The 57,671-nt window shown below is 50.3% G+C and carries 53 protein-coding genes and 1 pseudogene (1 of these 54 only partly in view); 39 read left to right on the top strand and 15 right to left on the bottom strand.

The window, feature by feature from the left end; translation table 11 throughout:
* On the top strand, nt 1-303 hold the 3' portion of the coding sequence (gene recG / locus ACQ76X_RS12330) for an ATP-dependent DNA helicase RecG (RefSeq protein WP_342439788.1). It extends 1,749 nt beyond the left edge of the window; only the last 303 of its 2,052 coding nucleotides appear in the window; its start codon lies beyond the left edge, outside the window; the stop codon is at nt 301-303.
* A gap of 66 nt (nt 304-369) precedes the next feature.
* Complete coding sequence (locus ACQ76X_RS12325; RefSeq protein ID WP_438494126.1) at nt 370-657, top strand: stage VI sporulation protein F; 288 nt, start codon at nt 370-372, stop codon at nt 655-657.
* Between the two features lie 128 nt (nt 658-785).
* On the opposite strand, the gene ACQ76X_RS12320 is transcribed toward ACQ76X_RS12325, so the two are convergent.
* The 4 genes from ACQ76X_RS12320 to ACQ76X_RS12305 form a co-directional block, all read right to left on the bottom strand.
* Nucleotides 786-1,655, bottom strand: coding sequence for a YitT family protein (locus ACQ76X_RS12320; protein ID WP_438494124.1), 870 nt, complete (start codon nt 1,653-1,655; stop codon nt 786-788).
* A 31-nt stretch (nt 1,656-1,686) separates the two neighbouring features.
* Nucleotides 1,687-2,934 (bottom strand): cation:proton antiporter, encoded by a 1,248-nt coding sequence (locus ACQ76X_RS12315; protein ID WP_438494122.1) that lies wholly within the window; start codon nt 2,932-2,934, stop codon nt 1,687-1,689.
* Between the two features lie 3 nt (nt 2,935-2,937).
* Nucleotides 2,938-3,432, bottom strand: coding sequence for a cation:proton antiporter regulatory subunit (locus ACQ76X_RS12310; RefSeq protein ID WP_438494120.1), 495 nt, complete (start codon nt 3,430-3,432; stop codon nt 2,938-2,940).
* Nucleotides 3,433-3,507: 75 nt separating this feature from the next.
* A complete protein-coding gene (locus tag ACQ76X_RS12305) occupies nt 3,508-3,873 on the bottom strand; it encodes a hypothetical protein (protein WP_438494119.1) in 366 nt (121 codons plus the stop codon).
* Nucleotides 3,874-4,054: 181 nt separating this feature from the next.
* Here ACQ76X_RS12305 and ACQ76X_RS12300 point away from each other — a divergent pair, with 181 nt between their 5' ends.
* Nucleotides 4,055-4,474: a DUF2500 domain-containing protein gene (locus tag ACQ76X_RS12300; RefSeq protein WP_438494118.1), complete on the top strand. Its 420-nt coding sequence runs from the start codon at nt 4,055-4,057 to the stop codon at nt 4,472-4,474.
* Nucleotides 4,475-4,613: 139 nt separating this feature from the next.
* Nucleotides 4,614-7,346: a calcium-translocating P-type ATPase, SERCA-type gene (locus tag ACQ76X_RS12295; protein WP_438494116.1), complete on the top strand. Its 2,733-nt coding sequence runs from the start codon at nt 4,614-4,616 to the stop codon at nt 7,344-7,346.
* A gap of 105 nt (nt 7,347-7,451) precedes the next feature.
* On the opposite strand, the gene ACQ76X_RS12290 is transcribed toward ACQ76X_RS12295, so the two are convergent.
* Nucleotides 7,452-8,390, bottom strand: a complete 939-nt coding sequence (locus tag ACQ76X_RS12290) for an NlpC/P60 family protein (protein WP_438494114.1) — start codon at nt 8,388-8,390, stop codon at nt 7,452-7,454.
* 411 nt (nt 8,391-8,801) lie between these two features.
* Here ACQ76X_RS12290 and ACQ76X_RS12285 point away from each other — a divergent pair, with 411 nt between their 5' ends.
* The 20 genes from ACQ76X_RS12285 to ACQ76X_RS12190 all read left to right on the top strand — a co-directional run bounded on the left by ACQ76X_RS12285 (nt 8,802) and on the right by ACQ76X_RS12190 (nt 34,217).
* A complete protein-coding gene (locus tag ACQ76X_RS12285; RefSeq protein ID WP_038590619.1) occupies nt 8,802-9,872 on the top strand; it encodes an ABC transporter substrate-binding protein in 1,071 nt (356 codons plus the stop codon).
* A 66-nt stretch (nt 9,873-9,938) separates the two neighbouring features.
* A complete protein-coding gene (locus ACQ76X_RS12280) occupies nt 9,939-10,865 on the top strand; it encodes an ABC transporter permease (protein ID WP_038590622.1) in 927 nt (308 codons plus the stop codon).
* Nucleotides 10,852-11,646, top strand: a complete 795-nt coding sequence (locus tag ACQ76X_RS12275) for an ABC transporter ATP-binding protein (RefSeq protein WP_438494112.1) — start codon at nt 10,852-10,854, stop codon at nt 11,644-11,646. Before ACQ76X_RS12280 ends, ACQ76X_RS12275 begins: the two co-directional genes overlap by 14 nt.
* 188 nt (nt 11,647-11,834) lie before the next feature.
* Entirely contained in the window at nt 11,835-13,613 is a 1,779-nt protein-coding gene (locus ACQ76X_RS12270; RefSeq protein WP_438494111.1) for a histidine kinase, read from the top strand.
* Nucleotides 13,606-15,171: a response regulator transcription factor gene (locus ACQ76X_RS12265; protein WP_438494109.1), complete on the top strand. Its 1,566-nt coding sequence runs from the start codon at nt 13,606-13,608 to the stop codon at nt 15,169-15,171. The genes ACQ76X_RS12270 and ACQ76X_RS12265 overlap by 8 nt, the downstream gene beginning before the upstream one ends.
* 172 nt (nt 15,172-15,343) lie before the next feature.
* Nucleotides 15,344-16,624, top strand: a complete 1,281-nt coding sequence (locus tag ACQ76X_RS12260; RefSeq protein ID WP_438494182.1) for an extracellular solute-binding protein — start codon at nt 15,344-15,346, stop codon at nt 16,622-16,624.
* A 119-nt stretch (nt 16,625-16,743) separates the two neighbouring features.
* Entirely contained in the window at nt 16,744-17,628 is an 885-nt protein-coding gene (locus tag ACQ76X_RS12255; protein ID WP_038599556.1) for a carbohydrate ABC transporter permease, read from the top strand.
* 3 nt (nt 17,629-17,631) lie between these two features.
* Nucleotides 17,632-18,471, top strand: a complete 840-nt coding sequence (locus tag ACQ76X_RS12250; protein WP_438494108.1) for a carbohydrate ABC transporter permease — start codon at nt 17,632-17,634, stop codon at nt 18,469-18,471.
* A gap of 139 nt (nt 18,472-18,610) precedes the next feature.
* Nucleotides 18,611-19,402: an SDR family oxidoreductase gene (locus ACQ76X_RS12245; RefSeq protein WP_438494106.1), complete on the top strand. Its 792-nt coding sequence runs from the start codon at nt 18,611-18,613 to the stop codon at nt 19,400-19,402.
* 262 nt (nt 19,403-19,664) lie between these two features.
* Nucleotides 19,665-20,387, top strand: a complete 723-nt coding sequence (locus tag ACQ76X_RS12240) for an MgtC/SapB family protein (RefSeq protein WP_342439798.1) — start codon at nt 19,665-19,667, stop codon at nt 20,385-20,387.
* Between the two features lie 86 nt (nt 20,388-20,473).
* The gene (locus tag ACQ76X_RS12235) at nt 20,474-21,466 is read left to right on the top strand and encodes an aldose 1-epimerase (protein WP_438494105.1); all 993 of its coding nucleotides are present in this window, start codon (nt 20,474-20,476) and stop codon (nt 21,464-21,466) included.
* 183 nt (nt 21,467-21,649) lie between these two features.
* Nucleotides 21,650-23,455 carry an LTA synthase family protein gene (locus ACQ76X_RS12230; RefSeq protein WP_438494103.1) on the top strand — a complete coding sequence of 602 codons (1,806 nt, stop codon included), beginning with the start codon at nt 21,650-21,652 and terminating at the stop codon, nt 23,453-23,455.
* A gap of 78 nt (nt 23,456-23,533) precedes the next feature.
* On the top strand, nt 23,534-24,547 hold the full coding sequence (locus tag ACQ76X_RS12225; protein ID WP_438494101.1) for a substrate-binding domain-containing protein: 1,014 nt from the start codon (nt 23,534-23,536) through the stop codon (nt 24,545-24,547).
* Nucleotides 24,548-24,576: 29 nt separating this feature from the next.
* Entirely contained in the window at nt 24,577-26,436 is a 1,860-nt protein-coding gene (locus ACQ76X_RS12220; protein WP_438494100.1) for a cache domain-containing sensor histidine kinase, read from the top strand.
* A gap of 26 nt (nt 26,437-26,462) precedes the next feature.
* On the top strand, nt 26,463-27,686 hold the full coding sequence (locus ACQ76X_RS12215) for a response regulator transcription factor (RefSeq protein WP_438494098.1): 1,224 nt from the start codon (nt 26,463-26,465) through the stop codon (nt 27,684-27,686).
* Between the two features lie 255 nt (nt 27,687-27,941).
* The gene (chvE, locus tag ACQ76X_RS12210; protein WP_438494096.1) at nt 27,942-29,030 is read left to right on the top strand and encodes a multiple monosaccharide ABC transporter substrate-binding protein; all 1,089 of its coding nucleotides are present in this window, start codon (nt 27,942-27,944) and stop codon (nt 29,028-29,030) included.
* A gap of 41 nt (nt 29,031-29,071) precedes the next feature.
* Nucleotides 29,072-30,622, top strand: coding sequence for a multiple monosaccharide ABC transporter ATP-binding protein (gene mmsA, locus ACQ76X_RS12205; RefSeq protein ID WP_438494095.1), 1,551 nt, complete (start codon nt 29,072-29,074; stop codon nt 30,620-30,622).
* Nucleotides 30,609-31,772, top strand: coding sequence for a multiple monosaccharide ABC transporter permease (gene mmsB / locus ACQ76X_RS12200; RefSeq protein WP_438494093.1), 1,164 nt, complete (start codon nt 30,609-30,611; stop codon nt 31,770-31,772). The genes mmsA and mmsB overlap by 14 nt, the downstream gene beginning before the upstream one ends.
* A gap of 168 nt (nt 31,773-31,940) precedes the next feature.
* On the top strand, nt 31,941-32,609 hold the full coding sequence (locus ACQ76X_RS12195) for a TraX family protein (RefSeq protein WP_438494091.1): 669 nt from the start codon (nt 31,941-31,943) through the stop codon (nt 32,607-32,609).
* A 93-nt stretch (nt 32,610-32,702) separates the two neighbouring features.
* Complete coding sequence (locus ACQ76X_RS12190) at nt 32,703-34,217, top strand: copper amine oxidase N-terminal domain-containing protein (protein WP_438494089.1); 1,515 nt, start codon at nt 32,703-32,705, stop codon at nt 34,215-34,217.
* Between the two features lie 171 nt (nt 34,218-34,388).
* On the opposite strand, the gene ACQ76X_RS12185 is transcribed toward ACQ76X_RS12190, so the two are convergent.
* Nucleotides 34,389-34,604 (bottom strand): DNA-binding protein, encoded by a 216-nt coding sequence (locus ACQ76X_RS12185; RefSeq protein WP_438494087.1) that lies wholly within the window; start codon nt 34,602-34,604, stop codon nt 34,389-34,391.
* Between the two features lie 30 nt (nt 34,605-34,634).
* Nucleotides 34,635-36,056, bottom strand: coding sequence for a metallophosphoesterase (locus tag ACQ76X_RS12180; protein WP_438494085.1), 1,422 nt, complete (start codon nt 36,054-36,056; stop codon nt 34,635-34,637).
* Between the two features lie 270 nt (nt 36,057-36,326).
* Here ACQ76X_RS12180 and ACQ76X_RS12175 point away from each other — a divergent pair, with 270 nt between their 5' ends.
* A complete protein-coding gene (locus ACQ76X_RS12175; protein WP_438494083.1) occupies nt 36,327-36,926 on the top strand; it encodes a nitroreductase family protein in 600 nt (199 codons plus the stop codon).
* A gap of 75 nt (nt 36,927-37,001) precedes the next feature.
* The gene (locus tag ACQ76X_RS12170; protein WP_038590676.1) at nt 37,002-37,196 is read left to right on the top strand and encodes a hypothetical protein; all 195 of its coding nucleotides are present in this window, start codon (nt 37,002-37,004) and stop codon (nt 37,194-37,196) included.
* 78 nt (nt 37,197-37,274) lie between these two features.
* Here ACQ76X_RS12170 and ACQ76X_RS12165 read toward each other — a convergent pair whose 3' ends face one another.
* Both ACQ76X_RS12165 and ACQ76X_RS12160 read right to left on the bottom strand, forming a co-directional pair.
* Complete coding sequence (locus tag ACQ76X_RS12165) at nt 37,275-38,483, bottom strand: foldase protein PrsA (protein ID WP_438494080.1); 1,209 nt, start codon at nt 38,481-38,483, stop codon at nt 37,275-37,277.
* A gap of 316 nt (nt 38,484-38,799) precedes the next feature.
* Nucleotides 38,800-39,135 carry a hypothetical protein gene (locus ACQ76X_RS12160; protein ID WP_438494078.1) on the bottom strand — a complete coding sequence of 112 codons (336 nt, stop codon included), beginning with the start codon at nt 39,133-39,135 and terminating at the stop codon, nt 38,800-38,802.
* Nucleotides 39,136-39,358: 223 nt separating this feature from the next.
* Between ACQ76X_RS12160 and ACQ76X_RS12155 the strand changes: the two genes are divergently transcribed.
* Complete coding sequence (locus ACQ76X_RS12155; protein ID WP_438494076.1) at nt 39,359-40,468, top strand: lactonase family protein; 1,110 nt, start codon at nt 39,359-39,361, stop codon at nt 40,466-40,468.
* A 138-nt stretch (nt 40,469-40,606) separates the two neighbouring features.
* Here ACQ76X_RS12155 and hfq read toward each other — a convergent pair whose 3' ends face one another.
* Nucleotides 40,607-40,828 (bottom strand): RNA chaperone Hfq, encoded by a 222-nt coding sequence (gene hfq / locus ACQ76X_RS12150; protein WP_038590687.1) that lies wholly within the window; start codon nt 40,826-40,828, stop codon nt 40,607-40,609.
* A 111-nt stretch (nt 40,829-40,939) separates the two neighbouring features.
* Here hfq and ACQ76X_RS12145 point away from each other — a divergent pair, with 111 nt between their 5' ends.
* Entirely contained in the window at nt 40,940-41,620 is a 681-nt protein-coding gene (locus tag ACQ76X_RS12145) for a phosphatase PAP2 family protein (RefSeq protein WP_438494074.1), read from the top strand.
* A 49-nt stretch (nt 41,621-41,669) separates the two neighbouring features.
* Here the strand turns inward: ACQ76X_RS12145 and ACQ76X_RS12140 are convergent, their stop codons facing one another.
* Nucleotides 41,670-42,140 (bottom strand): hypothetical protein, encoded by a 471-nt coding sequence (locus ACQ76X_RS12140; RefSeq protein WP_438494073.1) that lies wholly within the window; start codon nt 42,138-42,140, stop codon nt 41,670-41,672.
* 201 nt (nt 42,141-42,341) lie between these two features.
* On the opposite strand from ACQ76X_RS12140, the gene ACQ76X_RS12135 reads away from it, so the two are divergent.
* The 3 genes from ACQ76X_RS12135 (at nt 42,342) to ACQ76X_RS12125 (ending at nt 47,381) form a co-directional block, all read left to right on the top strand.
* Nucleotides 42,342-43,373, top strand: coding sequence for an FUSC family protein (locus ACQ76X_RS12135; RefSeq protein ID WP_438494071.1), 1,032 nt, complete (start codon nt 42,342-42,344; stop codon nt 43,371-43,373).
* 247 nt (nt 43,374-43,620) lie between these two features.
* Complete coding sequence (helD, locus tag ACQ76X_RS12130) at nt 43,621-45,972, top strand: RNA polymerase recycling motor HelD (protein WP_438494069.1); 2,352 nt, start codon at nt 43,621-43,623, stop codon at nt 45,970-45,972.
* 128 nt (nt 45,973-46,100) lie between these two features.
* Entirely contained in the window at nt 46,101-47,381 is a 1,281-nt protein-coding gene (locus ACQ76X_RS12125; protein ID WP_438494067.1) for an MFS transporter, read from the top strand.
* A 37-nt stretch (nt 47,382-47,418) separates the two neighbouring features.
* On the opposite strand, the gene ACQ76X_RS12120 is transcribed toward ACQ76X_RS12125, so the two are convergent.
* The 3 genes from ACQ76X_RS12120 to fsa all read right to left on the bottom strand — a co-directional run bounded on the left by ACQ76X_RS12120 (nt 47,419) and on the right by fsa (nt 49,876).
* Nucleotides 47,419-48,621, bottom strand: a complete 1,203-nt coding sequence (locus ACQ76X_RS12120; protein WP_438494065.1) for an MFS transporter — start codon at nt 48,619-48,621, stop codon at nt 47,419-47,421.
* A gap of 5 nt (nt 48,622-48,626) precedes the next feature.
* Nucleotides 48,627-49,070: a MarR family winged helix-turn-helix transcriptional regulator gene (locus ACQ76X_RS12115; protein ID WP_438494063.1), complete on the bottom strand. Its 444-nt coding sequence runs from the start codon at nt 49,068-49,070 to the stop codon at nt 48,627-48,629.
* 158 nt (nt 49,071-49,228) lie between these two features.
* Nucleotides 49,229-49,876: a fructose-6-phosphate aldolase gene (fsa, locus tag ACQ76X_RS12110; protein ID WP_038590710.1), complete on the bottom strand. Its 648-nt coding sequence runs from the start codon at nt 49,874-49,876 to the stop codon at nt 49,229-49,231.
* A gap of 273 nt (nt 49,877-50,149) precedes the next feature.
* Between fsa and ACQ76X_RS12105 the strand changes: the two genes are divergently transcribed.
* The 3 genes and pseudogenes from ACQ76X_RS12105 (at nt 50,150) to ACQ76X_RS12095 (ending at nt 51,670) form a co-directional block, all read left to right on the top strand.
* Entirely contained in the window at nt 50,150-50,617 is a 468-nt protein-coding gene (locus ACQ76X_RS12105) for a hypothetical protein (RefSeq protein WP_438494061.1), read from the top strand.
* A gap of 4 nt (nt 50,618-50,621) precedes the next feature.
* Nucleotides 50,622-51,106 (top strand): annotated as a pseudogene (locus ACQ76X_RS12100) (macro domain-containing protein).
* Nucleotides 51,107-51,193: 87 nt separating this feature from the next.
* Nucleotides 51,194-51,670 (top strand): GNAT family N-acetyltransferase, encoded by a 477-nt coding sequence (locus ACQ76X_RS12095; RefSeq protein WP_438494059.1) that lies wholly within the window; start codon nt 51,194-51,196, stop codon nt 51,668-51,670.
* An 8-nt stretch (nt 51,671-51,678) separates the two neighbouring features.
* On the opposite strand, the gene ACQ76X_RS12090 is transcribed toward ACQ76X_RS12095, so the two are convergent.
* Nucleotides 51,679-51,876 (bottom strand): hypothetical protein, encoded by a 198-nt coding sequence (locus ACQ76X_RS12090; RefSeq protein WP_438494057.1) that lies wholly within the window; start codon nt 51,874-51,876, stop codon nt 51,679-51,681.
* Between the two features lie 84 nt (nt 51,877-51,960).
* On the opposite strand from ACQ76X_RS12090, the gene rpiA reads away from it, so the two are divergent.
* The 5 genes from rpiA (at nt 51,961) to ACQ76X_RS12065 (ending at nt 57,494) form a co-directional block, all read left to right on the top strand.
* The gene (gene rpiA, locus ACQ76X_RS12085) at nt 51,961-52,641 is read left to right on the top strand and encodes a ribose-5-phosphate isomerase RpiA (protein ID WP_438494180.1); all 681 of its coding nucleotides are present in this window, start codon (nt 51,961-51,963) and stop codon (nt 52,639-52,641) included.
* A 79-nt stretch (nt 52,642-52,720) separates the two neighbouring features.
* On the top strand, nt 52,721-53,128 hold the full coding sequence (locus ACQ76X_RS12080) for a VanZ family protein (RefSeq protein ID WP_076111346.1): 408 nt from the start codon (nt 52,721-52,723) through the stop codon (nt 53,126-53,128).
* A gap of 94 nt (nt 53,129-53,222) precedes the next feature.
* Nucleotides 53,223-53,663: a GNAT family N-acetyltransferase gene (locus tag ACQ76X_RS12075; RefSeq protein ID WP_038590727.1), complete on the top strand. Its 441-nt coding sequence runs from the start codon at nt 53,223-53,225 to the stop codon at nt 53,661-53,663.
* 223 nt (nt 53,664-53,886) lie between these two features.
* Nucleotides 53,887-54,339: a MarR family winged helix-turn-helix transcriptional regulator gene (locus tag ACQ76X_RS12070; protein WP_438494055.1), complete on the top strand. Its 453-nt coding sequence runs from the start codon at nt 53,887-53,889 to the stop codon at nt 54,337-54,339.
* Nucleotides 54,336-57,494, top strand: a complete 3,159-nt coding sequence (locus ACQ76X_RS12065; RefSeq protein ID WP_438494053.1) for an MMPL family transporter — start codon at nt 54,336-54,338, stop codon at nt 57,492-57,494. The genes ACQ76X_RS12070 and ACQ76X_RS12065 overlap by 4 nt, the downstream gene beginning before the upstream one ends.
* The last annotated feature ends 177 nt before the right edge of the window (nt 57,495-57,671 follow it).

The following is a 57,671-nucleotide window of genomic DNA, read 5'->3' as shown; positions in this document are numbered from 1 at the left end:
GATCCCAAGTCGGAGATCGGCCGGGAGCGGATGACCGCCATGACCGATACAGACGACGGATTCGAGGTCTCCCGCCGTGACCTGGAGCTAAGAGGTCCGGGGGATTTCTTTGGTACGAAGCAAAGCGGTCTGCCGGAATTCCGGCTGGCGGATATGACTGCCGATTTTGAGATACTGGAGCAGGCACGTGACGATGCTGCCGAGCTGCTGAAGGATTCTTCCTTCTGGACATCCCCAGATTATGCACCGCTGCGGAGCTATCTGCAGAACGAACAAATATTCCAGGGGGATATTATCGATTAAATAGGCACATGCGGCAACCGGCCCTCATATACTGTGAATGATTGGATATGACGGGAGGTGCTGCGCTTGGGTTATCAGCAATACGGAATCAGCCCGCAGCTGGTGGAACGCATCAAGCTGAAGATGAAGAATCCGGCAGTCAAGGAACGCATCAAAAATATGATTAACGGTATTTCCAAGCAAGAGCTGCAGGACACAGGAGTTGTGCGCAGGCTGGTACGCAATGCTGCGGCAGTGATGGGTGAGAAGCTGACGTCAGCCCAGGAAGAGCAAATCGTGAAATTTGTGATCGCACAGAAGATTGATCCGAGCAATACGTTTCACCTGATCCGGTTATGGGGCATGTTCCGTTGAAGAAACGGGCGGCTGCTAGACCCGGATCTGGCAGATAGAAAAAGGCGTTCCCGCGCTGCAGCAGCGGGAACGCCTTTTTCATAGGTTATAGCCATTCACAGATCCGGAAAGTCCGGCAGAGTCATCTTTCAGCTGATTTTTTTGCGGAAAAAATCGGCGATGCCCCGGCCCTGCGCTGCGCGCACGACAATGAGGCTGTCCTCGTCGCAATCCTTCACAATTGAAGTCAAAGTGGCTTCCTCCATCTTGCTGGCAAGACAGAAGAGTGTGCCTTTCTGTCCCGCCGGCCCGGAAGCCTGAACAAGTTTGGTCTCCCGCTCGAGCGATTGGTGGAGCGCTTTGGAGATTTCATCACAGTGGCTGCTGGTAATCCAGATAGCCCTGGAGCGCGATAGGTCCCGAAGCGAGATCCGGATGCCTTCAAAGGCCAGCAGATAGGCGATAATGCTGTACATCGCCTGATCCCAGCCAAACAGCACTCCTCCGAATAGCAGGATGACACAGTTGAGCAGCATTATGACGGTTTCCGCCGATTTCGGCAAGCTGCCGCTTAGCAAGACATAACCCTGTTCACTGGTTTTGTTGCTGATGCCGCCGAAGCGGATTGAAATACCGATTCCAAAGCCAAGGCAGAGACCACCAGCTATTGCTGCAGCAAGCGGCTCACTGACAACGGCTGGAAAGTGATGCAAGGCCAATGAGCCTATGGTCAAGCAGATCAACCCGAGCATCGTATAAAGTGCAAACCGAAAGTCAATCTGCCTGCGCGACAAAAGAATAAACGGCAGATTGAAAAGAAACAGAAACAGGCCAAGCCGCATTTCGGTAAGATGGGCGAGCAGAGCAGACAGTCCGGCAATTCCGCCAGGGACCAGCTTATGCGGAATCAGAAACAGCTCCAGCCCGACAGCGGCAAGCAGTCCTCCGCCAATAACGGAGAGAATGCGGGTTCCCTTGTGCTGCGGCGGGGTGTATTCCCCGCGTAAACGTTTCTTCATACACGTCCCTCCCTTCAACAGGGAACTCATTTTACTCTTTGTCGAGTACAGGGGCAGCTTGTTTCGCTTTGCGTGCGAGATGCCGCTTTTCGAATTTGAATACCTTATCCAGTAGCTTGTAAATCGTCTTGGACTCCTTTGTCAGCAGCGGTCCAAGGATAGCCAGCATCAATACATACATGGCAGCGAATGGCTGAAGGATCGCCATCAGTCCGCCCGCTTTGCCAAGATTGGCCATAATAATGGAGAACTCCCCACGGGAGACGATAGTTAGGCCAATGTTGGACGAAGCCCGCGGACTGAGACCTGCACTGCGTCCCGCCAGCATTCCTGCCAAGAAATTTCCGAACAGTGTTATGATTACCGCTGCTAATGAATACCAGAACGCTTCTCCTCCGAGGGAGAGCGGGTCAATGGTCAAACCGAAGCTGAAAAAGAAGATGGCTCCAAAGAAGTCGCGGAACGGGATGACCAGTTTCTCAATCCGTTTCACATGCTCGGTTTCGGCGAGCACCAACCCGACAAGCAATGCTCCGATCGCTTCGGCGACATGGATCGTTTCAGAGAAGCCGGCAATGAGAAAGAGGGCACCAAAGATGACAAGCGCGAATAATTCACTGGAACGGATGTTCAGAACACGGTTGAGCCAGGGAACTAGCTTGCGTCCGATAACGAGGAGGGCCAGCATATATCCAAGCGCGAGCAGCGCGGACAGCAGTACGCCGCCAAGCGACGAAGAGCCGCTGAGGACAAGGCCCGAGAGAATGGAGATGTAGACTGCGAGAAATACATCCTCAAACATGATGATGCCGAGAATCATTTCAGTCTCGGGATTTGCGGTTCGCTTCAAATCAACCAATACCTTGGCTACAATCGCACTGGAAGAGATCGTGGTGATTCCGGCAATAATCAGAATCTCCTCCAGAGGGAAACCGAGTGCCCAGCCGAGGACCAGCCCCAGTGTAAAATTGATCAGGATATATATCGTACCGCCGGTTACGATCGAACGCCCTGCTTTGACAAGCCGGCCCACGGAGAATTCCAGCCCCAGATAGAACAGCAGGAAGAGTACGCCAATGCGGCCCATAAATTCGATCAGGGAAGCACTTTCGATAAAGCGGAAATCGAGATGCCAAATTTTGAAGGCGTGGGGCCCAACGGCCATCCCGATTAGAATATAGAAAGGAATTACAGAAAAGCGGAGTTTGGTGGAGATGATTCCGGCAAGCGCAATCAGGACAATGGCCAGACCTACTTCAAAAATAATATAATGGCTCATCTATTAACCACATCCATTTCGTAGAATGTGTTTGAACTGCTTATGCTGATGTCTCTCCCCGGCAGCGACAACGGTGCAGTCCGCTTTCAGCAAAACTTCCGGTCCAGGACTCAGATATTTATGGTGGTTTTTTTCAATAATCGCAATAATAGTGACGCCTGCACGTGCACGTACATCCAGTTCGCCGATCGTATGCCCGATACATTTGAAGCCTGACTCGAGGCGGTACCATTCGATGATCAAATCATCCAGTGCCACCTCAATGGACTCCAGGGCCTTGGGCTTGTAGGTGACTCCGCCGACAATGGCAGAGATATGCCTTGCTTCATCATCGTCCAGTGTAACCATGGATACACTCTGATCCGGATCATCATAATCAAAATGGTACAGCTCGCGTCTGCCGTCGTCATGCACAATGACCACTAGCTTGTCGCCGCTGCGCGTTTGCAGCAGAAATTTTTTGCCGATTCCCGGCAGATCTGATTCTCTATAGTTCATGAAAGTCCAGCCTCCAATTGATATGTCTTAAGATTGTTCTTCTGTGAGAGCAAATATGCATTTCTTTTTCTGTCGTTAAATGGGGCGATGCACCAAATTTGAAGTATATCTAAGCGGTTGCAGCAGCCGCCGCTTCAGCGTAATGTAAATAATTGGGGATAGCGAAACAACAAGTACAGGTACGGGAGGTTCCGGCAGAACTACCGGTGTGATCCCATGATGCGGTAAGCGGACAGCGGGTACAAATTTAATAGGTGTTGAATGTGCACGAACCGGCGTCGCCATTTTATGCTCGTAGCGTTCAAATTTGTGGGTCTCTCCTTCATACTCCACAGTGCTGAAAGCACCGATGGCTCCTGCTATCAGGGTAAACAGAAGAATCGGAATAAATGCGACCCGAAGCAGTTTTGAGTAGGGAAAATACGCTAGATATGCCCTCATGAGATCACCTCCTTACTGTATCTTGTATATAAAGCATAACATACGTTCTTGTGCCGGGCCAAATTCAATTCAGCTCTTTTTTCATTTTACAAGGCTGAAAAACTGAAACTGATGGAGAAATAAAGCGTATTTTAAAGTAAATCGTACTTTTAATATTTTTTTTGAAAGAGGAGAGATGGATTTGAACGGACAGAGCTTTATTAGCGGTTTTGGGCAATTTCCACAGGGCAGTTTTTTTTGGAGTTTTATTTATGGAATGCCTTTCTTTTTTAAGCTGATTTTTTTGCTGGTGATTGGTTTTTTTATCTTTTTTATCATCAAAGCCATCGGCATCTGGAGTAGCAATAATGCCAGTCCCTTGGTCTCCGCGTACGCTGCGGCCGTGACCAAACGGACACAGGTCTGGGGCGGATCAGGCGACTCCGGGGCCCACACGAGCTACTATGTAACATTTGAGTTTCAAGATGGACGCCGCGTCGAACTGCAGGTACCGAATAAGGCATTTGGATTGATTGTTAAAGGAGACCGGGGGGAGCTTGTATATCAGGGAACCAGGTTTAAGGGCTTTGAGCATCCCGGTTTTCAAAATACTGAAGGCTGATCGTCGTTGTTTGCAGATGTTTCTGAGCAAGCTTTGAAAAATGTCCTTAAATTTTCAGAATTCTGCGGTTAATTTTGGGTAAAACTCCATATAAGTGATTTGCTATACACCACTTTATAACATGGGAGGAGCTGACAGCTTGAATTCAAACTCTGCAAATCAACAAGATCAACAGCCGTTTCATCTGCTGGAGAAAGAGGAAGTCCTGAAGCGGCTGGAGACAAGAGAAGAGGGATTAACTTCAGAACAGGCGGCGCAGCTGCTGGAGCGGTACGGGAAAAATATGCTGCAGGAGGCAAAGCCAAAGTCGCTGCTGGCCAAATTTATTGAGCAGTTCAAAAATGTGATGATCTTTATTCTGCTGGCGGCTGCGGTGTTGTCGGGTATTCTCGGGGAATGGACGGATACAATCATTATCCTGCTGGTTGTTATATTGAATGCGGTGCTTGGAGTCATCCAGGAAAATAAGGCAGAACAGGCCCTGGAAGCGCTGAAAAGCATGTCTTCGCCGCATGCCCGGGTCCGCCGCAGCGGTCAGGTGACGGAGATCAAGAGTGAGGAGCTTGTGCCCGGTGATATTGTACTGCTGGAAGCAGGCAATGTCGTACCTGCCGATGTCAGGCTGCTGGAAACAGCATCACTTCAGACGGAGGAAGCTGCGTTAACCGGTGAGTCGCTGCCTTCGGATAAGCATGCCGGCAAACTGGAGGGGACAGATCTCGTAATCGGCGACCGGACAAATATGGCATATATGAGCAGTAGCGTCACGTACGGAAGAGCTGTTGGCGTTGTTACAGCCACAGGGATGAAGACTGAGGTCGGAAGAATTGCCGGCTTTATCGCAGAGGAAGAAACGGATGTCACTCCGCTGCAGAAGAAGCTGGATGAACTGGGGAAATACTTCACCTATATTATTCTGGGCGTGTGTGTAGTCATTTTTGCCGTAGGATTGCTCCAGGGTAGAGAAATGCTGGATATGCTGCTTACCTCGATCTCGCTGGCGGTTGCGGCGATTCCTGAAGGACTGCCGGCGATCGTAACGATCATTCTGGCGCTTGGCGTTCAGCGCATGGCCGGACGCAAAGCGATTATCCGCAAGCTGCCTGCGGTGGAGACGCTCGGCAGTACAGAAATTATCTGCTCCGACAAAACAGGAACATTGACACTCAACAAAATGACTGTCGAGAAGCTGTACGCCAATGGAGCAGCTATTGAGGCGACCGAACAGCTCAAGGAAACTCCGGGCGGTGAGCTGCTGCTGCAGGCGATGACGCTGTGCAATGATTCCAGCATTGACGAAGGCAGCACTACCGGCAAGCAAGGTTCAGAGAACACAAAGGGGGATAAAGCCAGCGGGACCAAAAGCGGAAAAGCGATTATCGGGGATCCCACGGAGACAGCCCTTGTGGACTATGCGCTGAGCATCGGCACTGACAAGCGGGAGCTGGAGAAGCAGTATCCCCGGAAAAGCGAGCTGCCCTTTGACTCGGACCGCAAGCTGATGACAACGATTCATCAGTTGGAGGCAGGGAAGTTCCGCGGGCTTACGAAAGGTGCTCCCGATGTGCTGCTTTCCAAGTGCAGCCACATTTATGAGGCCGGGGAGCTCATTCCGCTCACAGAGGAGCATTCCCGCAAGATCACTGCAAGCAATAAGGCGCTTGCCGATGAAGCGCTGCGGGTGCTGGCTTTTGCCTACCGTGATTATACAGAGCTGCCAGACAAACCTTCACCGGACACAACAGAGAAGGATCTGGTATTCATCGGCCTCGTCGGGATGATTGATCCCCCACGCGATGAAGTGCGCGACGCTGTAGCGGTCTGCCGCAAGGCGGGTATCCGTCCGGTTATGATTACCGGCGACCACAGGGACACCGCTGCGGCTATCGCTAAACGGCTGGGTATCATCGATGACGACAAGAGTGTACTGACCGGACGCGAACTGGATAAGATCAGCGAGGCGGATTTTGCAAATAGGGTCGAGGATTATTCCGTATATGCCCGTGTTTCTCCGGAGCACAAGGTAAGGATCGTCAAAGCGTGGAGAAAAAAGGGCAAGATCGTCGCCATGACTGGAGACGGGGTGAACGATGCACCGGCTTTAAAATCGGCGGATATAGGTGTGGGCATGGGGATTACGGGAACGGATGTCGCGAAAGGCGTATCCGACATGGTGCTGGCCGACGATAACTTCACGACCATTGTAGTTGCGGTGGAAGAAGGACGGAAGGTATACAGCAATATCCGCAAAGCCATCCAGTTCCTGCTCTCCGCTAACCTTGGGGAAGTGCTGACCTTGTTCATCGCCACAATGGTCGGCTGGCGGATTCTTGAGCCTATTCACATCCTCTGGATCAACCTGGTGACGGATACGCTGCCTGCGCTGGCACTGGGGCTGGAAAAAGCCGGGGAAGATGTAATGACGAAGAAACCCCGCAAGTCCAGCAGCAGTATTTTTTCCGGTGGTGTGGGGGCTGGAATTGTCTATCAGGGGATCATCGAAGCGGCACTGACGCTGCTCGTCTATTACTGGGCGCATACCCATTATGATGAGGGTGTCGCGGTTACGATGGCTTTTGCCACCCTTGGTCTGCTTCAAATTACACATGCCTTTAACGTCAGATCCAATACGAAATCTCTGTTCCAGATCGGCTTGTTCAGCAACAAATATATGCTGGGCGCATCGGTGATTTCCGGACTGCTGCTGGTGCTGGTCATCATTATTCCGGGTCTGAACGATTGGTTTGGTGTACAGCATCTGAACGGTTTGCAGTGGTGGATTGTCTGCGGGGCAGCCGTGTCCATCGTTGTTTTAGTTGAACTGGTGAAGCTGTTTGTCCGGCTGAGCGGCAAAGGCAAAGGTTGGGACTAGTGAAACCGGATCACATCAGTTGATTTAAAATGTAAAAAAGAGCTTGGTCTTCTTTAGCAGGAGACCAGGCTCTTCTTTACTTCAGCAGCCTACGCTGCTATGTGGTTACAGCACGCGCTGCATATGCAGTATCACGTTGCTCCAATATCCGCTGTCCAGTTCGCTAATCTGTACACCGGGATCACCCCAGGTATGGATGAACTTTCCGTCGCCGATATAAATACCTACATGCCCCGGTATGGCGTCACTGTCAAAACGTCCTGGCACGGTGAAAAAAATCAGATCTCCGGCCTGCAGATCACTGCGGCTTACCCGTCTGCCGATGTTGTCCTGGTCTTTAGCCAGCCGGGGCAGATCCACGCCAAACCTTTTAAATACATGTCTTGTGAAGGAGGAGCAGTCGAAACGTCCGGTATCCTCATAAGGACCGGCGCCAAAATCGTAAGGTACACCCAGAAATCTTTTGGCAAAGGCGACTAGTTGACCGGTATCTACGCTCGAAGCGCTCTGGATGCGCAGCGGTTTGGCTATATTGGTGTTACCGTTCTTTTCAGTATTGCTAAGGGCTTCCTTGTCTGACGGTAAAGCAATATTGATCTCACCGCTGGTGGGGTTCCAGCCCACCTCGGTTTGGAGCAGCTTGGACAAAGCTGTCGGGGTGATATAGATTTGACCATCACGGCGCACCGGCGCGTCAGGCAGGGTGATTTTTTCCCCCAGTGAAAAGACCTGAGTGGAGTTCGTGCGCAGCATGTACATCACATCCGTATAGCCGAGCTTGGCATAACCTCCGCTTGCGGTGTCATCCTTCATCCGGTAGCCGATTGAGGCAGCGGCGGGTTTCAGCGGAATCCAGAACTTTCCCTGCTTGTCGGTGACATGGGACTTCTCATAATAGCTGCCCGCAAAAGTGCCGGCAGGTGTCACCGAATTGACTTTTGGCTTTGCCTCGTTTTTGTAATACCCGCAAGCGCTGGTGGACATAACAATGGCAAGGATCACAGCAGTTTTCGTGAATGTTTTAGTTGGATAAGTAAATGTCATCGGACACACTCCATGTTCAGACTGTAAGTTCAGTTTGCGCAAGGAGATTTTTTTTATAAGATCAGGTGGAGTGAACATCTTGGATTAGCTTCCTGATCTTGCAAGAAAAGCATCCTTTAAGGAAGGATTCGGCGACATCCCCGAAATGACATCAATCGAAGCTTTTCTTGTAGGGTCAGAAGGAGTGAACATCTTGGATTAGCTTCCTGATCTTGCAAGAATAAATTGGAGAGCCGATAAGTCATTGACGGATAAACGACCGCCATATAATATTATGTTTAATAGATTGGCTGTATTTTATGTGAGGTTAGTGTAAGCTTTCGCTTTAACGCTTTTAAAGATGAAAGCGATAGTGCTGAGTCGCTCACTTTGATGCACGCGCTGATACCGTAAAAGAAAAGGGGTTATATGATGAAAAAAAAGAATATTTGGGTAGGATTGAGCTTGTGTCTGATGCTTGTAGCTTCGGGTTGCGGATCGAACAACAATGCTGCGGTGAATACGGAAAAAGCTGCTAACAAACCGGCAAATGCTACGGCTGCTCCTGCAGATGCAGGCAGCAAAGAATCCTACAGCATTGCCATCTCCCAATACGTAGAACATCCGTCGCTGGATGCGACGCGCGAAGGCTTCATGGCCGCGCTTAAGGATGCCGGCCTTATTGAAGGCGAGAACCTGAAGGTGGATCTCCAGAACGCACAGGCCGATCAAGCCAATAACCTGTCCATCGCACAGAAGATTGCCGGCGACAAAAACGATCTCGTGCTCGCGATTGCCACTCCTTCGGCTCAATCAATTGTGCAGAAGGTAGATAAGGATACACCGGTATTGTTCGCCGCTGTTACAGATCCGCTGGATGCCAGACTTGTAACCGATCTGGAACACCCGGGCGGCAATGTCTCCGGTGCTTCCGATACCAATCCGGAGGCAATCACCCGGCTGATGCAATTCATTGCGGCACAGTTCCCGAAGGTGAAGAAACTGGGTCTTGTCATTAATGAGGGCGAGCCGAATGCTGTAGTTATGGCAGGAATCGCCAAGGAAGAGCTCGACAAACACGGCATTGAGCTGGTGAAGGCTGCAGTCACGAATACTTCTGAAGTGAAGCAGGCCGCTGAATCGCTTGTCGGACGTGTAGACGCATTCTACATTACGCTGGATAATTCGGTGGTAAGTGCTGTAGATACGATCATTCAAACCGCGAATGAGAAGAAGCTTCCTTTCTTCTCCGCTGACCGTGATACGGTAGAGAAGGGCGCTTTTGCCACTGTCGGTTTCAAATATTATGACCACGGCTATCAGGTCGGTGAAATGGCTGTGGAGGTGCTGAAGAACGGCACAAGCCCAGGCGACATGAAAGTAACCATGCAGGAGAAGCTGGACCTTATACTTAACCTGAAGGCTGCAGAGGCGCAGGGCATTGAAGTTACAGATGCCATGAAAGCCGAAGTCGCCGATCAGACCAACAACATCATTCAATAAGTTCAGATATTATGACGGGGCGATTCGAGAAGAACGCCCCTTGCCGCTTGAGGGAGGAAGTCACCTATGTATGATTCAATAATGGGAGCCTTGGAATCGGGCTTGCTGTACGCTTTTATGGCTTTGGGGGTATATATAACTTTTCGGATTCTTGACTTTCCGGATTTAACTGTAGACGGAAGCTTTACAACTGGCGGGGCCATCGCCGCAGTGATGATTACTCAGGGCTATTCCCCTTGGCTGGCTACATTCTGTGCAATGGCTGGCGGTATGGCAGCCGGCATGTGCACGGGCCTGCTGCATACAAAAGGCAAAATTAACGGATTGCTGTCCGGGATCCTGATGATGATAGCTCTTTATTCCATTAATTTACGGATATTAGATAAGCCGAACGTTTCGATCATGGGCGAAGACACCCTGCTTAGTTCAATAAATCCTTTGCTGGTCATGCCGTTTATTGTGGTTGCTGTTAAACTGCTGATGGATCTGTTTCTGCGCACAGACCTTGGCCTGGCCCTGCGGGCCACAGGCGACAATTCAAGAATGATCCGCAGCTTCGGTGTAAACACAGATACAACGACTATTCTCGGCATCAGCCTGTCGAATGGCTTAGTGGCGCTCTCGGGAGCACTAATCGCTCAGTCTTCCTCTTTTGCCGATTCAACCATGGGTATTGGGATGATTGTTATCGGACTGGCTTCGGTAATTATTGGAGAGGCGATTTTTGGCGCCAGAAATGTGTTCCGGGCTACGCTGGCCGTTGTGCTGGGCTCGATCGTTTACCGGATAGTTGTAGCACTCGCCCTGCGGGTTCCGTGGCTGAAAGCCTCCGACTTGAAGCTGATTACGGCAGTTATCGTCATTATTGCCCTGTTGTTCCCGTCGCTTCAGCGGTATATGAAGCAGAAGAGAACAGCCCGCAGAAGAAGCGCTGAACTAGCGGCGCTGGCGCTAAGAAGCAAGAAAGGGGGAACAGCCGATGCTAAAGCTTGATAATGTATCCAAGCTGTTTAATCCCGGCAGCCCGGATGAGAAGATAGCGTTGCTGGGCATCGACCTTCACCTTCAAGCCGGCGATTTCGTTACGATTATCGGAAGCAACGGGGCAGGTAAATCCACTTTGATGAACGTGATCTCCGGAGTAATGAAGCCGGATCTGGGGGAAGCACGGATCGAAGGCAGCTCGATCAGCCATTTGCCCGAGTATCAGCGCGCCCGCTGGATCGGACGGGTCTTTCAGGATCCGATGGCCGGTACGGCCCCGCATATGACGATTGAGGAGAACCTGGCGATGGCTTACAAGCGGGGCCAAAACCGCGGTCTGACCTTCGGAGTAAGCAGCGCCAGACGGGTGCTGTTCCGTGAACAGCTGAGCCGCCTTGGCATCGGGCTGGAGAACCGGCTGCGCGCCCAAGTGGGCCTGCTGTCCGGCGGAGAGAGACAGGCGCTCAGCCTGCTGATGGCGACCTTTACCCAGCCGCAGATTTTGCTGCTGGACGAGCATACTGCAGCCCTTGACCCGGCCCGCGCGGAGCTGATTACGAAACTGACGGAATCGATTGTCCGTGAGATGAAGCTCACTACGCTGATGGTTACCCATAACATGGAGCAGGCCATCCGGCTGGGCAACCGGCTGATCATGATGGATAAAGGAACTATTATCCTGGATATTGATGCAGAGCGGAAAAAAGATCTGACCGTCGAACGGCTGCTTGGTGAATTCGAAACCATCAGCGGACATAAGCTGGCGGATGACCGGATGATGCTGGGATAATATGTGCTCTACTTAAATACGCAATTACAATCATCACCCAAAAGACTTGGATATGCAGTTTCTCATGGAACTGCTATTCAGGTCTTTTTGGTTTATATTTCCATAACCGTGTCATTCGTTTATGATAATAATGACCATGAAGTGAACTGGCCTCATAAATGATACGGAAAGGCGGATTGAAAAGAGAAATGTACTTGAGAAATAATAAAAGCGCTTACAGGAATTCGGGGATCTTTAACAAAATGATTCTGCTCATTTCCTTCTTACTGCTGCTGTCGTTTCTGTTTTCTCTTATATTTCTTCAGTACGTGTACCGGATCTACGACCGGCAAATTTATGAAAAGTCATCTGAAGTCCTTGGTATGTCGGCAGTCAGCATAGAGAGTGAGCTTAAGGAGCTGGAGCAGCTGTCCTTTGCGGTCGGCTCGGATGAACAGATCCAGGATTGTTTGCGCAAGCTGCTGGATCATCCCACACCCTATGAGCGGCTGGTGCTGCATAACAAGATTATTAACCGGCTGGTGGCTTTTGCGGGTGCGGAGAAGTATGTGTATTCCATGATGCTGATGGATGCAAATGACGGTGTGATGACAGCCGGCAACCGGGAAGGAGTATCGCAGTCCCTGCAGGATCAGCTGAAGCCGCTGGCTGTAGAGGGTGGAGGAAGCAACGTCTGGTATACCCAGGGCAGCAAAAACTCACTGCTTGCCGTACGCCAGATCAAGTCTTATACAGGCTCAACTTTTACACTGGATCATCTGGGGACGCTGGTTATCCGCATCCGGGTAGAACGGATCGTTGCCGACAGCACGAATATGGCCTCGGGCGACGGCCAGCTGATTGTAGTTGATACGGCCAGCAACCGCTCAATCTATCCCGCAGAGCCGCTGCTTACACCGCGCGAGCTGGCAGTGGAAGTGGGACGGCCTGAACCTTACCGGACCGACAGCTACGATCAAGGCACTTACTTCATTGCTAAGACGGAGTCCTCCTATATGGATTGGACTTATATTAACGCGACACCGTTCAATGAAATGTTCAAGCAGATCACTATTCTCAAAAGAATGGTCGTCATCGTATTTGCCTGCATTCTCCTGCTTGGGCTGCTGCTTGGCTATCGTCTCGCCCGAAGCATCGCACGGCCGATTTCGAAGCTGACGGAGAAGATGAGACGGATCGAAAAAGGCGACTTGGACAATCTGGAGGAGCAGTCGCTGGGACTTGTCTCGCAAAATGCCCAGGATGAAGTGAGCCAGCTCAACCGTACGTTCAAAATGATGATCCGCCGGATCAGAGAACTGATTGATGAGAACTACGCCAAGCAGCTGGTGATCCGGGAAACGGAGCTGAAGGCGCTCCAGGCGCAGATAAATCCGCATTTCCTATACAACACTTTGGAATCGATCAACTGGCTGGCCAAGGTGAACAAGCAGGAGCAGATTTCAGAGATGGTGGAGGCGCTGGGTTACCTGCTCCGCAGCTCGATAGGGCTGAAAGACCCGCTGATCACACTGGAGAAGGAGCTCAGTATTGTGAGGAGTTATGTCACAATTCAACGAACGCGTTTTGAGGAGCGGCTGGACTTCAGAATGGACATTCCTGCCAATCTGCAGGATGCGCTGATTCCCAAGCTGACCCTGCAGCCGCTGGTGGAGAACGCCATCCGCTACGCGCTGGAACCGAATATTGAACCCTGCATGATTACGATTTCTGTGAGCTGTACTTCAAACGGACTGGATCTTAGGGTAGCTGACAATGGACCTGGAATGACGGATCAATTTATTCGCGATCTGCAGCAGGGGCGGATTCAGACCCGGGGTGAGGGAATCGGGCTGGCGAATATCAAGGAACGTGTACAGCTGGTTTTTGGCGGGGAGTGGGGAACCGAAATTGAAAGTCAGCCGGGGATGGGTACGGTTATTCATGTACTTATTCCTTATTTGAAAGGGGAGCATGGCCATGTATAAACTGCTGTTGGTCGACGATGAAAGGCTGATCCTGGAAGGGATCTCACAGGTGGTGGATTGGGAGAAGGCAGGCACAGTGCTGGCAGGAACAGCCCGCAACGGCATTGAAGCGCTGGACCAAATGGAGCGGCTTAAGCCGGAGATCGTGATCACCGATATTTCCATGCCCGGTCTGGATGGCCTGAAGCTGGTAGAGCAGTGCAGTGAGCGCTTTCCGCAGGTGAAATTCATTATGCTGACCGGCTATAAGGATTTTGATTATGCCTGCAGCGCTATGCAGCACGGGGTCAAGCATTACCTGTTGAAGCCGTGCAACGAGCGGCAGATACATGAAGCGCTGAGCGAATTGACATTGGAATTGGATGAGCTCAAGAGACGGGAGCAGTTTGTGGGTGACATGAAAGAGCGTCTGAAGAAGGTGCTGCCGCATGTCAAAGAGCAATTTCTTAAGGAATGGATTTCCAACAAAACCTATGGAAGCCGTGACCTGGATTATTATCAAGAGCTGTTTGGCCTCACGCTGGATGATAAATCAGTCAGGCTGATCCTGTTCCGGCTGGAGAATGGTTGTGAATATGAGCATTTGTTCGCGCTGCAAAATATCGCCCAGGATATGCTTCATGAGGTGCTTCTCAGCACCACCATCGGCAACCATCTATTAATCCTGGTGGAGCAGCCAAAGGATGGCAGTGACCAGCCGGGTTTGCTGGAGCGGATCTCAGAGGTGAAGGAGATTTTTAATACTTTTTACAAAATATATCCGACGATTGCGGTCAGTGACGAGGGGCAGATGAACCACTCCCGCAGCCTGTACCGGCAGACACTGCAGTGCATGAACCATCGTTTTTATCTGGAAGAAGGCAGCCTGATTACGGGAAGTGACATTCCTGAAGATGAACTCAGCGGGCGAAACGAGATTGATCTGCAGGAGGAGCAAATTTGTCTGCTTATCAAGGCTGGCGACCGGCATGCGGTGGAAAGTGAACTGGATCGCTTATTCGGCGTATTATCGGCAGAGCGGTTTGATATCAATGTGACCCGTTCCTATGTGCTGCAGCTGTATTCGGCGATGATCAGACTGTGTATACCGGAGGAGAGAGGCGCCTTTACTTCAGGGCTTGCGGAGCTGGCAGAGCTGCGTACCCTCGGCAGTCTTAAGGATTATGTGAAAGAGGCGGCCTGCCGGCTGACGGCCATGTACGAACGGCATGTCGTCACCCGCCAATCCTCCATCGTAGATAAAATGCTGCACATCATCGAAACCGATTACTGGAATGCGGAGCTCTCGCTTGGTTCAGTGGCCGCAAAAATGTTATATATGAACCCGGATTACCTGGGGAAAATATTTAAAAAAATCACCGGCGAAAAATTCTCCAACTATGTGACTAATTACCGGATCACGAAAGCTTCAGAGCATATTATCCGTAGCGGTGACGTCAAGGTATTTGAGCTGGCGGAAATGTTCGGGTTCGGCGGGAATGCCCAATATTTCAGCCAGGTGTTTAAAAAAGTGACCGGCCAGACCCCTACAGACTTTATGAAGCCGCAAGGAAGCTGATTATTGAACAAAGAGAACGGTTTTTTGTATTCAAGAATGCTGCTGAATTTGAGAGAATTTACATATGGAAGCGTTACCATTGAAGTGGGTCCTTCTTAATCCATTTGCGAAAAGGGGAGAACTGAAATTGAAAAAAAGATTTGCCTTATTGGCGGTACCCATGCTGATGTCCATGCTTGCTGGCTGCGGAGGAAACAATAACACTGCAGCCACCGCAACCAATTCGGAAGCGACAGCAGGAGCAAATAACAAGCCGGCAGCTACAACCTCAGCGGAGCCTGTAACCTTGCGTATTGCCTGGTGGGGCGGAGACACCCGTCATTCGTATACACAACAAGTGATCGACATGTATGAAGAGCAGAATCCGAACGTTACGATTGAACCGGAATATGCGTCCTTTGATGATTACTGGAAGAAACTGGCTCCTCAGGCGGCGGCAAACCGCTTGCCCGATATTGTGCAAATGGATATTTCCTATATTAATCAATATGGAACGAACGGTCAGCTGGAGGATATGGGCGCCTACTTAAACAAATCGATTCAGGTCGGAGACGTGAATGAGAATGTGCTTGCGACCGGTAAAATTGACAGCAAACAGTACGGCATTCCACTGGGTGTCAATGTTCTTGGTTTCCAATACGATCCGGCACTGCTCAAGAAAGCCGGTGTGGACAGCATTCCTGAGAACTGGACTTGGGACGATTATAAGGAAATTGCACTCAAAAGCAAAGACGCCGGGTTGTATATAGACACCTCGATGGCGGCGGATGTCTTTTTCAACTACTATCTGCGCACCAAAGGAGTGTCGCTCTACAACACGGACGGTTCTGCACTGGGTTATGAAGATGATGCAATGTTCAGTGACTTTTTCGGAATGCTCTCTGATTTGATTGTCAAAGGGGCTGTACCTTCCCAGGATAAGCTGAGCCAGAATAAAGGGGTTATTGAAGAGACGGATGTGGTCAAAGGAACAGGGATCGGGGTCTGGCAGTGGTCGAACCAGTATGTGGCCCTGCAAATTGCTGTAAACCGTCCGATGGCGCTGGCGCAAATGCCTGGGCCGGATATGGAAAAAGGGCTCTATATGCAGCCAAGCATGTACTGGTCGATCACTGCCAACTCCAAGGCTAAAGAAGAAGCGGCGAAATTTATTGATTTCTGGATCAATAATGCAGAAGCCAACAAACTGATCAAAGGTGAACGCGGCGTGCCGATTTCCAGCAAAATCAAAGAATCACTATCCACTGAACTGACAGATTCCGGCAAACAGGTCTTTCAGTTCGTAGCGGACATGGAGCCGAAGACTTCGCCAATGAGTCCGCCGGTGGGATCGCCGGAAGTGGTGGCCCTGCTGACCGACCTTGCCGAGCAAATGAACTTCGGCCAGATTAAGCCAGATGCTGCCGCTGCCCGGTTCCGTAAGGAAGCGAATGAAATTCTCGCGAACCGTTAAGGCAAACCCCGCCGTACTGTGAATTCTAAAAAGATTGGAGTTGGAGAACCTTGCCTTCCAGCCATCCCCTTACCGCACAGCCTCCCGTCTATAGAGCGAAGAAACCGCTAGGGCAGAGGCTGCGCAAAAACCTGACAGGATACGCATTTATCAGTCCTTTTATTATTGGATTCCTGAGCTTCACACTGGTTCCTATGATTATTTCCTTGTATCTGTCCTTTACCAAATATAATCTGTTCGCCCCCCCTCAGTGGGTGGGGCTGGACAATTATACTAAGATGTTCACAGGTGATCCCAAATACCTGCATTCCCTGAAAGTCACCCTGATGTACGTGTTCATCGGTGTCCCGCTGCGGTTGGGATTTGCCCTGTTCGTGGCGATGATCCTCAATACAAAGTCGCGAATGGTGGGGGCCTACCGGACCGTTTATTACTTGCCCTCCATCATCGGCGGTAGTGTGGCTGTCTCAATTATGTGGCGCAACATCTTTAGCGATACCGGAATTATCAACGGCCTGCTGGGATTTTTCGGACTTGGGCCCGTGAGCTGGTTCGGAGATCCGGGTGCCGCGCTCATAATGCTGATAACCTTATCGGTCTGGCAATTCGGTTCCTCGATGCTGATCTTTCTGGCCGGTCTAAAAAATATTTCCGGTGAAATGTATGAAGCCGCCAGTGTAGACGGTGCAAGCTTCTTCCGCAAGTTCTTCAAAATAACGCTGCCGCTGCTTAGTTCAGTGATTCTATTCAATCTGGTTATGCAGACGATCAGCGCATTTATGACATTTGTGCCGGCCTACATTATTTCCAAGGGCGAAGGCGGGCCGATGGACGGAACCATGCTTTATTCCCTGTATTTGTTCCGCCAGGCATTTATGTTCAACAATATGGGCTATGCGTCGGCTATGGCCTGGGTGATGCTCCTGCTCGTCGGAATTATGACTGGAATTCTGTTCAAAACATCCAGATCATGGGTTTTCTATGAATCGGGAGGAGGGAAATGAGCCATGGCGAAGAATAAAATGAAATGGCCGATCTATCACCTGCTTATCGGCGGACTCGCCATCATCATGCTGTACCCGATTGTATGGATGATCATGAGCTCCTTTAAGGAGAGCCGTTTGGTGTTCGTCACGGCGCAGCAGCTGCTTCCGCATCCCTGGGAGTGGGGGAACTACGCCAAAGGCTGGGAAGGGGTCGCAGGATATTCGTTCGGCGTCTTTATCAAGAACTCATTCGTTATCGTCATTGTGGCTACTTTTGGTGCGGTGTTCTCTTCCTCACTGGTTGCCTTCGGATTCGCCCGCAACAAATTTGCCGGCCATGGCCTGTGGTTCGGGATCATGATGATGACGCTAATGCTGCCCTCGGATGTAGTGCTGGTGCCGCAATATATAATTTATACGAAGCTGAATTGGCTGGACAGCATCAGACCGATTGTAATTCCGCAATTTTTCGGTGTCCCGTTTTTTATCTTCCTGATGCTGCAGTTCATCCGCACGATTCCCGCGGAGCTGGACGAGGCGGCGACGATTGACGGCTGCGGTAAATTCAGATTGTATTACATGATTATTCTGCCACTGATCCGGCCTTCTATGGCGACTGCAGCAATCTTCTCCTTCTACTGGCGCTGGGAGGATTTGCTCGGGCCTGTGCTGTATTTGAACTCTCCATCCAAATACACAGTATCCATGGGTCTCAAAATGTTTCTCGACAGTGAATCTGTTTCCAATTGGGGGCCGATGTTCGCGATGTCTGTGCTCAGTCTCACGCCGGTTATGCTGATATTCTTTATCTTCCAGAAGCAGATAGTGGATGGCATCAGTACCAGCGGACTGAAGGGTTGAGTCAAAGTATGATCTGCTCTGGATCAGAGCAGGAAAGATGTGCACCCCGATTCACTCCCCTGTATGCGAGGTAAAGGTTAAGGAAAGAACTTAACCGGTAAGCGTATACAGATGATCTAGATTGGGAGGATTGGCTAATATGACAGACCAGAAGCTGAAAGGCAAGGTAGCTATTGTTACTGGAGGCGGTTCCGGGATCGGAAGAGCATCGGTGCTGGAGTTCGCCAGAAACGGTGCAAAGGTGGTACTGCTCGACCGGACGGTTGAAAATGCCGAGAAGGTTGTACGTCAGGTGAAACAGGAAGGCGGGGAAGCCGTCGTCATTGAATGTGACGTTGCCGAACCGCAGCAGGTGGAAGCGGCGGTGAAGCAAGCGGCTGCGAAGTGGGGGCGGCTTGATGTTGTGTTCGCCAATGCCGGGATTAACGGAGCAATGACTCCGATTGAAACGATGGATATTGAGTCATGGGATCAGACGATTCATATCAACCTCCGTGGAACCTTTGCCACTGTCAAATATGCAATTCCGCATTTGAAAGAGAACGGAGGCAGCATACTGATCAACAGCTCCATTAACGGCAACCGTGTGTTCTCTAATATCGGGTTCTCTGCCTACAGTACGACGAAGGCCGGTCAGGTGGCTTTTATGAAGATGGCTGCACTGGAGCTGGCCCAATACAAAATTCGTGTGAATGCCATCTGTCCGGGGGCGATCACGACGAATATTGATGACAATACTTATCCTTCCGACGATCTCAAAGAAGTGCAGATCGAGGTGAACTTTCCGGACGGCGGGCAGCCGCTGGAGGAAGGTCCCGGAAGGCCCGATCAGGTGGCCAAACTTGCCCTGTTCCTGGCATCCGCCGATTCGGATCATATTACAGGAACAGAGATTTATTGTGACGGAGCCGAGTCGCTGCTGCATGGCTGATCTCTTCTAACCAAGGGCAGCCAAGCATATAATGAATTGAATAGCTCTTCCTTAGAAGAAACGGAATCCGTTCCTTGTCATAGGCTCAGCCCGAGAGGGCTGCATCGCTGACGCAAAAGGCCGGGGATGCCGTTTCTTCTTGTTCATTAAGATTTAAATGTTTTATGAGGTTATCTTGCAATAAATAAAGCTAAGCTTTCATGTTGTTTTCAGGTATACTGATTCTATCTGTTTATTCATAAATATACTTTTAGGAGGAGCTATGGAGATTGATCTGCACACGGAATCGATAGTAAAGCTGCTTGTGGCCATGCTGTTCGGGCTGTTCATCGGTATCGACAGGCAATTAAAACAAAAGCCGCTGGGGATTCGGACCAGTATGGTCATCAGTATCGCAAGCTGTTTAGTGACGCTTGTCTCGATCCATGCTTATGACAAGTTCGGGGGAACGGACCACCCCAACATGGACCCGATGCGCCTAGCGGCGCAGATTGTCAGCGGGATCGGATTTTTGGGCGCGGGTGTAATCCTGCGCAGAGGCGGAGACGCGATTTCCGGATTAACTTCGGCGGCGCTGATCTGGACGGCCTCGGGGATTGGCATCGCGGTTGGAGCAGGCTTTTATGTGGAAGCGGGGTATGCAGTTGTGCTGCTGATGTTTGCCGTCAATGCTGTGCCGCTGCTGATCAAAGCCGTTGGACCACAGGTGCTGAACAAGCATGAGATTTCCGTCAAGATCATAATGGAGCCCAATTATGTGCTGACCGAGGTGATCCAGAAGATCGAGGGACGTCAGATGACCGATCAACGAAAGACGAGAAGACCGGGACGGACGATCCGACGGATGAAGATCAAGGATCTGGATGACGGCAGACAAATGATTGACATGGTGCTGTCTGCGCCTGATCAGGATTATGCGACGGAAATTTATTATGATGTGAAGAAAATTGAACATGTAATGAGCGTAGAAGTGGAACAGTTGTAAAAATGACATGTTCCCTTCTGGGCAGATGTGGTAATCTATTTAGGAGATAGTCATTTCGAACATATGGAAGGGAGAATAAAGTTATCATGTCGATTACTGCATTCGAAGGACAATATGAAGGAGAAGCTGCAGTCTGGCTGAAAGCGGGACGTTACGAGGCAGCTATCCTGCCGGGCATCGGCGGCAATCTGATTTGCTTCCGTGATACCGAAAACGGTTACCGTTTCCTGCATGAGCCGGGCGCGGCAGAGATGGAGGCCTTTAAGGCCAGCCCTGGAATTCACGGCATACCTGTACTGTTTCCTCCGAATCGTTATGAAGATGGGGAATTTCCGTGGAATGGACAAACCTACAAGTTTCCGGTGAATGAGGCTGCAACAGGCAACCATCTGCACGGATTTTTACATACGGCTGCGTGGGAAGTTGAAGAATTCGGCAGCGGTAAAAGCGAAAGCTTCGTTACGGTGGCGATCAAGGTAGACGAGAATCACCCGTCCTATCAATACCTGCCGTTCAAATATACGGTCAAGCTGCGCTACACGCTGGGCGAAGCAACCGGGCTGTCCCAGCAACTGCTGGTCCACAATGACGGCGGCGAGCTGATGCCTTGCCTGCTGGCCTTCCACACGGCGATCAATGCGCCGTTTGCACCGGACAGCTCGCCTCAGGATTACCGCGTGAAGGCAACCATTGGCGAGCGCTGGGAGTTGAGTGAGCGCATGCTGCCCACCGGCACATTCCAGGAGCTGACGGCAGACGAAATCGCGTTGCGTGATGAAGGAGTTAATCCGTTTTTTGCGCCGATGGACAACCATTACACTGCTGTACCGCAAAATGGCCGCAACCGGATGGAACTGACGGACAGCAAGTCCGGCGTTACGCTCGTGTATGATGTCGGAACCTCCTACAAGCAATGGATGATCTGGAACAATGGCGCTACAGAAGGATTCTTCTGTCCGGAGCCGCAGATTAACCTGGTGAATGCGCCGAAGGTGGATCTTCCCGCCGATGAGATCGGATTGTTCGGCCTGAAGCCGGGCGAATTCTGGGAAGAAACCAGCCGTCTGTACGTGAAATAGGGAGTAGAGATTCATAGCTGAACAAGCCGGGTGCATCTAACTGATGTGTGCGGTGCTAAGGTCTCAAATGGGAAGTAAAGCCAAGCCTCACTTTTGTGGGGCTTTTTTTGTGCGTTCTTTTAATGCAGCTTTAAGCTAAATGGCGTATACTACACGTTTAGTATAGTTAGGAGTGAATTTTATATGCGCTATTTTTTACCTTCCAAACGCTTGGGTTTCCTGCTGCTCGCTCTGCTGTTATGCGGCTTTGCTCTGAATTTCTTCATGCAGGCCGCTTCATTAAATATGGATGCGATGAGTGTTTTCAGCTGGATCGGAGAATATTACTGGTTGTATTTAGCCGGAGGCCTGTTCTTTTTCTTTCTCCTGCTGGTATTTTCTATGATATTGCCGAGCGTCTACGCCGGATCTGCGGTGGCCGCTGTGTTATGCATCGTGCTGGGTATTGTCGATTACAAGAAATTGTCCACCACCGGAGAACCGCTGTTTCCTTGGGATTTGATGCTGCTCAAAAATGCCGGGGAGATGAGCCATATTACCAAAGGCATGATTCCACCGCTCGCGCTGGCAGCAGCTGTTCTGCTTATTGCCGCTGTGGTCTGGCTGCTCTTCAAACTGCCGAAGATTAAGGTGTCCCTGCCGCTGAGAATGCTTTTTGCCGTGCTTTCGGTGGCGATGATAACCGGATTTGTTTCGATGGTCGCCCATCAGTCTTCTTTGGCTGTTTCGATGAAATATCAGAACATTTTCTGGAACCAGAAGGTGAATTACAAACAGAACGGTCTCTTATTTGCCTTTGCCGGCAATTTGCGCCAGAGCCTGATCGAAGAGCCTGAGGGCTACAGCCGCAGAGCGATTGAGGAGATCGCCGCTAAATACAGCAAGCTGCCGGATCCGGTTCCGAACGTACAGGCAACGCAGCAGCCGAACATCCTGTTCATGATGGACGAAGCCTTCTTTGATCCTACCCGTCTGCCGGGGCTATCCTTTAGTGAAGATCCGCTAAAGTTTATCCATGAGGAAGAATCTGTCACACCATCCGGTTTCCTGCTCTCGCCTGAGTTTGGCGGCAATACGGCAAATATAGAATTTGAAGCGTTGACAGGGATGTCCATGTATTTTCTTAAGGACGGTTCCATTCCATATCAGCAAAAAATAGTGAAAATGTCCTCGCTGCCTTCAATTGTAAGCATTCTGAAGGAGCGTGGCTACCGGGCGCTGGCGCTGCATCCGTATGACGAGACGTTCTACAACCGCAACCGTGTGTACCCGATTCTCGGATTTGACGCATTTACCAGCGAGAAGGATCTGGACAATGCCGAACGCATCACACCGGAGGGATACATTTCCGATAAGGCGGCTGTGCAGGAGGCTTTGCGTGAACTGAAGGCGTCCTCTGACCCGGCGTTTTTGCATCTGGTGACCATGCAGAATCATTTTCCGTTTACGAAGGGGCACAATGGACCGAATACGATATCCGTTGAAGGCACTTCACCGTCCTGTAAAGACGAGCTTGAAACCTACACACAGAATACCAAGCTGACCGATGAGGCGCTGGCGTATCTGCAGCAGGAGCTGCTAACTCTTGATCGTCCTACGATCGCCGTCTTCTGGGGTGATCATTTGCCGGCCTTGTCGGCCGGAATATACACGGATGCCGGCTGGGACAGCGAGCCAAGGCTCAAGCACGAGACAAAGCTGGTGATGCTGGCGAATTTTGATATTGGCAAAGAGCCGCTGAACACCCTCAGCCCGGCCTTTCTGGGTCCTACAGTCTTTAGACTCTCGGGTCAGCCTATGCCCCCGTACTACAAACTTCTGGGGAAAGTGCAGGATGAGATGCCCGGTCTGAGCAAGCAGGTGCTGATCGGTTCCAACGGTGCACTGACAGCTTTTACTCCTGAACAGCAGCAGCTGCTGGATGACTACCGTATGGTAGAGTACGATCTGCTGGAGGGCGAGAATTATTCACAAGATTTGTTGTTCTGAGGGATTCCCATCTCTTATTAAACAAGGTATCATGGCAATAGCTGTGCTACCTTGTTCCTTTATGAAAGGGGTTACATTTTGAAAAAGCTGTGGATGGTCTATGTGCTGCTAATCGGTATTTTTCTCGTTTATGTGCTGAATTACAAGCTGCAGGCCGACGCTGCGGATCCATGGGAGACAGCCGGTCTGCGCGGCAATATAGAAGATAAATATGTGATGGTTACCTTTCAAAGTGGAATTGATTATTGGAAAAGCGTGCTGAAGGGCTTCGAAGATGCTGCGGAGGAGCTGAACGTCTCCGTCGAATACCATGGCTCGACCCAGCATGATGCCAATGAGCAAATGACAGTATTGGAGCAAATGATAGCCAAAAAACCGGCGGGAATTGCCATTTCGGCAGTCAATTCCGAGCTGCTCACAGCTACGATCAATAAGGCCGTGGACAGCGGCATCCCTGTCGTGCTGTTTGACTCGGGAGCACCGGACAGCAAGGCGTACTCTTTCCTTGGCACTAACAACTACAATGCCGGAGTTGAAGCAGCGCGGAAGATGGCCCAGCTCACCGGCGGCAAAGGGGAGGTTGCGATTATTACGACCCCGGAGCAGCATAATCATCAGGAGCGTACGGACGGCTTCAGTGTCACCATCCGCAGCGAATTCCCTGAGATGAAGCTGGTAGCAATCAAGGATGGACGCGGTGATCAGGTGGCTTCCAGGGAAGCGGCACAACAGCTGGTAGCGGAATACCCGGAGCTTACAGGTATTTTTGCTACGGAGTCCAATGGGGGAATAGGTGTAGCCGAGGCGGTAGAAACGAAGCAGGGAGCCGGATCATTGCTCAAGATCATCAGCTTCGATACGGATAAAGGCACACTTGATCTTGTTAAAGAAGGCAGAATCGCCGCCACGATGGCGCAAGGTACCTGGAATATGGGCTACTGGTCGCTTACGGAGCTGTTTCATTTACACCGTGATCTGGATGAGGACCCTGCCGCCTACGCCAATAACAAGCCTATTCCTGTGCCTGATACGGTAGACACCGGCATTGATGTGGTGACCCGGGCCAATGTGGACAACTATTATGCCAAATAGAAGCAGGCTGATCCAGGGGGGATTGTCTTATGCGGAAGAGCGGCTTGACGATGGAGAAGCTGAAGTTTAACAATCTGCCGATCCGGTATAAGCTGATCATCCATTTTTTGTTGATCAGCATTTTGCCTTCGATCGGGCTTGGATTGCTGATTGGCTGGACGGTGGACCGGATTATCGAAGAGCAGAGCAACGAGAATACGATGCAGCTGATCGGCAAGGTCAATACGGCGCTGGAAAATGATGTGGAGAATTTGCAGAAGATTACCTACCTGATTTCTTTTGATCCGGGGGTGCAGGCTTTTCTGGATGGCACCGAGAAGGCGGAAACGCGGTTGAAGGAAGCAGGCGCAAGCGGAGAATCGGCAGAGTACAATATCCGCAAGTTTCTGCAGGGCTTTACTACGCTCAGCTCTGAAATTGCCGGAATTATGCTGGTCAACCGTGAAGGCGATTTCATCAGTAATGAAATGTATGCCCGCCCCGAAACCCGTGTGACTAATGAAGCATGGTACAAGGAGGCTGTTGATAATAAAGGGATCTTCAAAATTGTCGGACATCCCTATGGTCGCGCAGTTATGTCCCATGTTGATTATAAAGAAAGCGAAGTAGTATCCGCCGTTAGAGCCATTGTTGAACCGGAGACGCAGGTGGTGCAGGGCGTGGTTCTGGTCGATTTGAAGCTGCGGGTCATCGCCGAGACGGCGCGCGATGTGACGCTGGGCAAAACCGGTTATTTGACGGTAGTGGATGACAGCGGGGAAATGATCTATGCTCCGCAGCATCCTTTTATGCAAAAGATTCCGGCCGGCCTGTTCAGTGAAACCTCCGGCATCACCTCGGAGACTGTCGACGGCCGCCATCTGCAATTGATCTACAGGACTTCGGCCTTTACAGGCTGGACGACGATGGGCGTCTTTCCAATGGAGGAATCGGCTTATGGCGTGCGGGAGATTACGTTTAATGTCGTAACGTTTGTGTTTGTGGTCTGTATGCTGGGGATGACGGCATCCTTTTATCTGGCGTATTCGATTTCCCGTCCGATCGGCCAGCTCGCTTCCTTCATGAGCAAGGCGCAATCCGGCGATTTGACGATCCGCTACTGGGGCAACCGCTCGGATGAAATCGGGCTGCTTGGCCGCAGCTTCAACAGCATGCTGGCCCAAATCAGCAGGCTGCTCTCCTTGACGGAGCTGCAGGCCCGGCAGAAGCGGGAGGCGGAGCTGCGCAGTCTGCAGGCGCATATCAAGCCGCATTTTTTATATAATACGCTGGATACGATCCACTGGATGGCCCGCAGCAAGGGGGCGGAGGATATCGCCGAGGTGGTCCAGTCTTTATCCAAGCTGTTCCGCCTGGGACTCAGCAAAGGCAGCGACATTGTCCCGCTCTCCGATGAGCTGGAGCATATCATCAGTTATCTGAAGATCCAGCAGGTCCGCTACAGCAGCAAGCTGACGTATAGCATTGAGGTGGAGCCGCGGCTCCGGGAGCTCTATGTGCTTAAGCTGCTGCTTCAGCCGATGGTGGAGAACGCGATTTATCACGGAATCAAGGAGCGGCGCGGTCCGGGTCAACTCACCATTTCAGTGGTGGAACGTGAGGGGGATTTGTACTTGACAGTTACAGATGACGGAGCAGGCATTCCGGAAGCGCAGCTCTCCATCCTGAACGACCGGCTTGAGGCCGTCGGGAGCAGCAGTGACGCGGCGGAAGCGGAACAGCCGCTTCCCGGCAGCACAGGGAGCGGCTACGGAATTCTCAATGTCCAGGCACGGATTAGGCTGACCTACGGGCAGCCATACGGACTCCGCATCGACAGCAGGCAAGGTGAGGGGACCGCTGCAACGATCCGGCATCCTGTCGTTCGTGAAGTATATCCCCGCGATTGATTATGGAATGGAGGGAGCAAGCGCATATGGAATACTGGAAGGTCATGATTGCCGATGATGAAGCTATCATTCGTGTGGGAATTAAGCAATGTGTGGACTGGGAAGGGCTTGGCCTGCAGGTAGTTGCGGAGGCGGAGGACGGTGAGGAGGCGCTTGAGCTTGCGCTTCACCATACCGTCGATATCGCACTCGTTGATTTGAATATGCCGATTATGCATGGGATTGAGCTGATGAAGCAGCTGAGGGAGCAGCTCCCCGGCTGCAAAATCATCGTGATTACCGGACATGACGAGTTTGTCTTTGCCCAGGAGTCGATAAGGCTGCAGGTAAATGATTATATTCTCAAGCCTGCCGAACCAAAGCAGCTGATGCAGGTGCTGCGGGGTGTCCGGGATGAACTGAATGCGGTGAGAGAGCGGAACCAGCATTTGCGGCAGGCCTCCAAACAGATTAGCAAAAACTTTCCATTGCTGCGTGAACGCTTCTGCCAGGAATGGCTGGACGGAAATCTGACCCGGGAAGAAATCCTTGAGCAGCTGCATTTTCTGCAGTTGCCGCTGGAGCGTCCTGAACTGATCGGCATCATCCGCTGGAGATGGGAAGCCCACCCTTCGGGGATGGGGGAGAAGGAACGCCAGCTGTTTCTTTTCGCCATCGAGAATATTGCCGCCGAACTGCTGGAGACGTACCCGAAAGTTATTTTTCGCGATGCGGCAGGACTAATCGTAATTCTTCTCTGGCATGAAGCGGGAGAGCGTATAATGGCCGGAGTCGAAGCTGCCGTGCGCTGTCATCTCAAAATCGCCGTCGAAGTGGGAATTCAGCCCGTTGAAGGTGAGATTGAGGAGCTGGCCTCCTCATACCGTAAATGCAGAGCGGAGCTTGCCAAGGAGCAGCCTTTATCGCCGCTGGTTCGCCGGGCCAAGCAATATATCCTTGAGCATTACAGTGAATACGGCTTGACCCTGGAGGCGATGGCGGGCTCTCTTCAAGCCTCTCCAGTCTATCTCAGCCGCCTGTTCAAGCAGGAGCTCGGCGAATCCTTTGGAACGTATCTGACACAGATTCGAGTGCGCAAAGCAGCACAGCTGCTGCATTCCACGGAAATGAGCATCCATGAGGTAGCAGAGCGTTCAGGATACGAGACCCAGCATTATTTCAGCACCTCGTTCAAAAAGCAGACAGGAGTGTCCCCCCTGCAGTTTCGCAAGGGCGTGCTTCCCGGAGAAGCGGGCCGTGACGACGCGTAAGTGGCAGGGAGCAGCAAGTTAGGGTGCCCGGCGGGTACTTGAATTCCATAGTTGTTCAGCAAGACGTTCCCACATGCAGGCTCCGGCCTCATGTGGTTTTTTTGTTTTTATGTAAACGCTGACAAAAAAGGTTTTGATTTTATAAAAACAGTAGTTTGAGTGTAAATACGGGACCGTATCCCCCTTGTTATACTCGACTTGTCAAACGGGAAACGCCCGCGAAGGCAACAGAATAGTCCAGGGGGGAATACAGCAATGAAAAAATACTCATTGATCATGTTGACACTGGTAGTTGTATTGATCTTGTCCGCTTGCGGCAACGCAAAAAATGCAGGCGGCAGCTCGGATGATTCCAAAGGCAAGGTAGGAATTGCTATGCCGACGAAGTCGTCAGAGCGTTGGGTGAATGACGGCAACAACATGGTGAAGGAGTTCGAGAAGCTGGGATACGGCACGGATCTTCAATACGCCGAGGATGTCGTGGAGAACCAGGTGTCGCAGATCGAGAATATGATCACCAAAGGTGTAAAGGCGATTGTCATCGCTTCTATTGACGGTGAGGCCCTGACTGATGTACTGCAGAAAGCGCATGACGCAGACGTTAAAGTGATCGCCTACGACCGCCTGATCAAAAAAAGTGAATATGTCGATTATTATGCCACCTTCGACAACTTCAAGGTCGGTGTGCTGCAAGGCTCCTATATCGAAGAAAAGCTTGGCCTGAAGGACGGCAAAGGGCCGTTCAACATTGAATTGTTCGGCGGTTCACCGGATGACAACAACGCCTATTTCTTTTTTGATGGCGCGATGTCCATTCTGAAGCCTTACATCGACTCCGGCAAGCTGGTGGTCCGCAGCAAACAGACTACGATGGATCAGGTCGCTACCTTACGCTGGGACGGTGCTGCCGCTCAAGCGCGGATGGATAATCTGCTCAGCGCCAATTATGCGAGCGAGAATCTTGATGCCGTCCTGTCCCCATATGATGGCATCAGCATTGGAATCCTGTCTTCCCTAAAAGGTGTGGGGTATGGCTCAGGTGACAAGAAGCTTCCGGTTGTCACCGGTCAGGACGCCGAGCTGGCCTCCGTGAAGTCGATTTTAGCCGGAGAGCAGACCCAGACCGTATTTAAAGATACCCGTGAGCTGGCCAAAAAAGCGGTAGATATGACGGAAAGCGTACTTAAAGGCACAGAGGCAGAGGTCAACGACACAACTACCTATGACAACGGCGTAAAAATCGTCCCTTCCTACCTGTTGGAGCCGGTCTCCGTGGATGCAGGCAATGTGGATAAAGTGCTGGTGGATGGCGGCTATTATACCAAAGAAGAGCTGGGAAAATAATCGGCTGCAACAGTGACTATTGAAAGCTGGGTGAAAAAGCAATGAGTGACTATATCTTGGAGATGAACAGCATTACGAAGACGTTCCCCGGCGTCAAAGCGCTCTCGAATGTGAATCTGCAGGTCAAGGCTGGCGAGATCCATGCGCTTTGCGGGGAAAATGGAGCAGGGAAATCAACGCTGATGAAAGTGCTGAGCGGTGTCTATCCGCATGGGACATATGAAGGGGATATTTTATTCGAAGGCCAAGTCTGCCGGTTCAGAGATATCAAGGACAGCGAAAATCTGGGTATAGTCATTATTCATCAAGAGCTGGCGTTGATTCCGTACTTATCTATTTCGGAAAATATCTTCCTCGGCAATGAGCAGGCAAAGCATGGGGTGATCAACTGGAACGAAACGACGGTAAAGACCAAAGAACTGTTGGAGACTGTCGGCTTAAAAGAATCACCGTTTACCGGAGTATCAACGATAGGTGTCGGCAAGCAGCAGCTCGTGGAGATCGCGAAAGCGCTCTCCAAGGAGGTCAAGCTGCTCATTCTTGACGAGCCGACGGCGGCGCTGAATGAGGATGATAGCGAGAACCTGCTCAACTTGATCCTGGAACTGAAAAAAAGGGGAATTTCCTCAATTATCATCTCACACAAGTTGAACGAAATCGAGAAGGTAGCGGATTCTGTAACGATTTTGCGGGACGGCCAAACAATCCGGACACTGGATATGAAGTTGGATGGAGTGACCGAGGATGTCATTATCAAAGGCATGGTCGGACGCGATCTTACGAACCGCTATCCCGAGCGGACACCGGATTTGGGCGAAACGATCTTTGAGATCCGTAACTGGGAAGCGTATCACCCTACACAGGCTGAACGCAAAATGCTCCATGGGATCAATCTTCATATCCGCCGCGGGGAAGTTGTCGGCATTGCCGGACTTATGGGAGCCGGGCGTACGGAGCTGGCGATGAGTGTCTTCGGAAAGTCCTATGGCAAAAAAATCAGCGGCCAGATCTTCATGCATGGACAGGAAGTGCATTTGAACGACATCAATAAAGCGATAGAAAGCGGACTGGCTTATGTAACCGAAGACCGCAAGCAGTACGGGCTTATTCTAATCGACGATATCAAGCGCAATATCTCGCTCAGCAATTTGCGGAAGCTTTCCCGCCGGGGGGTCATTAATGAGAATGAGGAAGTGCTGGTTGCAGAGGAATACCGCAGGAAGCTGAACATCAAGACACCGAGCATTTTGCAAAAAACAGTCAACCTCAGCGGCGGCAATCAGCAAAAAGTGGTGCTCAGCAAATGGATCTACGCGCAGCCGGATATCCTTATCCTGGATGAACCTACACGAGGCATTGACGTAGGTGCGAAATATGAGATTTACTCGATCATCAACGGACTTGCTGCGGAGGGTAAGGGAGTGCTGGTTATTTCTTCCGAGCTGCCGGAAATTATCGGTATGTGCGATAGGATTTATACGATGTGCGAAGGCCGGATCAGCGGCGAAGTGGAGCGGCAGGATGCGTCGCAGGAGCTGTTAATGAAGTACATGACACGAAGCAAGGGGGCAACACCGCATGGCAGTCATTAGTGGGATTTTCAAAAAGAATATCCGCCAATACGGCATGATCATTGCACTGATCTTTATTTCAATTTTCTTTCAAATCCTCACCGACGGCATTTTGCTCAAGCCGCTGAATGTTACGAATCTGATTCTGCAAAACAGCTATATCCTGGTTCTGGCCATCGGGATGGTGCTTGTCATCATTACGGGACATATCGACCTGTCCGTCGGATCGGTGGCAGCATTTATCGGGGCGCTTTCGGCGATTATGATGGTCGACATGCAGCTGAATCCGGTGCTTGCTGTCATTCTTTCACTGCTGATGGGGGCGCTGGTTGGTGCCTGGCAGGGCTTCTGGGTTGCCTATATCAAAATCCCCGCATTTATAGTCACTCTGGCAGGAATGTTATTGTTTCGCGGCTTGACGATGATCGTACTGAATGGGCAGTCCATTGCCCCGTTCCCCAAGACATTCCAAAAAATCAGTTCCGGGTTCGTCCCCGATATCGTGAGCGGCGGTTCGCTGAATGTGCTGACCCTTATTGTGGGCATCATTCTTTCCGTTCTGGTGGTGTACCAGGAATTCAGAACCCGCAAAATCTCTGTGAAATACGGTTTTGAGCAGTCGGCGGTCTGGTTGTCCATCGCCAAAGCCGGAGCATTGGTGATTGTAATCAACCTCTTTACCTTCGTGATTGCTCAATACAACGGGATTCCGAATATTCTCGTCATCCTGCTTGTGCTAATTGCGATCTACTCCTTCGTGATGAATCATATGACGATGGGTCGGCATATTTATGCGCTGGGCGGCAACGAAAAAGCAGCCAGTCTCTCCGGTGTCAAAACCAAACGCGTTACCTTCTGGGTGTTTGTCAATATGGGCGTACTCGCAGCCTTGTCCGGTCTGGTATTTGCCGCCCGTCTGAACTCGGCCACTCCAAAAGCCGGAACCAACTTCGAGCTGGATGCCATCGCGGCCTGCTTCATTGGGGGAGCTTCTGCTTCCGGCGGAATCGGCACAGTAGTGGGAGCGATCATCGGGGGGCTGGTAATGGGCGTCATGAACAATGGTATGTCCCTAGTCGGCCTGGGTGTTGATTGGCAGCAGGGTATTAAAGGGCTTGTGCTTCTTCTGGCCGTAGGGTTCGATATTTACAACAAGTCGAAGACGGTGTAGTTAAGGAGGTGCTGTTCACAGGGCCATTCCCGCAACGGATGCGGGAGGGCTCTTTTTGGCATAGTTGGAAAGAAGAGGCTGTTCATATCTGTATCCGTACCTTACAATAGAAAAGACTTCTTGATGAATAGCTATATATAATGTAGATTATGAACCAGGAGGATAGACATGCAAATCATCGCGATGCTGACTATGCTGATCGACCATATCGGCTATATTTTTTTTCCGGGAGAGCTTGCCTGGCGGTATGTTGGGAGAATTGCTTTTCCAATTTACTGCTACGGACTGGTGCAGGGGCATATACATACATCATCAAGGGCCAGATACCTGCGGCGGCTTCTCTGGATTGCGTTGATTGCACAGGTGCCATATAATCTGGCGCTGGATCCCGGAGGCTGGAATGTCGTATTTACTCTGCTTCTGTCTGCTATTGTGCTTGTAATCCTGGATAAGTTGCCTAGCCTTTGGTTTGGCATTCCTGTGGTAATTGCAGCGGTTTTTCTTATGGATGTTCTTCCGCTCGATTATAATGCCTACGGTCTGTTGCTGGTGCTGATTTTCCGCTATGCGCGTTCCTATTGGCTAGTTCTGGCACATTTTGTTTTGAACGGGTTTTACCTGTTCTACAGCGGCTGGCTGGTCCAGATGGTCAGCATTTTGCCTACGCTGTTCATTGCTCTGACCCCGGGAGTATGGGGGTTTCTGGAGAAAAAACGCCTTCCGCGCTGGGTATGGTGGTCCTTTTATCCGGCACATTTAGCGGTGCTCGCCTTGGTGAAGATTCTGATTTTCCAGAATTGGGTAACTATAGAATGGCGGAGTTTGTTAACTTTATAGCTGGTTACCAAATGATGGCGTACCCTATGCAAATCCTTCCTCATTTTGAGTTGATGGATAGATCACAAAAATAAACGTAAGAGGAGACATGCTATGAAGAAAATGAAAGTAAGAACCAAGTGGTTACTCCCGATTCTCGCACTGCTGCTGATTCTGGCGGGCTGTCAGACGGTCGGCGGACTCGACGTCAATAAGGCGTTACTAGGGGATCTGGATGTTAAGTCTTCTGAATCCAGCACAACCTTTTCCTTGAATGCTGTACCTGCCGCTGGAATCAGCGCCGAGGATCAGGAGATGGTAGATCTTATCAATTCTTTTTCCGTTAATATTGCTCATGTAAAACTGCAGGACAACGGCAATGTATCTGCTGCCGGATCAGTTGGCTATAAGAAATTGACAGTGCCATTCACACTGTTTATGGATAAAGAAGCCATAGTGTTTACAGCGGAAGGGGCAAAGCAGCCGTTCTACTTCCCGCTTGAAAGTTATGAAGAAGAATTAGGTGTAGAAGGATTTGATCCAACAAAAGCACAGGAGATTTCCAAGCTCCTTACGACGTTTGTGGTGAAGAATCTTCCGAACCCTGGTGCAATTAACGTAACCTCCGTAAACGAAGCCGTGTATGGTCAGCAACTGAACCTTACGAAGCTACATACGGAAATTACAGGTGACGAGCTGCCTGCATTAGTGAAAAGCTTCCTGAAATCTGTTTCCAAAGATACGGAAGGATTTACTGCGCTGATCAGCGGCCTCTATGATTATCTGTACCCGATTCTTAAGGCATCCGGAATGGAAGAAGGCTTGAGCGATTTCGGACTGGGTGATATCCCGTTGAATGACAAAGAAGGTGTCGTAACAGTCGCACATGATGCCGCTAAGCTGGCGGTGGATGCTCTTCTCCTGGTGTACGACAATCAGGTGAAGAACCTGTATAAGTCAACGCCTGAGCTGAACACCATTCTCGGCAAGGATACAAAACTGCAAGTGGATCTGTTAGTGGACAGCGGATTCCATATCCGCAAGCAAAACGTAGATCTGAAGGTAGCACTTCCAGCTAGTGAAGACCTGCCGCTTCAGAGCATTTCGGTTAAAGCAGAAACTCAGACCTGGAATGTAAATGGAGCCGTGACAGCCGATGCCATCAGCAAAGAGGGAGCATTGGACCTCTCCGAAACCCAGCTTACACCGGGTCAGACGCTGAGAAGCTTTGATCAGAATTCTGCAGTATACAAACTGCTGAAGGATGATTTTGGCATTACAGCCAAAGATATTGTGATTGCCCCGGATGATGATTATTATTATCCGATTGTAGAAAACGGCACAACGTATGTTCCGCTGCGCTACCTGGCAGAGGATCTGGATGCAGTGGTGAAATGGGATCCTGTGAACAAGGCGATTAATGTTACCGATGATGTGTATGGCGACGTTATCGTGTTCAAGGTAGGCTCTGCACAGGTCTTGATCAACGGTAAGGCAGTGAAGATTTCAGAACCAGTATTCGTTGACGAGTACGGCGATGCCTATGTGCCACTCCGTCTGTTGGCGGAAGCTTTGCATGCTACTGTTAAAGTAGATGAGTACGGTTATATTGACATCCACCGTCCTTAAGCAATTGTGAAGCAATAGAAGAGAAGGCCGGAACTCCTGTACATAGGAGTTCCGGCCTTTTTGCAAATATAAGAATTTATAGGCTTCACGCTATAAATTATCCTTCTATTTCTCCCTGAAACGGATACCGTCCTTTTGAGGACGGCGAAGCCGTTTCCACTTGTATTGAAACTATTCGGCAAACGAGAGGCCTTTGGCCGCAAGTGCCTGACGGATTTGATCCATCGCTTTGGGTCCCATGCCATGCAGCTTTAGCACCTCAGCTTCGCGGAGTGTAGTGAACTGCTCCAGGCGGCTGTATCCGGCAGCGGTAAGAGCACGCTGTGCCGGCTTGGACAATTTGGCGGGGAGATCGCTGTCTAGCTTGGATTCATTGATATCAGCCACTGGAAGTGCTCCTCTCTTTGCACAAGGTTCCTATTGTTTGGTGAGGACAATATTAAGTGATGTAAGGCTCTGTTCCTGATTCTCGGCCATGCTGCGGATATAGCCGGACATGAAGCCGCCTTCCATGCCTTCCCACAGTTTGTAGCCTGGCATGGCTTTAATCTCATCCATCGAACTGGCTGCAGTTCCTGCAAAGTATTTCACATTTAATTTGGCCATTACCTCAGCCATCGACTGCTTTTCTGCTTCGGTAAAGGATGTTTCTTTGAACTTATTCATCGCCTTGTTGTAGGATGATCCGGCAAAAGTTTCTTCTGCATATGTCTTAAAGTTTAGCAGATGGGGATCGTTAATTCCAGATGCTGCGGCCCAGCCCTCCACATCAACAGCAGCCGTATGATAGGTTACAGCACGGGAGATTGGATCAAAGGTCATAGCTCCATATTGATGGGGATTCACTGCCATAGCACTTGTAGCGATATCATAAACCGGCAATGCTTGAGATGCTGCCTTATTCTCTTCATTGACGGGTGGATCACGGCGGATATCCTGCATATGAATATGCCCGGACAGTACCAGATTCAGTCCACTCCGGCGCAGCATCTTCAATGCTTCCTGACTGTTGTTCAGCTTGAACCCGGAAACGGACATCGAGGTATGACTCAGCAGGTTGTGGTGCATCACCGTAATGATCGAAGCATGCTGCTCGGCCGCCAGCTTTACACAGTCATCCATCCAGGAGAACGTACCTGGAAGAATACGCCCGTCGGTTTGCGGAAAGCCGTATTTCTCGTTGTTGTTGTATTGACTGCTGTCAATCATCAGCAGATATAGTTCCGGCGCTGCCTTTACGAAATAACTCAGGCTGTTCTTGTCCCGGGATACGGCTTCATTATATCCGAATTCTCCGTACATTCCGGTAAAGTCTTTATCAGTGATATGCTCTGCAACAAGCTGCTTGTCCCCTTCAAAAGATCTCGCCCAAGGATTGAACAGATCATGATTGCCGGGAATGACATACACAGAGGTACCCGAATTCTCAATACGTTTCAGCTTATCTGCAAGCTCCTTATGGCTGCTTGCTTCGCCATTATTGGTCAGATCGCCGCTGAGAACAAGAAATTTCGGCTTCTTCTGCTGCACATCATAGATCAGAGCTTCCGCAAGCTCATCGCTGTAAGGCAGCATTTTGCCGTCGCCGCCGCTGACATAGGACTGGAAAGCAGTTCCGCCATCTTCCAGCGCTTTATCCAGGTAGTGGGTATCGGTTGCCACCCAAAAGGATACCGGTTCGGTATTTTGTTCCGAAGAAGACGGGGCCGCTGTTGAAGATGGTGGCAATTGTGTGTCTTCGCATCCGCTGAGGCCTAAAGACGCTGCCAGCAATATAGATAAGGCCCAAGTCGTAGTGTTTTTTAGGTGAAAGGGGTACTTCAGAGACAATAATTTCATGATTGAAACCTTCCTTCTGCACTTTTGCTGAATTATTGTAGCTTATTTCTAGCGGAATTGTATATCGGAAAGTAAGGCGATGTTTCGAAACCTGTACAGTTGATTATAGAAAAATAGTGGAGAGGGTATAAATATAGCGATTCCTGCGACAATAAGTGTTGGTGAAAAGAGAAGAAGCAGGAAATAGTTGTGAAATAGTATTGTATTCCAGGAATAAAAGTGTTAAGATTTAGAAAAGTTAGTTACTAAATAAATGGAGGTAGTTATTTTATGTCTAAAAATTTTCTGGAAGCAGTGAAAGAAAGACGTTCCATATATGCACTCAACAAAGAAACCCCGATTTCCGATGCTCAAATCAAAGAGATTGTTGAGGCTGCAGTATTACATAGCCCAACTTCATTTAATTCCCAAAGCTCCAGAGCCGTTGTTCTTCTGGGTGACAAGCATGATAAACTATGGGATATCACTGCTGAAACCCTGCGCAAGATTGTTCCAACAGAACAGTTTGAAGGCACCGCTCAAAAACTGGCTTCCTTCAAAGCAGGTTATGGTTCCGTATTGTTCTTCGAAGATCAGACAGTGGTGAAGAGCCTGCAGGAGAATTTTGCCCTGTACGCCGATAATTTCCCGGTTTGGTCCAACCAGTCTTCCGGGATTCTTCAGTTTGTAGTATGGACAGCATTTGCAGAAGCAGGCCTAGGTGCGTCACTGCAGCATTACAATCCGCTAATTGACGATGAAGTGAAAACAAGCTTTGACATTCCTGCAGAATGGAAGCTGATCGCCCAAATGCCGTTCGGCAAAATTGCTACCGCTCCGGGCGAGAAAGAATTCCAACCGATTGAAGACCGTGTAAAAGTGCTTAAATAAGCATCCCATAGAGATGTTTAGAACCTCCTTGTCCGGGCTAATAAGTACTATAGCCTAATCAAGGAGGTTTTCATTATGCCGTGGAACAAGGATGATTACCCGGATTCACTTAAGAATTTTATGGCGCCTGTACGTAACAAGGCGATTGAGATAGCCAATGCCCTGCTGGAGGAAGGTTATGAGGAAGGGCGAGCCATCTCGATTGCGACAGCACAAGCCAAAGAGTGGGGCGAAAATCACGATAAGCAGATCCGAAAGAAAAATCATTAGACAAGAAGAGGACCAGGCGGTTAACCGCCTGGTCCTCTTCTGTGGGAAAGCTTGTCCTGTTAAATATTGCGAACTGCCTTATTTGGCAGGGGGTGCTTCAGTTGCTGAAGGTTCTGCGCTTGTTTCTGGAGGTGCAGATTCTTTGGCATCAGTGAGCGTGTTGGTGATTTTTGCTTTGCTATTCAGCTCCGAAAGCCAAGTGTTTGACATTTCGGATACCTTTTGTGCTTTAAGGGTCTTTTCGATTTCTGCTTTCTTTTCTTCCAGCGTATACTCTTTTGCTTCCTTGCGGTCGGTTACCTTGATAATGTGGTAGCCGAAATCACTCTTTACTGCACCACTGGTTTCACCGACTTTAAGCTTAAAGGCCACATCGGAGAATTCAGCAACCATATCACTGCGTTTGAAGAAGTTAAGATCGCCGCCGTTCTCTTTGGAAGCAGTATCCGTAGACTTCTCTTTAGCCAGCTTGGCAAAATCCGCTCCGTCCTTGAGCTGCTTGACGATGGAGTCAGCTTCCGCTTTGGTGGCTACAAGAATATGGGAAGCCCGGACTTCTTCTTCCTGGTTAAAGGAAGCTTTGTTCTCATCATAATAAGCGGAAATATCTTTTGCTGTAACGGTTACTTTCGGTTCAATCAGCTTGCGGATTTTTACTTGCATCGGCATTTGCTTCTTCAGATCATCGAGGGTCATATTGCTCTGTGCCAATGCAGCGTTCAGGGCCTCTTCACCGCCGAGCTGAGTCTTAAGATCTTCAATCTCCGCATTGAGGTCCTCGTCGGTAACGGTGACGTTGGCTTTCTTAGCTTCCTGATCCACAAGGGTAGTTGTGATCAGGTTCTTCAGTGTAGCTTCACCGCCGGCTTCAATCAGTTTATCGTAAAGTTGTGCTTTCGTAATGTCGGTTCCATTAACGGTTGCAACAGCCGTCTTGTCGTCTTTCTGGAATGGCGGTTTAATCAGTACAATGATAAGCGCAGCTGCGAGTACAATAGAAGCGATCATCCAGCCTTTTCCAGCTTTAGGGGAAGACGACGGTGGAGGAGCTCCAGCGCCCACTTTGTTCATTACCGGAACATTTCTTTCAGCTTCTCTAACAGCAGGTGTCTCAACGGATTCGGCAGTTTTAAACACTGGTGTTTCGGAAGCGTTGACATCACCGGTTGCTGGAGTAGATGCTGCTTCTTGGACTAACCCTTCATTGTTGTTTACGGAAGTGTTGCTTTCCTCCGTTGTTCCATTGTTGTTCTGGTGTTCGTTTTCGCCCAAATCTCTTTTGTCCATTATAATTAATGACTCCCTTCAATATAGGTGTTGCCTGTCTTTCTACAACTTTACCAGAAATCAGGATTCCAAACCTTAAGAAAGTATAAAAAAGTATATTTACTTTTTAAGATTCCATTAAGACAAGTGGAAACGGCTTCGCCGTCCTCAAAAGGACGGTATCCGTTTCAGCGAGAAATAGAAGGATAATTTATAGCGTGAAGCATATAAATTCTTATATTTTAAAAGAAAAACCGGAGTTGCATGGTTGCACCACGCGCTTCCGGTTTATGTAGAAGATATAAGAATGTATTCGTATATCTCTGAGTACATCCGCTTAGGAGCTGAGGCCTCTGAGCAGATGGCGAATACTATCCTGCTTCCGTCTGGGAACACGGACATTTTTGGCGTACAGGCCCATTTCACCGAAGTAGATACAGTCGTCCTCAATCGCGCTGATCTTGTTCAGATTAACGTAGCAGCCTCCGTACACATGATAATAGCTGGCATTGGATAATAAACGATTCAGTTGCTCGGCAGTCATTCTCTTTTTAATGTTGTAGTTTCTGCCGTGAAAAATGACCAAGTCGTGATCTCCGACTTTAAAGAACAGAATGTCCGTCTCCACCTCGAAGTCCTCATATACGTTTCTGGCTTCCAGCAGGCTGCTCATTCGTGTTCCCCCTTTATAAAAATTTACATTGATGTTAGCGCTTTCATTATATCATATCCAATCTGATTTGAGAAGGCTTATTTTTGAAATGTTTTTTGTCATTTTTTACGTTGCATTTGTCATAGACGCTGAAAAATTGTAAATTATAAAGATGACTGCCGTTAAAACTGCGGGCGGCTTAGATGATACTATAGTTATGAAACCATGGAGGAGGAATACCGAGATGAATGAGAATACTAAACTGTTATTGTTTACTGGCTCCTACGCAAGTGCGGAAGAGAGCGGAGTTCAGGTGTTTGAGTTCAACGGGGAGGCAGGGGGTACACTGGAACTGCTGGATACGGTGGAAGGTATCACGAATCCCACCTTTGTTAATGTTGATGCTTCGGGACAACGGCTATATGCCATTGGTGAACAGGGGAATCATGAAGGCGGCAAGAAAGGCGAGGTTGTCTCCTTCGCCATTGATTCACAGACAGGCAAGCTGACCGAACGGAAGCGGATTCCAACGATGCCTGCTGCAGGCAAAACCCAAACCACAACCTGTCATATCTCCAGAGATCTGGAGAACGAATATATCGTTGTATGCAGTTACCATGGCGGAAGTATCGGCCTTGTGGCACTCGATAAGCAGGGGCTGCCGCTGGCACTTACGGATACTGCTCAGCATACCGGACATGGAACGCATCCGGAACGCCAGGACCGGCCGCATCCGCATTCGTCCATATTCAGTCCTGACGGGCGTTTCCTGTTTGTGTCGGATCTGGGCCTCGATCTGATTCGTTCCTACCGGATCAACCGGGAGCGGCAGACGCTCGAGGTTCATGACGAAACCCCGCTGCACAAGGGAGCAGGTCCAAGGCATTTTACCTTCCACCCGGACGGCAAATCTGCTTATGTTATCAATGAAGTGGATTCCACGATTACTTCGTTTACCTATGACAGCAGTGCCGGAACCTTGCATACGGTAGTAACTGTGCCGACACTGCCAGCGGATTATGAGGGGGAGAACACTTGCGCTGAAATATCTTTGTCCACGGACGGCCGCTACCTTTACGGCTCCAACCGCGGGCATGACAGTATTGTGGTCTATGCTGTGGATGCCGAATCGGCTGTGCTTACCTTGGTAGAGCATGTGTCTACACGAGGCGGCCATCCGCGCCACTTTACAGTGACCCCTGACGGAGCATATCTGATTGTTGCCAATCGTGACGGGAACAATCTTGTGGTATTTTCCCTCGATCCTGCCAGCGGGCGCCTTAGCTTCACAGGCAATACAGCAGAGGTGTCAAAGCCGGTATGTGTTAAGCCTGCTGTATTCTTCATCTCGTAAGTTATCACAAGACAGAGCGGTTAAGTGGACTTCATTCGGGTTAAATCCGACAAAAGGAACACCGGGGAATTGCTCCGGTGTTCCTTTTGAATTAAGGCTGTAACGTTATGGTGGTTAGGGGTGATGTAAAATGGCTTGTTATTTAAGTGAGACGGGCTTAAGCGGCACAACCGTGGAAACTGCCGATTTAAAGAGCACATTTTGCCTGCCGTCACCCTGTCCGTGCAAGGTGATCGTGTAAGCGTCGTATGAGGTCACAATTCCCTGCATTTTAACTCCGTTGGTTGTAAAAATCGTCACGGGCACCTTTGTTGAAATACATTGGTTCAACAAACGTTCCTGTAGTTTTAGACTTTCCACTTTGGCAGCACTCCATCTTTTTTATGAATTGACTTCCAGGCCAATTATAACACGGGAAAGACTCTTCCTGGAAATGTGGTGGACGGCGCGGAATTAGACAAGGAGGTAGTTATGCTTTATTATCATTACTGGTCCAGAGGTTTTCGCCGGTTTTTATGGTTTTTGTTAGGATTCAGTGTGATTGCGACGCTTGTATTCCTGAACAAGACGGCTTCCTTTGATACCTATATTATTCATATTGTCCAATCTGCAGAATCTCCTGCACTTACTTCGCTGGCGAAGGGATTGTCACTGGTGGGTTCCTCCAGTCTGGCGATCGGCATCTCACTGTTGACGATGGCGTTGCTATTCTTTCTGCTGAAGCACCGGTTGGAGCTGATTTTGTTCCTCTGGGTTGCATTAGGTTCGCAGCTGCTGAATACAATGATGAAACTGTGGTTTCACCGGGAACGCCCCAATATTCACCGGCTGATTGAGCAGGCAGGATATAGCTTTCCCAGCGGTCACTCCATGGCAGCCTTTTCCTTGTATGGTGTAATCGCCTATTTGCTCTGGCGGCATTTGCGGCGGCACCGTGAACGGTTCTTGCTGATTTTATTTACGGTTTTGATGACAGGCGGCATCGGGTGGAGCAGGATTTATCTGGGTGTGCATTACCCGAGTGATGTGATCGGCGGGTATAGTGCGAGCGGTGCGTGGCTGATGTTGTCCATCGCTATATTTGAAGCCTACCGGAATTCACGACAGCGCAAATCTGCCGGAGCAATTAATCAAGCGGATACCCGCAGGTAGACCTGCGTTGTATCCGCTTGATGTTTGGTGGTTTTCTTTTCTTGAACGATTAGGGTTTGGCTTGATGTACACTTGACGCATTGGCAATGCTCAACTTCAGCAAAGCAGGCAGTCCGGCTTTTAGCTTCTGGACTTCGTCAGATGTCAACTGCCCGTCTTTGATGGACTCATCCAGCTTCAGGCTGGCGGCCTCGCTCAGTTTTTGAATATATTGCTCCTCGGTCCAGCCCTTTTTTTCCTTAGCCAGCGTGTAGAGGGTTTTACCGCTTTTCAAACTGCGGATCAATTCTGAACGGTCGATCTCCAGCAGCTTGGCCGATTCATTCAGAATAAAGTAACCTCCGGCTTTAAAGCCCCGCACATGATGTGGATGGGAGGAATGTTCTTTTCCCGCATGAATGCTGTCTGGTGCAGGTGAAGGTGTGCTTCCGGCAGCGTTGTCTGCAAATGCAGCAGCTGGAGCCAGACTGAGCATCACGGCTGCAGCAAAAGCTGTTATTCTTTTAATGTTGTTGCTCATGATTCACCTCTTGTGATCGTTATGGTACTGCAGTACACAGTATTCCCTGGAAGCTGAAAGAATTCTGAAAGCCAGCTTAAGCCATACTAAAATTCGCCAGCCTTCTCCATGGGTAATAGTGGTTGTACCCTATTAGAAATTGACTGAAGTTCGGCAGGATATACATAAATGATGATATTAAAATAGTAAGGAGGGATGATTTTGGCCTTCGGCGCCCGCATACTCAAGACAGGAATGGCTGTCACACTCGCACTTTATCTATCTGCACTATTGCAATTCACTTCTCCAGTAGGTGCGGCGATAGCAGCAATCTTTGCCATGCAGCCCTCCATCTACCGCTCATGGCGCTATTTCCTGGACCAGATTCAGACCAGCACTATGGGGGCCGTTATCGCGCTTCTGGGGGGAATGGTGTTGTCCAATGAGCCCATCGCGGTTGGGCTGGTATGTATCCTTGTAATTATGATCAGTATGAAAATGAACCGTGCCGATACGATCGGACTGACACTGGTTACAGTAATTTCCGTTATGGAAGCTTCGGGGCAATGGGAATTTGCACTCACCCGTTTTCTGCTTACGCTCACAGGAATTGTATCGGCATTCTTGATCAATATTACGGTCTTTCCGCCAAAACCGCGTAAGCAGTACATCCAGCAGATCGAGAGCGTGTTCACCAGCCTGTCGCTGCTGCTGCGGACTGCAGTTTCGCATGAGATGAAAGAGAGTGTCTTCCGCGATGAGAAACATGCGCTGGAGGGCTCGATTAAAGCGCTGGCAGATAAGTATGCACTGTTTGAAGAAGAGCAGAAGCAGCTGAGAAGGGCTAAATACAGCCAGACCCGGCAAATGGTGATGTACAAAAATCTGTTATCCTCGCTGCAGAAGGGGTATGAGGTGCTGGAGGCTGTAGACCGGCACTATTTCCAGGCAGAACGGACGGAGCGGACCGATGAGCTGTTCGACAGACATCTGGAGCAGCTGATTAAATACCATGAATACATCCTGCTCAAATTCGAGGACAAGCTGAAGCCGGGTTCAAGTGACTCGGAGCCGCTTGGAGAGGACAATGACAGATTTCTGCAGCAGGCAATTGAAGGTTATGACGCTGAGAAATCAGGGCAGTTGCGGTTATCCGTTGTTGCTGCGGCCATCTATGATTACGGGTACCAGCTGGAGCGCCTCGATAAAGTGGCGGATCAGATCAACCGTGCATCTGCCGATGAAAAAGAATAGCAGGCTTCTATCTGACATACTTACTCTTTATAAACAAAAAATCCGGTCTCAAGGGACCGGATCATATACATAATAGGCTATGACATCATAAAGTATTATAATAATGGACTCAAAGACTTGATAAAGTCGGGTGGAATTGCTAAAATAATAGGATATTGAATGAATATTGTAAAAAATGCATAATTATTCAAAATAAATATACCATGGGTAAAAATAAATGTCAACCTTCCAAAGGGGATGAAATGTAGTGGAGAAACATGATAGCGAGTGGAAAGAGGAGCAGGAGCGGGTAACAGGTATAACGAAGCTTCTTAAGAGCCATATCCGGCAGTTGTCTGAAGAGCTGGGTCTGCACCGCAGCGATGTTGTGGACATGCGCAAAGATTTCTGGGAAGAGGTCACGGTTAACTTTAGCAGCCCGGATGATCTGGGCGAGACTTCAACCAGTCTGCGGCAGCAGGCACAAATATTAAATGAACGCGAGCGCCATCATCTGCAGTCAAGCAAAGCGCTCAAAAAATATAAAAAGCTTGTGGTGTCTCCCTATTTTGGACGGATTGATTTCTCTGAGACTCCGGATGGAGAGGTAGAGAAGATCTATCTCGGAATTGGTTCCCTCATGGAGGATAACGGCACCTTCCTGATTTATGACTGGCGGGCCCCAATCTCAAGTCTGTATTATGACGGAGCGCCAGGTCCGGCGGCCTATGATACACCTGGAGGACTCGTGAGCGGTACGATGGAACTGAAACGGCAGTTCGTAATTGATGACGGGGTCATCGAAGTGATGTTTGATACCGGAGTAACCATCGGGGATGAATTGCTTCAACAGGTGCTAAGCCACAGCGCGGACGACCGGATGAAGAGCATTGTAGCCACGATTCAGAAGGAACAGAATGCGGTAATCCGCAACGACAAAAGCCGGATGCTGGTTGTCCAGGGTGCTGCCGGAAGCGGTAAAACCTCAGCAGCCCTGCAGCGGGTCGCCTATCTGCTCTATAAATACCGCGAGGTGCTGCAAGCCGATCAAATGCTGCTGTTCTCACCCAATCCGCTGTTCAACAGTTATGTCTCCACAGTTCTTCCGGAGCTTGGAGAAGAAAATATGCAGCAGACAACGTTCCAGATGTATCTGGAGCACCGGCTGGGCTACGAATTTCAACTGGAGGATGTCTTCAGCCAGACGGAAAGTTTGCTGAATACACCTGACGGACCGGAAGCCTCAGTGCGCAGAGAAGGAATCGGGTATAAATCATCAGTAACTTTTCTGGATGCCATCCGCCGTTATGTGAATCTGCTGGAGCATGAAAGCATGCAATTTAAGCCGCTGATGTTCCAGGGCCGGGCGATCGTTGGAAAAGATGAGATGGAGCAGCAGTTCTACAGCTATGATTCCAATATCAAGCTGGCGAACCGGATTGATCTGATGACAGGCTGGCTGCTCAAGAAGATTGCTGCGTTCAGCATGGAGGAGCGGAGTGCCCAATGGGTCGAAGACCAGATTGAGCTGCTGGATTCCAGTGAATATCAACGTGCTTACCAGATGATGCGGCGCAAGGGTGGCGGCCATAATGAGAGCTTTGATGATTTTGATACCGAAAAAAGCCTGCTCGCCCGGTATATCGTCAGCCAGCGGCTGAAGCCGCTGCGCGGATGGACCAAGCGGGGGCGGTTTGTCGATGTTAAAGGGCTGTACAGCCGGTTGTTTACTGACCGGGAGCTAATGGAAACCCTCAACAACAGCAACACTTTGCCGGAGGTTTGGGATGAGATTTGCAGACAAACGCTGCAATCTATAGGGGCCAACGAGCTGGCGTATGAGGATGCAACGCCGTTTCTATATTTAAAGGAGCTGAGCCAGGGCTTCCGGACCAATACGCTAATTCGGCATGTTATTGTGGATGAAGTGCAGGATTATTCTCCGTTCCAGCTGGAATTTATGCGCCGCCTGTTTCCGCGGGCCAAGATGACGGTGCTTGGGGACCTGAATCAGGCGATTTATGCCCAGGGCGAGGTGCTTGGCGACCTGGCAGGACTGGTGAGCATTTACGGCGAGGAGAATACCGAGGTGATTTCTCTAACCCGCAGCTATCGTTCGACGTATGAAATTGTTGAGTTCACACGGGCGATGATTCCAGGGGGCGAGCGGATCGTTCCATTCAACCGCAGCGGGGAAGCGCCACAGCTTACCGTTGTCGAAAGTGAGCCGCAGCTGCTTGCCTCGGTTGAGCAGGATATTCTTAATCTCCATGCGGAGGGCTATCACTATGTGGCAGTTATCTGCAAAACGGCGGAGGAAAGCGCACGTGTACATGCCGAGCTGCAAAACAGGCTGCCGGTAAGACTTGTGACAAAGGAGACGCCTAATTTTCAAAAAGGGACTCTGGTGCTGCCCGCATACTTAGCCAAGGGCGTGGAATTTGATGCAGTGATTATTTATGACGGCTCAGCGGAGAGATATGGCAGGGAGAGCGAACGGAAGCTGTTTTATACCGCTTGTACCCGGGCGATGCATTTGCTGCACATCTATAGCCTGGGAGCGCCCAACCATTTCCTTCCGGCCGCCGTGCGCGAGTCTGTAACCGCCGGTTCGCTGTGAGCTGAATAACATTATATTGGCCGTTTTCGCACCTGATGCGGGAACGGCTTTTTTTGCTGGGATGCATACCGGGTCAGCTAATAAACCACAATAAAGGAGATTGTAACGATAACAAAGGTGGTCAATCCATGAAGGACAGAAAATGGGATCTGGCAGCTCTGGCTTCCATTCCGCTTATTATGACGCTAGGCAACTCCATGCTGCTGCCGATTCTGCCGCAAATCTCCCGGGAGCTGAAGATCAGCTCATTTCAGGTTAGTATGCTGATCACACTATACGGACTGATGGCCATTCTGATGATTCCGGTGGCGGGTTATCTGTCTGATCGTTATGGGCGGAAAAAGGTTATTCTACCGAGTCTGCTCATTGCTGCGGCCGGAGGAGCGGTTTGTGTTGCTGCTGCCTGGTTCACAGAGGGGCTGACCGCTTACTGGATCATTCTTGGCGGGCGTGTGCTGCAGGGTATTGGCGCAGCCGGAGCTTTTCCGATTGTGCTTCCCTTTGTTGGCGATTTGTTCAAGGATGAAAAGGTGGTCAGTAAAAGTCTGGGACTTATCGAGACCTCAAATACTTTCGGCAAGGTGCTTAGCCCGATTCTCGGTGCTTATTTAGGGTTGCTGCTCTGGTATGCACCTTTTATTGCCATTCCGGTACTATGTGTGATCTCGTTTCTGCTTGTCTTATTTCTGGTCCGCAAGCCAGAAGAGCAGGAAGAGGCCGAGAAGACATCCGTCCGGCAGTTTTTATCGGGCATTGCGGATAGTTTACGCCAGCACGGGCGCTGGCTGTATGCCATCTTTGCTATCGGCGGCATTTGCATGTTCGTAACCTTTGGTGTTCTCTTTTATTTATCGGAGACACTTGAGGCGAAATACAACCTTCATGGTGCCATGAAAGGTTTTGTATTGGCTATTCCGCTGGCGCTGCTGTGTCTATCCTCCTTTGGCGGCGGCAAGATCATCGGGCGGAACAAGTCAATGATGAAATGGCTGGGCTTCAGCGGGATGGTTTTGTTGACAGCGGCGATGGTTATTGCCGGATTCAGTAAAAGTATTTATATGATCATTGGGTTCCTTAGTCTGGGCGGGATTGGAATTGGCGCAGCGTTGCCATGTCTCGATGCGCTGATTACTGAAGGGATTAAGCAGGAAAAGCGGGGCACTATCACCTCCCTTTACAGCAGTATGCGATTCATCGGCGTGTCGCTGGGACCGCCGGTGGTATCGCTGCTGATGACACGGGGGCACTGGGTGCTGTTTGGTACGATGGCCGGAGTGGGGGCAATCGGCGGACTGTTGACATTGTTCGCCGTGACGCCCAGCAAAGGAGAAAAAGGGGAAAAGGGCGAATCGGGTACAAAAAGATTGTCCGAACGGATACCACAGATCTGGCCGCAGCGCGCCCGGTAGTTGTACTTCTCTTATTTCGCTGACGGCCGACTAGAAATTAAGCAGAGGCAACGGTGGTCCGGTTGCTTCTCCGTCTGATGGCGAGATAAGCAATATAGACCAGAAGCAAAAGTGCGGGAGCCATTGCAGAATAGCGGTACATGACCGCATACGTGTTATACAACGCAACAGATCCGAGGAGCATCGTGCCTATTGCTACACCAAGATCCAGTGAGTTGAAGAACATGCCGTTGGCCATTCCCCGCTGGCGTGTGTCAACGGACTGAATCATCCAGGTTTGCAGGGCAGGCTGCATGGATCCGAACCCGATCCCATAGCATAAAGCAGCGGGGAACAGGGCGGCTGTCGACGAGGCGAAGGAGAGCAGCAGCAATCCGCCGATGATGAACAGGCTGCCGGGAATTAGCAGGGCAGCTGGGCCGAAACGGTCATAAATCTTGCCTGACAATGGACGAATGATAACAATGGCAACAGCATTAAACAGAAAGAAATAGGCGATATGTTCCAAATGGGCTTCTTTGCCGTAAAGAGCGAGAAAGCCCAGCAGTCCGCCGTATGACACGGACAGCAGTAAGTTCAGCAGGCATGGGATAAACAGCCTGCGAAATGCCCCGCCTTTGAAATCCGCTGCCGGAACCGCAGCGGGTTCCTTGTGCTGACCCGGAAGCACTGCTGTCAGGCGGTAGCCGAGCGGAAAGATTAGCGCCAGTGCGGCCGCGGTAACGAGCAGCAAGGAGCCGAAACCGGGACCCTGCAGCAGGCTTAGACCGATCAATGGACCGGCAGACATCGCCAGGCTTGTCGACAAGCCGAAATAGCCCATGCCTTCACCCATCCGGCGAATCGGGATCACGTCCGAAGCCATTGTCGGAAAGGCGGTACTGGCCATCCCGAAGCCGATCCCGAAGAGCATGCGCATAAGCAGCAGTACGGTTATGCTTCCGGCCCAGTAATAACCGGTGACGGCTACAAGGGATACGGCCAGCCCGAGGAAGATCAGCAGGTTGCGGCCGCCTTTCTCCATGGCCTTGGCCGAGAACAGCCGTGAAGCGATGGCGCTAAGCGCAAATAAGCTGGTGACCAGGCTAACCTGCACGGAAGAGGCGTTCAAGGATTCTTCGGCATAGGCCGGGAGAGTGGAAAGTGTCATTTGCAGTCCTGTAAACAGCAGCAGGTTGCAAATTGTCAGCAGAATAAACGATTTTGTCCAGAGACGATCAGATGTTGTGTTCAATACCATTGCTCCTATTCTTGGTGTGAATTTCCAGTGTTGTGATAGATCTGCTCCAGCATAACGCGAAGCTCTTCAATCTTTTCCGGCGAAAGTCCGGCAACCGCTGCTTGGATCGTCTGCTGCTCCAGAGCGATTGTGCTTTCGATCAGCGTCTGCCCCTCAAGGGTGGGATACAGCAGAAAGGCCCGCCGGTCGCTGGGACTTGTTGATTTTGTAATAAAACCTTTCTTCTGAAGCAGCTCCACGATCCGCGCAGTTGTGGGTTGATCTTTGGCTGCCGCAGCGGCAACTTCCTTCTGGTTAATGCCTTCACGGTCAACAATCATTAACAGGACAGACCATTGTTCGGGGGTAATATCGTAAGGCTTCAAGACCCGGGCAAATGCATTGGATATCCTCCGGTGGGTGGACCCGAGCAAGAATCCGAGGAATTGCTGCGGAGAGGAATTAGACAAAAGAATCAACCTTTCTAAAAATACTTGTTATAACAACTATAATCAAGACAAGTAAATTAGTCAACCCGACGCAAAAAACACCCCATAGAAATGTATCGGACCCATTATGATCCAATAAGATTTCCACGAGGTGCTTTATGTTAACAGCAGCAGTTGTATTATACTTGCGGAACTTTCTCCCAATCTTTCAGGAAGCGTTCGATACCGTTATCTGTAAGCGGGTGTTTCCAAAGGGAAGGCAGCAAGGAGCCCGGGATGGTTGCAATGTGCGCGCCGGCGATTGCCGCTTGCTCCACATGTGCGATGTTGCGGATACTGGCTGCGATAATTTCCGAAGTCAGGCCGTAGTTGGTCAGGATGGTCTTCAGATCCTTGATCAATTTCATGCCGTCTACGCCGATATCGTCCAGACGTCCGACAAACGGGCTGATATAGGTAGCGCCGGCTTTGGCAGCCATGAGGCCTTGAGCCGCGGAGAATACTAGGGTAACGTTAGTCTTGATGCCCTTTTTGGTCAATTCGTAGCAGGCTTCCAGACCATCTTCGGTCATAGGCAGCTTGATTACGACATTGGGTGCCCACTCAGCAATTTCATAGGCTTCCTTAAGCATTTCTTCTGCTGTAAGGCCAATGACTTCCGCGCTGACAGGACCAGGCACAATAGCAACGATTTCTTTGATTACATCTTTGAACAATCTGCCTTCTTTGGCGATCAGTGACGGATTCGTCGTCACGCCATCCACTAAACCGAGGCGGGTAATACGTTTAATTTCTTCAATATTTCCGGTATCCAAGAAAAACTTCATTGTAAATTTCCTCCCTTGATTTCTTATGGATTGACAAACAGTATGCACAACTTCATTATGGATCATGCCACAGAAAGTTTCAACTGTTAATATGAATATTTCAAAATAACTTTATAGAATATACACCGCTTTCAGTTAGGAGCGGCGTTTTAATCATGAAGATTTCTTGTGAAAAAAGAAACTCAGCCCATTTTGACCATTCCCGGGCATGTTCTCTCCGTGATAATATAGAAACGGTATTGTTGATTTTCATCAGAATGGCGGGTGACAGAAATGATTACTGTAGTTGGGGGCGTCGTGTTGTTTCTGTTGTTTGCTGCAGGACTGCTTGCCTACCAGAGCAGCCGGATGATCTCCGACCGGGAGGCGAGTGAATCTGCCGCTCCTACCGGTTCACTGATGTACTCCGTAGTTAATCAAGCGTTCGCAGAACATGAAGAACGGCCGGAGGCGGTTCCGTTATTTCAGTTCACCGTGCTTTCTGGACCGGGAGAACAACTCGCTAAGGGAGAAAAGGGTACGACTTCCGCTTTATGCCGTGTACCGGCCGGCACGGGAGAGATGGTTCTGACCGACGCGGAGAATTGGATGAGAAGCAACATCCGCAAAGCTTCCATTGAAGGAGCAAGGGTCGTGTTTGCTTCCTTTCCGGAGAAGGCGGACCGCAGGGGAGAGAAAGAGCTGATTCGAAACTTGGAGGTTACGGCGAGAGAGGAGGCCGAACATGCAAATCATCATTAATGATGTGGCGATATCTGTCCGCGAAGGTGACATTACGTCCTGGCAGGGCGATATGATTGTGAATTCATCCAATTCCGGCCTTTATGGAGGCGGTGGTGTTGATGGAGCGATCCACCGGGCTGCCGGACACGAATAGCTGAGGAATGTGCGGTAATCCGCCAGAAGCAGGGAGGCTGTCTGCCTGGTGAGGCGGCATTAACGAGTGCAGGCAGGCTGCCTTTGCTGGGCATTATACATACAGTAGGGCCGATTTGGAAAGGCGGGGGCGCCGGGGAAGCCGATACTTTGGCCAAATGTTATGCCAGCAGCCTGGACTTGGCGTGCTCAAAGGGTGCGCGGAGCATAGCGTTTCCGAACATCAGCACCGGGGTTTATAATTTTCCTAAAGTGTTGGCCTGTGAAATTGCGCTTCATTCGGTCATTGAGTATGTGGTGGCCCAGGATTCCCGGTTGCTGCCGCTGAAAGAGATCTCATTTATTTGCTTTTAGAAGGGTAACGCTGAATTATATGAGGAAACGCTTAAAAATTATATATAGCTGGACTTGCGCTATGGTTGAAGTGGAGGAGAGACGGTAATGACGTCTATAACTGATGTTAATTTTGTTGTAGTTGATCCCGGGAACGCGGATTTGCGTTCGTTAATTGACCGTCTGGATGAGGATCTGAAATCCCGCTATCCGCATGAGACCATTTACGTTGTGGATTTCACCGATCCGAAGGTAAAAGAGATGACTTTCGTGGTAGCTTATCAAGGAGAGAAGCCGGTCGGCTGCGGAGCGCTGCGCCCGCTTGACCCGGACAGTGCGGTGATGGAGCTCAAGCGTTTCTATGTGGACCCGGGCAGCCGCAAGCAAGGAATAGCCAACAAGATGCTGCTGGATCTTGAGGCAAAGGCCATTAGTGCCGGCTGCCGGGAAATCCGGCTGGAGACGGGCATCAAACAGCCGGAAGCCATTGCACTCTACGTGAAGCATGGCTATCGGCCGATTGATTTGTTCGGACCTTATATTGGCGATCCGGATAGTTTATGTTACGGTAAGGAACTCTTCTAATCTGATGTTCAAGCGTGGTATTTGCCTGCAGGGGCATTCAGCACCCATTCCAGCATCAGCATCATATCCTCCAGCCGGGTAAGCTGGGCGTTTAGAGCTTCGCGTTGCGGGCTGTCTTCGGCCAGTGGTGTCAAACGTGACTCCAGAGACCTGCGTTGGAGTGTTAATTCATTGATTTTGGACTGAATCTGATTTTCGGTTCTCATCCGGAATCCTCCTGGTGATGATAATTTTATATTGTAAATCTATTTCATTATTATAACGGATATTATGGAGGTATTAAAATGAGTATCAATGTAAAGCAGCTGGCTGCGGAAAAAGCCGTGGAGTATGTGGAAGATGGAATGAAGGTTGGCCTCGGCACAGGTTCCACCGCATATTGGGCCATCCGCAAGCTGGGGGAACGAGTGCAGCAAGGACTTAAGATAACCGCAGTAGCTACCTCACGTGCTTCGGAGGAGCAGGCCCGCGAGCTGGGCATTCCTCTGGTTGCATTTGGTGATGTTGACCACCTGGATTTGACGATTGACGGAGCGGATGAACTCGATGGCCGGCTTCAACTGATCAAAGGCGGCGGCGGTGCATTGCTACGCGAAAAGATCGTGGCCATGGGCAGCACACGCATGATTGTGGTGGCGGATGAGAGCAAAGCAGTAGAAACGCTGGGCAAGTTTCCGTTGCCTGTTGAGATTGTTCCCTTCGCCTGGGAATGGACAGTCGCTGAACTAGCCAGGCTGGGCTGCAAGCCGGAGCTGCGGCGGAGCGGCGATGAATTGTACAAGACAGACAACGGCAATTACATTGCGGACTGCCGGTTTGAAGCGATTGCTTCTGCTCCTGAACTTGCGATGTCTCTGCAGGGCATTCCGGGCGTTGTTGAACACGGCTTGTTCATTGGAATTGCCGCTCTGGCCATTATCGGCAAGAACGACGGCAGCATCGAAATAGTGGAAGGTGAAAGCAATCTCTAGTCCACGTAAGACGCAGAAACCCGTAAACCGTTCCGCCCGGGGAAAACTTCAGCCGAAGCCGCGCCGGATATGGGCTTGGATGCTGCTAATTCTGTATAGTGCAGCCGTTGTGTACTGGATGTTTATCGGTTTTGGCCGTGTTGTTCATCCGGACGGACCGCTGCAATATAATCTGGAGCCGCTGCGGACCATAAAACTCTATTTTGATTTGGACAATGGGGTGCCCTTCTCCGGCCGGCTGGTGAATCTGCTGGGAAACGTCGCCGTGTTCATTCCCTTTGGCCTCCTGCTGCCGCTGCTGAAGAAGCGGCTTAATTCCATGTTTGGGCTAACCTTACATATGGCTTTATGGATATTGCTGCTTGAATCCATGCAAATGCTGCTGCGTGTCGGCAGCTTTGATATTGACGATCTGCTGCTTAACTTGCTGGGTGTGTGGATAGGCTATATTTTTCTTCATTTGGCATGGGGTAAATCCTTAAACTAAAGTTTCACAAAACTTAAGTGTATGCTTTCGAAGTGAGTTTTGTACGAAGTTTTATCAGGAAGCTATGCTCACAAAACTTTTAGGAGGTTTAAAAATGCTGATAGATCTGAAGCATCTCGTGGGTTCTCCCGAGGTGAACGAGCTGCTGGCTTATGCTGTTATTGATGAACCGGATGCACTGCAGCGCACTTCAGCCGAATATAGCGCACAGGCTGCACTGCAGCTGTGCGGCTGGGAAGAGGAAGGCCTGCTGCTGGGGCTGGTAGGCTTTGAAGAAACGGAAGACGGCTCACTGGACATCCGCCATATCGCCGTACTGCCAGAGAACAGGGGCAAAGGGTATGCGCGCGGAATGATTCTTGAGCTGCTAACTGCGCGTCAGCCCCGTTACCTGCTGGCAGAAACTGAGGACGAAATTGCTGCTGACTTCTACCGCAGCCTTGGGTTCATGGTGTACAGCCTGGGTGAAAATGCCGCAGGAATCGAAATGTTCCGCTGTGTATATGAGGTCGAGGAGTCTGAAGACGAAGAATAACGAGAATAAGCTAAGGGGAAAATAGAGAATTCTCACCTCCTTCCGGCAAACAGCCATTTACGCATGTCACCGTGCGGAATGGCTGTTTTTGTTATGCAAAATGCAAATTAGCCGCTGCTGGAATACGGAAAGGAACATATTGACTTTTTGGGCGGCAGACCATATAGTTTTACTGTGAAATAGTTTCATACGTGAACTATTAATAGTGTGGGAGGTTTGAATCTTGAAAGAAGAGGCGGAACACTGGATCAACCGCTATTTGGATGCATACATGGTGGTGACTAGGCAAATTAGCGCCCGTGTCAAGGAGCGGATTCCGGAAGGACTGACCAATGACCAATTTATTATTCTCCGGCTGATAAACAGTCAGGAGCTTTGTACTTCCACATTTCTGGCCGAGGCGGTTGCGGTAGGCAAGAGTTCGATAACGGCAATTATTAACCGGCTGGACGAAGCTGGACTGATTCAGCGGACCCGTGACGAGAATGACCGCCGCCAGGTATATCTGACACTCACGGAGCATGGGAAGAGTGTGCATCAGACCGCCGAGAAGCAGTTTCAGGAAGTGATCTCTCCCTATCTGTTTGATTTTGAGGAAAAGGACATTGAGAAATTTATTACCATGTTTGAGAAGCTTGCTTTTTTAATGCATGAAACAGGAGGGAGAAACAATTGAAGACTATACTGAAAGCTAGATGGGCTGTAATTACAGTCTGGCTGGCTGTGGCGGTCGTGTTATTTTTGACGGCGCCGGCGATGTCGGATCTGGTGCGCGAGAAGGGGCAGATTGCTGTTCCGGATGGCTACACCTCTTCGAGAGCGGCTGAGATTATGAGAGAGGTGGCCGACGCCAAGGGTGGTGAGACGCTGCACCAGGTTGCCCTTGTTTTTAATAAGCCGGGTGGACTGAGCGCAGAAGATACGGAAAGCATTAAGCAGGGCGTTGAGCAGCTTACGGCGAGCAAGGAATCGCTGAAGCTGGATTCCATTACCGACCCCTTTTCTCAAACCGAATTAAAGGATACGCTGATTGCGAAGGACGGGAAGACCATTATGGTCGCACTGTCGGTAAAAGGCGGAGAAGAAGTGGTCAAGGAGCTCCCCGCTAAAGTAGCAGCCCTGTTAAGTGATGTAACAGCCGATCATTATCTGACCAGCGAAGGACTGATCACGGAGGATACCATTGTCAGCTCAGAGGCAGGGCTTAAGAAATCGGAGTATATTACCGTTGTATTTATTCTCTTGATTCTGTTCGTTGTATTCCGTTCGTTCGTTGCGCCGTTTGTGCCGCTGCTTACGGTCGGACTGAGCTATATTGTATCGCAATCGGTTGTAGCTTTTCTGGTGGACCGGTTTGATTTTCCGTTATCCACATTTACGCAGATCTTTATGGTGGCCGTACTGTTCGGGATCGGGACGGATTACTGCATCCTGCTGATCAGCCGGTTTAAGGAAGAGCTGGCGACCTCCGAGGACACGAAAAGCGCGATTATCACCACCTACCGCAAAGCGGGGGGAACGGTATTCTATTCCGGTCTTGCGGTATTTGTAGGGTTCCTGGCCATTGGGTTGTCCAAATTCATGCTGTACCGTTCTGCGGTTGCAGTGGCCGTTGGGATTGCCGTGATGATGCTGGCGCTCGTGACTGTCGTTCCATTTTTTATGGCGGTATTGGGCAAAAAGATGTTCTGGCCATCCCGCGGAAAGCTGGAGCACAGCGAAAGCCGCATCTGGGGGGCCGCTGGTTCCTTCTCCTTAAAAAGACCGTGGGCTGCTCTGCTGATTGTAGCTGCGGTAGTGGTGCCGTTCCTGGTCACTTATGGCGGCAAGCTGTCCTTTAACAGCATGGACGAAATCGGCTCCAACTACGCATCGGTTAAAGGCTTCAATATTATCTCTGAGAGCTTTGGGCCGGGAGAATCGATGCCCGGCAAAATTATCATCAAAAATGATGACCGTATGGATACTGCTGAATATATGGGTCTGGCTGAAAAAATCAGCCGTGAGCTGGAAAAGGTCGACGGGGTCAAAGCTGTTCGCAGTATGTCGCGTCCTACGGGGGAACAGATCAATGACTTCCTGATCCCGACTCAAGTGGCTACACTGTCAGAGGGTCTGGACCAGAGCAATGAAGGGCTCACGAAGATTCAAACGGGGCTTGCGGAAGCAAGCAAGCAGTTAAGTGATAACGAGCCGAAGTTGAACGAGGCCGTATCGGGCAGCGCGAAGCTGACGGAGGGCACAGCTGAGCTGAAACAAGGTATCGCCGCGCTGGGCGAAGGACTATCACGTATAGAGAGCGGCATTAAAAGCGGCTCAGCGGGAGCCGGTGAGATCAAAGCCGGTTTGGCGCAGGCAGCGGCCAGCGCAGAGCAGCTTGCGGACGCCAATGCTGCATTACTGGCAGGCTACAAGCAAATCGGCACGGGGCTGACCGCATTGGACGGAGGAGTTGTAGGGCTGCAAACCCAGCTCCAGGGTGTGGCTGCTGCACTTACCGGGCTGGATGCTTCCTTCACGGGCCTGGAAGCCAGCCATCCTGATCTTTTGCAGGATGTCGATTACCAGACGATTAAAGGAACGGTAACGCAAACCGGCACGGGTACAGCCCAGCTTGCCGCAGGACTTGGACAGATTTCAGGGCAGCTAAAAGCTGCAGCTGCCGGTCTGAACAAGGCCAACACCGGATATGCCAAAGCCGTTGCCGGTCAAACGGCGCTGGCACAAGGTCTGGGCAAGCTTGTCGCCGGAATCGGCCAGTTGCAGACGGGCCTGAATCAAGCGGCGGCGGGGCAAGGCCAAATTGTCGATCGAATTCCTTCGATCACAAACGGGCTCGACCAGCTGCAAGGCGGACAGCAGCAGCTTGCTGACGGGTTCGGACAGCTTACCGGACAAATCGGCCAGCTTACGGACGGTTTGAACGATAGTGCGGATGGCCTGAAGCAAATCACTGGCGGGCTGAATTCCGCTCAAGCGTACCTGGGGCAAATTCAGGAGGCCAAGGATGATGAGCTGAGCGGATTCTTCGTACCGTCTGAGGCGCTGGAAGCCGAGGGCATCCAGCAGATTTTTGATACGTACCTGGCAGGTGACGGCAAGGTTATGACTCTGGATGTTGTTTTCGCCGAGAATCCATATAGTTCCGAAGCGATTGACAGCATTGGAGACATTCAGGCTGCCGTGGACCGGGCTGTGATGGGCACGAAGCTGGAGAATGCGGAGATTGCGATCAGCGGAGTGACCAGCACCTATAGCGATCTGCAGAAGATTTCCAATGAGGATTACTCGCGAACCGTTATCCTGATGTTGGGCGGTATTTTCATCATTCTGGTATTGCTGCTTCGATCGATTATCATGCCGATTTATCTGATTGTTTCACTCGTTATCACTTACTTTACGGCGCTGGGAATTACGGAAGCCATCTTTGTGAATCTGCTGAATTATTCCGGAATTACCTGGACTACTCCATTCTTCAGCTTCGTTATGCTGATTGCGCTTGGGGTGGATTACAGCATCTTCCTGATGGCCCGCTTTAATGAGAACAAGACCTGGGATGTGCGTGAAGCGATCCTGCATGCCATGCGCAATATGGGGACAGTCATTCTGTCGGCTGTAGTGATCCTGGGCGGAACCTTTGCCTCGATGTATCCTTCCGGCGTATTGTCCATGATGCAGATTGCTACTGTAGTTCTGGCCGGTCTTGCTCTTTATGCACTGGTCTTCCTGCCATTTTTCGTTCCTGTTATGGTACGGATGTTTGGCCGGGCGAACTGGTGGCCGTTTTCTTCGGCATCAGCGGAGGATCAGCCGAAAACATTAGATTTATAAGATTCGGCATGACTTGAATAACAGCAAAGGAGCAGGCTTCCGGGACAGTGGAGCTTGCTCTTTGCTGTTTATGAAGAACCAGGGCAAAAAAATATTTCATACATAGAGGTAACCTTTCAGCCCTATGCTCCATCTAATCAGCTGTATGGAAGCAACAAGCAGAGTTTCAGCTTTCTG

This window comes from Paenibacillus sp. IHBB 3054 (assembly GCF_051594305.1).
In the GTDB taxonomy this organism is placed as follows: Bacteria; Bacillota; Bacilli; order Paenibacillales; family Paenibacillaceae; genus Paenibacillus_AQ.
The sequence above is the reverse complement of the archived record's forward strand: the minus strand, read 5'-3'. Positions and strand labels throughout refer to the sequence as shown.

Coding starts and splice junctions, on each gene's coding strand:
- ACQ76X_RS12080 (WP_076111346.1), top strand. CDS start 52,721: ATGCTGCTAATTCTGTATAGTGCAGCCGTTGTGTACTGGATGTTTATC.
- ACQ76X_RS12315 (WP_438494122.1), bottom strand. CDS start 2,934: ATGAGCCATTATATTATTTTTGAAGTAGGTCTGGCCATTGTCCTGATT.
- ACQ76X_RS12160 (WP_438494078.1), bottom strand. CDS start 39,135: ATGAGCAGCCTGCTGGAAGCCAGAAACGTATATGAGGACTTCGAGGTG.
- ACQ76X_RS12320 (WP_438494124.1), bottom strand. CDS start 1,655: ATGAAGAAACGTTTACGCGGGGAATACACCCCGCCGCAGCACAAGGGA.
- ACQ76X_RS12270 (WP_438494111.1), top strand. CDS start 11,835: ATGTACTTGAGAAATAATAAAAGCGCTTACAGGAATTCGGGGATCTTT.
- ACQ76X_RS12145 (WP_438494074.1), top strand. CDS start 40,940: ATGCTTTATTATCATTACTGGTCCAGAGGTTTTCGCCGGTTTTTATGG.
- chvE (WP_438494096.1), top strand. CDS start 27,942: ATGAAAAAATACTCATTGATCATGTTGACACTGGTAGTTGTATTGATC.
- ACQ76X_RS12155 (WP_438494076.1), top strand. CDS start 39,359: ATGAATGAGAATACTAAACTGTTATTGTTTACTGGCTCCTACGCAAGT.
- ACQ76X_RS12170 (WP_038590676.1), top strand. CDS start 37,002: ATGCCGTGGAACAAGGATGATTACCCGGATTCACTTAAGAATTTTATG.
- ACQ76X_RS12120 (WP_438494065.1), bottom strand. CDS start 48,621: ATGGTATTGAACACAACATCTGATCGTCTCTGGACAAAATCGTTTATT.
- ACQ76X_RS12240 (WP_342439798.1), top strand. CDS start 19,665: ATGGAGATTGATCTGCACACGGAATCGATAGTAAAGCTGCTTGTGGCC.
- ACQ76X_RS12140 (WP_438494073.1), bottom strand. CDS start 42,140: ATGAGCAACAACATTAAAAGAATAACAGCTTTTGCTGCAGCCGTGATG.
- mmsB (WP_438494093.1), top strand. CDS start 30,609: ATGGCAGTCATTAGTGGGATTTTCAAAAAGAATATCCGCCAATACGGC.
- ACQ76X_RS12215 (WP_438494098.1), top strand. CDS start 26,463: ATGGAATACTGGAAGGTCATGATTGCCGATGATGAAGCTATCATTCGT.
- ACQ76X_RS12280 (WP_038590622.1), top strand. CDS start 9,939: ATGTATGATTCAATAATGGGAGCCTTGGAATCGGGCTTGCTGTACGCT.
- ACQ76X_RS12285 (WP_038590619.1), top strand. CDS start 8,802: ATGAAAAAAAAGAATATTTGGGTAGGATTGAGCTTGTGTCTGATGCTT.
- ACQ76X_RS12165 (WP_438494080.1), bottom strand. CDS start 38,483: ATGGACAAAAGAGATTTGGGCGAAAACGAACACCAGAACAACAATGGA.
- ACQ76X_RS12230 (WP_438494103.1), top strand. CDS start 21,650: ATGCGCTATTTTTTACCTTCCAAACGCTTGGGTTTCCTGCTGCTCGCT.
- ACQ76X_RS12290 (WP_438494114.1), bottom strand. CDS start 8,390: ATGACATTTACTTATCCAACTAAAACATTCACGAAAACTGCTGTGATC.
- ACQ76X_RS12250 (WP_438494108.1), top strand. CDS start 17,632: ATGGCGAAGAATAAAATGAAATGGCCGATCTATCACCTGCTTATCGGC.
- ACQ76X_RS12195 (WP_438494091.1), top strand. CDS start 31,941: ATGCAAATCATCGCGATGCTGACTATGCTGATCGACCATATCGGCTAT.
- ACQ76X_RS12090 (WP_438494057.1), bottom strand. CDS start 51,876: ATGAGAACCGAAAATCAGATTCAGTCCAAAATCAATGAATTAACACTC.
- ACQ76X_RS12220 (WP_438494100.1), top strand. CDS start 24,577: ATGCGGAAGAGCGGCTTGACGATGGAGAAGCTGAAGTTTAACAATCTG.
- ACQ76X_RS12095 (WP_438494059.1), top strand. CDS start 51,194: ATGACGTCTATAACTGATGTTAATTTTGTTGTAGTTGATCCCGGGAAC.
- ACQ76X_RS12125 (WP_438494067.1), top strand. CDS start 46,101: ATGAAGGACAGAAAATGGGATCTGGCAGCTCTGGCTTCCATTCCGCTT.
- ACQ76X_RS12310 (WP_438494120.1), bottom strand. CDS start 3,432: ATGAACTATAGAGAATCAGATCTGCCGGGAATCGGCAAAAAATTTCTG.
- ACQ76X_RS12260 (WP_438494182.1), top strand. CDS start 15,344: ATGCTTGCTGGCTGCGGAGGAAACAATAACACTGCAGCCACCGCAACC.
- fsa (WP_038590710.1), bottom strand. CDS start 49,876: ATGAAGTTTTTCTTGGATACCGGAAATATTGAAGAAATTAAACGTATT.
- ACQ76X_RS12275 (WP_438494112.1), top strand. CDS start 10,852: ATGCTAAAGCTTGATAATGTATCCAAGCTGTTTAATCCCGGCAGCCCG.
- ACQ76X_RS12305 (WP_438494119.1), bottom strand. CDS start 3,873: ATGAGGGCATATCTAGCGTATTTTCCCTACTCAAAACTGCTTCGGGTC.
- ACQ76X_RS12180 (WP_438494085.1), bottom strand. CDS start 36,056: ATGAAATTATTGTCTCTGAAGTACCCCTTTCACCTAAAAAACACTACG.
- ACQ76X_RS12175 (WP_438494083.1), top strand. CDS start 36,327: ATGTCTAAAAATTTTCTGGAAGCAGTGAAAGAAAGACGTTCCATATAT.
- ACQ76X_RS12265 (WP_438494109.1), top strand. CDS start 13,606: ATGTATAAACTGCTGTTGGTCGACGATGAAAGGCTGATCCTGGAAGGG.
- ACQ76X_RS12075 (WP_038590727.1), top strand. CDS start 53,223: ATGCTGATAGATCTGAAGCATCTCGTGGGTTCTCCCGAGGTGAACGAG.
- ACQ76X_RS12190 (WP_438494089.1), top strand. CDS start 32,703: ATGAAGAAAATGAAAGTAAGAACCAAGTGGTTACTCCCGATTCTCGCA.
- ACQ76X_RS12245 (WP_438494106.1), top strand. CDS start 18,611: ATGACAGACCAGAAGCTGAAAGGCAAGGTAGCTATTGTTACTGGAGGC.
- mmsA (WP_438494095.1), top strand. CDS start 29,072: ATGAGTGACTATATCTTGGAGATGAACAGCATTACGAAGACGTTCCCC.
- ACQ76X_RS12105 (WP_438494061.1), top strand. CDS start 50,150: ATGATTACTGTAGTTGGGGGCGTCGTGTTGTTTCTGTTGTTTGCTGCA.
- ACQ76X_RS12235 (WP_438494105.1), top strand. CDS start 20,474: ATGTCGATTACTGCATTCGAAGGACAATATGAAGGAGAAGCTGCAGTC.